The 50,391-nt window shown below is 66.6% G+C and carries 50 protein-coding genes, 1 other RNA gene and 1 pseudogene; 22 read left to right on the top strand and 30 right to left on the bottom strand.

Annotated features, from left to right (window positions below):
• Window positions 1–1,191 precede the first annotated feature (1,191 nt).
• The 6 genes from BO1_RS33115 to urtA form a co-directional block, all read right to left on the bottom strand.
• Entirely contained in the window at window positions 1,192–2,094 is a 903-nt protein-coding gene (locus BO1_RS33115) for an urease accessory protein UreD (RefSeq protein ID WP_028221230.1), read from the bottom strand.
• 58 nt (window positions 2,095–2,152) lie between these two features.
• Entirely contained in the window at window positions 2,153–2,848 is a 696-nt protein-coding gene (urtE, locus tag BO1_RS33110; RefSeq protein WP_028221229.1) for an urea ABC transporter ATP-binding subunit UrtE, read from the bottom strand.
• 47 nt (window positions 2,849–2,895) lie between these two features.
• Complete coding sequence (gene urtD, locus BO1_RS33105; protein ID WP_407670031.1) at window positions 2,896–3,681, bottom strand: urea ABC transporter ATP-binding protein UrtD; 786 nt, start codon at window positions 3,679–3,681, stop codon at window positions 2,896–2,898.
• Between the two features lie 80 nt (window positions 3,682–3,761).
• Window positions 3,762–4,967, bottom strand: coding sequence for an urea ABC transporter permease subunit UrtC (gene urtC, locus BO1_RS33100; protein WP_028221227.1), 1,206 nt, complete (start codon window positions 4,965–4,967; stop codon window positions 3,762–3,764).
• A gap of 1 nt (window position 4,968) precedes the next feature.
• Entirely contained in the window at window positions 4,969–6,654 is a 1,686-nt protein-coding gene (gene urtB / locus BO1_RS33095; RefSeq protein WP_156992524.1) for an urea ABC transporter permease subunit UrtB, read from the bottom strand.
• Between the two features lie 143 nt (window positions 6,655–6,797).
• Window positions 6,798–8,102 carry an urea ABC transporter substrate-binding protein gene (gene urtA, locus BO1_RS33090; protein WP_028221225.1) on the bottom strand — a complete coding sequence of 435 codons (1,305 nt, stop codon included), beginning with the start codon at window positions 8,100–8,102 and terminating at the stop codon, window positions 6,798–6,800.
• A 450-nt stretch (window positions 8,103–8,552) separates the two neighbouring features.
• Here urtA and BO1_RS33085 point away from each other — a divergent pair, with 450 nt between their 5' ends.
• The gene (locus BO1_RS33085) at window positions 8,553–9,872 is read left to right on the top strand and encodes an aspartate aminotransferase family protein (protein ID WP_043287577.1); all 1,320 of its coding nucleotides are present in this window, start codon (window positions 8,553–8,555) and stop codon (window positions 9,870–9,872) included.
• Between the two features lie 9 nt (window positions 9,873–9,881).
• Here BO1_RS33085 and BO1_RS33080 read toward each other — a convergent pair whose 3' ends face one another.
• Entirely contained in the window at window positions 9,882–10,205 is a 324-nt protein-coding gene (locus BO1_RS33080; protein ID WP_028221223.1) for a rhodanese-like domain-containing protein, read from the bottom strand.
• A gap of 59 nt (window positions 10,206–10,264) precedes the next feature.
• On the bottom strand, window positions 10,265–10,918 hold the full coding sequence (locus BO1_RS33075; RefSeq protein WP_028221222.1) for a protein-L-isoaspartate O-methyltransferase family protein: 654 nt from the start codon (window positions 10,916–10,918) through the stop codon (window positions 10,265–10,267).
• A 337-nt stretch (window positions 10,919–11,255) separates the two neighbouring features.
• Between BO1_RS33075 and BO1_RS61455 the strand changes: the two are divergent.
• Window positions 11,256–11,546: pseudogene (locus BO1_RS61455) on the top strand (type II toxin-antitoxin system RelB/DinJ family antitoxin); the annotation flags it as partial.
• Window positions 11,547–11,629: 83 nt separating this feature from the next.
• Entirely contained in the window at window positions 11,630–11,917 is a 288-nt protein-coding gene (locus BO1_RS33065) for a type II toxin-antitoxin system RelE/ParE family toxin (protein WP_028221221.1), read from the top strand.
• 9 nt (window positions 11,918–11,926) lie between these two features.
• Here BO1_RS33065 and BO1_RS33060 read toward each other — a convergent pair whose 3' ends face one another.
• Complete coding sequence (locus BO1_RS33060; RefSeq protein ID WP_028221220.1) at window positions 11,927–13,078, bottom strand: ABC transporter substrate-binding protein; 1,152 nt, start codon at window positions 13,076–13,078, stop codon at window positions 11,927–11,929.
• Window positions 13,079–13,223: 145 nt separating this feature from the next.
• Entirely contained in the window at window positions 13,224–14,165 is a 942-nt protein-coding gene (locus BO1_RS33055) for a CysB family HTH-type transcriptional regulator (protein WP_028221219.1), read from the bottom strand.
• 228 nt (window positions 14,166–14,393) lie between these two features.
• On the opposite strand from BO1_RS33055, the gene BO1_RS33050 reads away from it, so the two are divergent.
• The 6 genes from BO1_RS33050 (at window position 14,394) to cobA (ending at window position 20,671) form a co-directional block, all read left to right on the top strand.
• On the top strand, window positions 14,394–16,073 hold the full coding sequence (locus BO1_RS33050) for a nitrite/sulfite reductase (RefSeq protein WP_028221218.1): 1,680 nt from the start codon (window positions 14,394–14,396) through the stop codon (window positions 16,071–16,073).
• 36 nt (window positions 16,074–16,109) lie between these two features.
• The gene (locus BO1_RS33045) at window positions 16,110–16,667 is read left to right on the top strand and encodes a DUF934 domain-containing protein (RefSeq protein WP_028221217.1); all 558 of its coding nucleotides are present in this window, start codon (window positions 16,110–16,112) and stop codon (window positions 16,665–16,667) included.
• Window positions 16,664–17,419, top strand: a complete 756-nt coding sequence (locus BO1_RS33040) for a phosphoadenylyl-sulfate reductase (RefSeq protein ID WP_028221216.1) — start codon at window positions 16,664–16,666, stop codon at window positions 17,417–17,419. The genes BO1_RS33045 and BO1_RS33040 overlap by 4 nt, the downstream gene beginning before the upstream one ends.
• Window positions 17,420–17,514: 95 nt before the next feature.
• Window positions 17,515–18,477 (top strand): sulfate adenylyltransferase subunit CysD, encoded by a 963-nt coding sequence (gene cysD, locus BO1_RS33035; protein ID WP_028221215.1) that lies wholly within the window; start codon window positions 17,515–17,517, stop codon window positions 18,475–18,477.
• Window positions 18,478–18,502: 25 nt separating this feature from the next.
• The gene (locus BO1_RS33030) at window positions 18,503–19,819 is read left to right on the top strand and encodes a sulfate adenylyltransferase subunit 1 (protein WP_028221214.1); all 1,317 of its coding nucleotides are present in this window, start codon (window positions 18,503–18,505) and stop codon (window positions 19,817–19,819) included.
• Between the two features lie 75 nt (window positions 19,820–19,894).
• The gene (gene cobA / locus BO1_RS33025; protein WP_028221213.1) at window positions 19,895–20,671 is read left to right on the top strand and encodes a uroporphyrinogen-III C-methyltransferase; all 777 of its coding nucleotides are present in this window, start codon (window positions 19,895–19,897) and stop codon (window positions 20,669–20,671) included.
• 114 nt (window positions 20,672–20,785) lie between these two features.
• Here the strand turns inward: cobA and BO1_RS33020 are convergent, their stop codons facing one another.
• The 3 genes from BO1_RS33020 to lptF all read right to left on the bottom strand — a co-directional run bounded on the left by BO1_RS33020 (window position 20,786) and on the right by lptF (window position 23,480).
• On the bottom strand, window positions 20,786–21,163 hold the full coding sequence (locus BO1_RS33020) for a sirohydrochlorin chelatase (protein WP_028221212.1): 378 nt from the start codon (window positions 21,161–21,163) through the stop codon (window positions 20,786–20,788).
• A gap of 64 nt (window positions 21,164–21,227) precedes the next feature.
• Window positions 21,228–22,376 carry an LPS export ABC transporter permease LptG gene (gene lptG / locus BO1_RS33015; RefSeq protein ID WP_028221211.1) on the bottom strand — a complete coding sequence of 383 codons (1,149 nt, stop codon included), beginning with the start codon at window positions 22,374–22,376 and terminating at the stop codon, window positions 21,228–21,230.
• A 3-nt stretch (window positions 22,377–22,379) separates the two neighbouring features.
• Window positions 22,380–23,480, bottom strand: a complete 1,101-nt coding sequence (gene lptF / locus BO1_RS33010) for an LPS export ABC transporter permease LptF (RefSeq protein WP_028221210.1) — start codon at window positions 23,478–23,480, stop codon at window positions 22,380–22,382.
• A 131-nt stretch (window positions 23,481–23,611) separates the two neighbouring features.
• Between lptF and BO1_RS33005 the strand changes: the two genes are divergently transcribed.
• The 3 genes from BO1_RS33005 to BO1_RS56650 all read left to right on the top strand — a co-directional run bounded on the left by BO1_RS33005 (window position 23,612) and on the right by BO1_RS56650 (window position 26,034).
• Window positions 23,612–25,138, top strand: a complete 1,527-nt coding sequence (locus tag BO1_RS33005; RefSeq protein ID WP_028221209.1) for a leucyl aminopeptidase — start codon at window positions 23,612–23,614, stop codon at window positions 25,136–25,138.
• On the top strand, window positions 25,135–25,551 hold the full coding sequence (locus BO1_RS33000; protein ID WP_028221208.1) for a DNA polymerase III subunit chi: 417 nt from the start codon (window positions 25,135–25,137) through the stop codon (window positions 25,549–25,551). Before BO1_RS33005 ends, BO1_RS33000 begins: the two co-directional genes overlap by 4 nt.
• Before the next feature lie 63 nt (window positions 25,552–25,614).
• Window positions 25,615–26,034, top strand: coding sequence for a DUF2486 family protein (locus BO1_RS56650; RefSeq protein ID WP_167338414.1), 420 nt, complete (start codon window positions 25,615–25,617; stop codon window positions 26,032–26,034).
• Window positions 26,035–26,050: 16 nt separating this feature from the next.
• Here the strand turns inward: BO1_RS56650 and BO1_RS32990 are convergent, their stop codons facing one another.
• Window positions 26,051–26,398: a c-type cytochrome gene (locus BO1_RS32990; protein ID WP_407670030.1), complete on the bottom strand. Its 348-nt coding sequence runs from the start codon at window positions 26,396–26,398 to the stop codon at window positions 26,051–26,053.
• Window positions 26,399–26,594: 196 nt separating this feature from the next.
• Window positions 26,595–28,268 (bottom strand): dihydroxy-acid dehydratase, encoded by a 1,674-nt coding sequence (ilvD, locus tag BO1_RS32985; RefSeq protein ID WP_028221206.1) that lies wholly within the window; start codon window positions 28,266–28,268, stop codon window positions 26,595–26,597.
• A 172-nt stretch (window positions 28,269–28,440) separates the two neighbouring features.
• On the opposite strand from ilvD, the gene BO1_RS32980 reads away from it, so the two are divergent.
• Together BO1_RS32980 and lgt are read left to right on the top strand one after the other, a co-directional pair.
• The gene (locus BO1_RS32980) at window positions 28,441–29,397 is read left to right on the top strand and encodes a LysR family transcriptional regulator (RefSeq protein ID WP_028221205.1); all 957 of its coding nucleotides are present in this window, start codon (window positions 28,441–28,443) and stop codon (window positions 29,395–29,397) included.
• A gap of 278 nt (window positions 29,398–29,675) precedes the next feature.
• Entirely contained in the window at window positions 29,676–30,590 is a 915-nt protein-coding gene (gene lgt / locus BO1_RS32975) for a prolipoprotein diacylglyceryl transferase (RefSeq protein WP_028221204.1), read from the top strand.
• Between the two features lie 133 nt (window positions 30,591–30,723).
• On the opposite strand, the gene BO1_RS32970 is transcribed toward lgt, so the two are convergent.
• The 5 genes from BO1_RS32970 to BO1_RS32950 all read right to left on the bottom strand — a co-directional run bounded on the left by BO1_RS32970 (window position 30,724) and on the right by BO1_RS32950 (window position 33,295).
• Complete coding sequence (locus tag BO1_RS32970) at window positions 30,724–31,455, bottom strand: SIMPL domain-containing protein (RefSeq protein ID WP_028221203.1); 732 nt, start codon at window positions 31,453–31,455, stop codon at window positions 30,724–30,726.
• Window positions 31,456–31,743: 288 nt separating this feature from the next.
• Window positions 31,744–32,202, bottom strand: a complete 459-nt coding sequence (locus BO1_RS32960) for an EVE domain-containing protein (RefSeq protein WP_028221202.1) — start codon at window positions 32,200–32,202, stop codon at window positions 31,744–31,746.
• A 130-nt stretch (window positions 32,203–32,332) separates the two neighbouring features.
• Window positions 32,333–32,513, bottom strand: a non-coding RNA gene (gene ssrS, locus BO1_RS56840) — 6S RNA.
• A gap of 120 nt (window positions 32,514–32,633) precedes the next feature.
• On the bottom strand, window positions 32,634–32,948 hold the full coding sequence (locus BO1_RS32955) for a cell division protein ZapA (RefSeq protein WP_028221201.1): 315 nt from the start codon (window positions 32,946–32,948) through the stop codon (window positions 32,634–32,636).
• The gene (locus BO1_RS32950) at window positions 32,945–33,295 is read right to left on the bottom strand and encodes an ATPase (RefSeq protein WP_028221200.1); all 351 of its coding nucleotides are present in this window, start codon (window positions 33,293–33,295) and stop codon (window positions 32,945–32,947) included. Before BO1_RS32950 ends, BO1_RS32955 begins: the two co-directional genes overlap by 4 nt.
• Before the next feature lie 495 nt (window positions 33,296–33,790).
• On the opposite strand from BO1_RS32950, the gene BO1_RS32945 reads away from it, so the two are divergent.
• From BO1_RS32945 to cobC, 5 genes are read left to right on the top strand one after another with little or no spacing between them, the layout of a single operon-like run.
• Window positions 33,791–34,822, top strand: a complete 1,032-nt coding sequence (locus BO1_RS32945) for a FecCD family ABC transporter permease (protein WP_028221199.1) — start codon at window positions 33,791–33,793, stop codon at window positions 34,820–34,822.
• Window positions 34,819–35,655, top strand: coding sequence for an ABC transporter ATP-binding protein (locus tag BO1_RS61450; RefSeq protein WP_043287573.1), 837 nt, complete (start codon window positions 34,819–34,821; stop codon window positions 35,653–35,655). Before BO1_RS32945 ends, BO1_RS61450 begins: the two co-directional genes overlap by 4 nt.
• Window positions 35,656–35,706: 51 nt before the next feature.
• Window positions 35,707–36,795, top strand: a complete 1,089-nt coding sequence (cobT, locus tag BO1_RS61445) for a nicotinate-nucleotide--dimethylbenzimidazole phosphoribosyltransferase (RefSeq protein WP_028221197.1) — start codon at window positions 35,707–35,709, stop codon at window positions 36,793–36,795.
• A 10-nt stretch (window positions 36,796–36,805) separates the two neighbouring features.
• Window positions 36,806–37,573, top strand: a complete 768-nt coding sequence (locus BO1_RS32930; protein WP_028221196.1) for an adenosylcobinamide-GDP ribazoletransferase — start codon at window positions 36,806–36,808, stop codon at window positions 37,571–37,573.
• Window positions 37,558–38,148 carry an alpha-ribazole phosphatase gene (gene cobC / locus BO1_RS32925; protein WP_028221195.1) on the top strand — a complete coding sequence of 197 codons (591 nt, stop codon included), beginning with the start codon at window positions 37,558–37,560 and terminating at the stop codon, window positions 38,146–38,148. Before BO1_RS32930 ends, cobC begins: the two co-directional genes overlap by 16 nt.
• A gap of 30 nt (window positions 38,149–38,178) precedes the next feature.
• Here the strand turns inward: cobC and BO1_RS32920 are convergent, their stop codons facing one another.
• Genes BO1_RS32920 through cobU form a run of 4 tightly spaced genes read right to left on the bottom strand, consistent with a single transcriptional unit; the run spans window position 38,179 to window position 41,735 of the window.
• A complete protein-coding gene (locus tag BO1_RS32920) occupies window positions 38,179–39,108 on the bottom strand; it encodes a cobalamin-binding protein (protein ID WP_043287584.1) in 930 nt (309 codons plus the stop codon).
• Between the two features lie 47 nt (window positions 39,109–39,155).
• Complete coding sequence (cobD, locus tag BO1_RS32915; RefSeq protein WP_028221193.1) at window positions 39,156–40,205, bottom strand: threonine-phosphate decarboxylase CobD; 1,050 nt, start codon at window positions 40,203–40,205, stop codon at window positions 39,156–39,158.
• On the bottom strand, window positions 40,198–41,139 hold the full coding sequence (cbiB, locus tag BO1_RS32910; RefSeq protein ID WP_028221192.1) for an adenosylcobinamide-phosphate synthase CbiB: 942 nt from the start codon (window positions 41,137–41,139) through the stop codon (window positions 40,198–40,200). Before cbiB ends, cobD begins: the two co-directional genes overlap by 8 nt.
• Entirely contained in the window at window positions 41,136–41,735 is a 600-nt protein-coding gene (gene cobU, locus BO1_RS32905) for a bifunctional adenosylcobinamide kinase/adenosylcobinamide-phosphate guanylyltransferase (RefSeq protein ID WP_028221191.1), read from the bottom strand. The genes cbiB and cobU overlap by 4 nt, the downstream gene beginning before the upstream one ends.
• Before the next feature lie 176 nt (window positions 41,736–41,911).
• Between cobU and BO1_RS32900 the strand changes: the two genes are divergently transcribed.
• Window positions 41,912–43,471, top strand: a complete 1,560-nt coding sequence (locus BO1_RS32900; RefSeq protein ID WP_174490620.1) for a cobyric acid synthase — start codon at window positions 41,912–41,914, stop codon at window positions 43,469–43,471.
• Between the two features lie 78 nt (window positions 43,472–43,549).
• On the opposite strand, the gene BO1_RS32895 is transcribed toward BO1_RS32900, so the two are convergent.
• Together BO1_RS32895 and BO1_RS32890 are read right to left on the bottom strand one after the other, a co-directional pair.
• Window positions 43,550–43,969, bottom strand: a complete 420-nt coding sequence (locus BO1_RS32895) for a PaaI family thioesterase (protein ID WP_028221189.1) — start codon at window positions 43,967–43,969, stop codon at window positions 43,550–43,552.
• A complete protein-coding gene (locus tag BO1_RS32890; RefSeq protein WP_028221188.1) occupies window positions 43,966–44,214 on the bottom strand; it encodes a hypothetical protein in 249 nt (82 codons plus the stop codon). Before BO1_RS32890 ends, BO1_RS32895 begins: the two co-directional genes overlap by 4 nt.
• A 41-nt stretch (window positions 44,215–44,255) precedes the next feature.
• Between BO1_RS32890 and BO1_RS32885 the strand changes: the two genes are divergently transcribed.
• Window positions 44,256–44,882 (top strand): ParA family protein, encoded by a 627-nt coding sequence (locus tag BO1_RS32885; RefSeq protein ID WP_028221187.1) that lies wholly within the window; start codon window positions 44,256–44,258, stop codon window positions 44,880–44,882.
• A gap of 74 nt (window positions 44,883–44,956) precedes the next feature.
• Here the strand turns inward: BO1_RS32885 and panD are convergent, their stop codons facing one another.
• From panD to BO1_RS32865, 4 genes are all read right to left on the bottom strand, one after another.
• Window positions 44,957–45,343 (bottom strand): aspartate 1-decarboxylase, encoded by a 387-nt coding sequence (panD, locus tag BO1_RS32880; RefSeq protein ID WP_028221186.1) that lies wholly within the window; start codon window positions 45,341–45,343, stop codon window positions 44,957–44,959.
• Between the two features lie 109 nt (window positions 45,344–45,452).
• Window positions 45,453–46,286, bottom strand: coding sequence for a pantoate--beta-alanine ligase (panC, locus tag BO1_RS32875; RefSeq protein WP_028221185.1), 834 nt, complete (start codon window positions 46,284–46,286; stop codon window positions 45,453–45,455).
• Window positions 46,287–46,565: 279 nt separating this feature from the next.
• On the bottom strand, window positions 46,566–47,408 hold the full coding sequence (locus BO1_RS32870; RefSeq protein ID WP_028221184.1) for a segregation and condensation protein A: 843 nt from the start codon (window positions 47,406–47,408) through the stop codon (window positions 46,566–46,568).
• A gap of 116 nt (window positions 47,409–47,524) precedes the next feature.
• Window positions 47,525–47,710, bottom strand: coding sequence for a DUF3460 family protein (locus BO1_RS32865; protein ID WP_028221183.1), 186 nt, complete (start codon window positions 47,708–47,710; stop codon window positions 47,525–47,527).
• 715 nt (window positions 47,711–48,425) lie between these two features.
• On the opposite strand from BO1_RS32865, the gene BO1_RS32860 reads away from it, so the two are divergent.
• Window positions 48,426–50,153 (top strand): autotransporter assembly complex protein TamA, encoded by a 1,728-nt coding sequence (locus BO1_RS32860; protein ID WP_084688362.1) that lies wholly within the window; start codon window positions 48,426–48,428, stop codon window positions 50,151–50,153.
• Window positions 50,154–50,391: the final 238 nt, after the last annotated feature.

Raw genomic sequence — 50,391 nt, 5'->3', positions numbered from 1 at the left:
AGAGAAAAGTATGGGCAGAGCTTCACGCCAACAGTCTGCTCACGTTGTCCTCAGGAATACTAAGGACAAAAAATGAATAAGATATCCCCAGCCGAACCAACTAAAGCTATGTTCAGCTTGTCAAGATTGCGCGCTGGAATAGGCCGCGAGTCTTACGGGATGTGCGGGTGTGCGACCTTTATTGCGCCCCGGGCGGAGCGCGTCGGTCGTGGTGCGGAAATGAGACTGGGCGATAAGAAGCAAAGTAGTTCATTTTAGTCCCCTCAGCCATGCCAGGCAATTTGTGAAATTTGCTCTTGCACAACCGTATTGCATCTATTTGCTAATAACGTTAATACAAAGTGCCGAAGTAACAATGCGATAATGAATTTAATTGTTGTTTATGTAACACTTGTTCTTCATGTCAGTCAGAAGGCGTTTAATTCATGGTTACGGAACATCCTTCTATTTTTCATGCGCTCAATTGACTGGCCTTTCATCGCTTTTCTTTTGGTTTGATCGAATTCTACGCACAGTATGAGAGAGCTATGTACGATGACGAACACAAAGCGACGTTCCATATCAGGGGTTTTCGAGGGGGGGCTTTGCTTTAGCAAGTTATTTAATTTTATCTTTGTATAAGCTATTTAATAATTCCACGGTGGCAGACTTGATGGCTTGGGAAGACCGCTGCGCTCAGTACAAGCAATGAGCGGGATTGGGAATGTCAGGCATGCGTCAGCTTGCTTACAGATTTATTTTCGACGCGAAGATACCGTCAATGCCAGTTCGATCTCGTCGTATCATTCGGCCACGCCGGGAACTCCGGTTCATTGAAGCTCAAGGGGGTATACACGGATGGAGCGGTGAATTGGGAGCCGGTAGCGTTACCTTACGCCCGTAACTGGGTGCGCTTGCAATCTTCGCCCGCCGTGTTTCCCCCCGGATCCGCAGCGGGCCTTTTTCTCCGAATCTCCAGTGCGTGCGGTGGCCAATGCCCGATTGTTGAGGGGCATTGAAGCGACACGTCCCATACCCCTCGCTGTTCGGCATTGGGCCTTTCTCTGTGCTATCCATAGCCCCAACTCACGACGAAGCGGAGTTGTGCGAAATCGGGAGCCGATTCGATGCGTTGCTCAGGTCGAACGCCCCGCATGAAGCTCAGGATTGCGCAGGATATCGTGATGCAGGAGCGCCAGTTGCGGCGCGACCTCAGGTCGTCCACAGTCGCAGTGGAGCCGCCTTGACGCCGTGCACGATGGGACGCAACTGCGTCCAGCATCGCGTGAGCGTCTGCTGCAGCGGCTCCATCGAGCGCGCGATGACGCGCACCAGCAGCACGCCCGGCGCGACGCAGGTCGCGCCCGCGCGCAAGGCCGCGTCGAAGGGGAGCGTGACCGCGAGATCTTGCGCGAGCGCCTCGTTGCAGGCCGGGCCGACGGCCCACAGCGTGCCGAACGCCGGATAGCCCGCGAGCCCCTGCGGCGCGTCGCGCAGCGGGTCGGCGGCGTCCACCAGCGCGCGTTCGAACCAGATGAGTTGTTCGTCGGTGTCTTGCGTGGCGGCGCGTGCCACCCGCGTGAGCGAGCGCACCATGCCGGCCGACCAGCGCTCGCCGGCCGCCTGGCGGCCGAGCTGCATGGCGTCCCAGCCGATGGCCGTCGCGTCTTCTGCGAGCGTGAGCGAGAAGTCGAGCTCGGCGTGCGCGTGATCGAAGACGAGATTGTTCTGCGGCAGCCAGTCGAGCTTTGCGCCCGCGCCCACGCGCAGCTTGATGCGCTGGCGCGCGACGCGGCCGTTGGACTTGTACCACTTGGTGGCGCCCGGCGTAGTGAGCACCGCATGTGCACCGTCGCCTACGTTCACGTCGATGTCGAGCCGGTCGCCGCCGGCGATGCCAGCGGGCGGATGCACGATCACCGCGTGGCAGATCGCGTCGCCTTCGGGGTAGAGCGCCCGTTGCACGCGCAACGGCCCCACGTGCAGCCGATGCGCGAGCGTCGTGCGCGCGCCGTGTTGCTCGAAACCCAGTTCGAGCCTGGCCAGCCATTCCTGAGAAGCGTGGCTGCGCAAAGTGGTGTTGGCGAGAGCGGCGTGATTTTCATGAAGCGACATGCTGAAAACGGGGCGTGGGCGAGAGGTGCCGAGCAGGATAGCATGCGCCGTTGGCGGCTCAGACCGCGATCATCTCCCGCACGCCGTCGGCGTCCATGTCGGCGCCCGGGCCGCCCGCCACGATCTCGCCGCGGCGCATTACCCAGTAGCCGTCCGCAATGGCCTTCGCGAAGTCGTAATACTGCTCGACGAGCAGCACCGTCAGGCTCATCTCTTCGACGAGTTGCCGCAGGGTACGCCCGATGTCCTGGATGATCGAGGGTTGAATGCCTTCGGTGGGCTCGTCGAGAATCAGCAGTTGCGGATCGCTCATCAACGCGCGGCCGATGGCCAGTTGCTGCTGCTGGCCGCCCGAAAGATCGCCGCCGCGCCGCGCCTTCATGTCCTTGAGCACGGGAAAGAGCGCATAGATGTGCTCGGGCACCCCGGAGGGCATGCGTTTCTTGCTCGCCGCGCCCACCAGCAGATTTTCCTCCACGGTGAGGCGCGGGAAGATATCGCGGCCCTGCGGCACGTAGGCGAGGCCGTGCGCGACGCGCGCATGGGTGGGCAGCTTCGTGAGCGCCGTGTCGCGCCAGGCGATCGTCCCGCTCTTTGTCGGCACCACGCCCATGAGGCAGCGCAGCAAGGTGGTCTTGCCGACGCCGTTGCGGCCGAGCAGAACGGTGAGCCTGCTTTCGGGCACCGTCATCGAGACGTCGCGCAGGATGTGGCTGCCGCCGTAATACTGGTTCAGCGATTCGATGGTGAGCATGTCGATGCCTTGTATTGCCTAAGCCGTGCCAAACAGGCGCAACGGGCTTAGCGGCCCAGATAGGATTCGATGACCGCGTCGTCGCGCTTCACGTCGTCGAGCGTGCCGTGCGCGAGCACGCGCCCCTCGGCCATCACCGTCACGCGGCCGGTCTCGCCCGCGAGCGCGGCCACGAACTCCATGTCGTGCTCGACCACCATCATCGAGCAACTGCCTCTGAGGCGATTGAGCAGCGCGGCGAGCTCCATGGTTTCGTCGTCGGTCATGCCCGCGGCCGGCTCATCGAGCAGCAGCAGGGCGGGGCGCTGCATCAGCAGCATGCCGATCTCGAGCCGCTGCTTCTGCCCGTGCGAAAGCTCGCCCGCCAGGCGGCGCGCTTCGCCCTCTAGCCGGATTACCTCGAGGGTCTCTTCGATCAACGCCTGCGCGTGGCGGTCCAGGCGCGCGCGCAGCGTGGCGAACCAGCCCTTGTCGGCCTTCATGGCGAGCTCGAGGTTCTCCCAGACGGGATGCTGCTCGAACACCGTGGGCTTCTGGAACTTGCGGCCGATCCCCGCACGCGCGATGGCGGGCTCGTTCATGCGCGTGAGATCGAGCGCCTGGCCGAGAAAGACCTTGCCGGAATCGGGCGAAGTCTTGCCGGTGATCACATCCATCATGGTGGTCTTGCCCGCGCCGTTCGGGCCAATCACGCAGCGCAGCTCGCCCGCGTCGATCTCGAGCGAGAGCTTGTTGAGCGCGCGAAAGCCGTCGAAGCTCACGCTCACGTCTTCGAGGTAAAGGATCGTGCCGTGCGAGATGTCGATGGCGCCGGGCTCGACCACGTGGCCCATCGTTGCAACGCCGGAAACCGTCAGCTTGTCATCGTCGAACGGATTGTGACCGAGCGGGTCGTTGAGGATGAGGTGGCCGTTCATGAGCGTTTGCCTCCTGCGCCAAGGTGCTTGACGCGCTGCGTCACGAGTTCGATCAGGCCCACGATGCCGTTGGGCAGCAACAGCGGGACGAGCACGAAAATGAGGCCAAGGAAGAATAGCCAGTACTCCGGAAAGTAGGCGGTGAAGAAGCTCTTCGCGCCGTTCACGGCAAACGCGCCGATGATCGGGCCGATCAGCGTGCCGCGTCCGCCCACGGCCACCCAGATCGCCATCTCGATCGAATTGCCCGGCGACATTTCACTCGGGTTGATGATGCCCACCTGCGGCACGTAGAGCGCACCCGCGATGCCGCACAGCACGGCCGAGACGGTCCACACGAAGAGCTTGTAGCCGAGCGGGCTATAGCCGAGGAACATGAGGCGCGTCTCGCCGTCGCGCACGGCGGTCACGACGCGGCCGAGCTTCGAGGCCACGATGGCGCGCGCGGCGAGAAACGCGAGCACGAGCGTCGCGAAGGTCATCAGGAAGAGCACGGTGCGCGTGCCCGGATGGGTGATGGGCATACCCGCGATGCGCTTGAAGTCGGTGAAGCCGTTGTTGCCGCCGAAGCCCGTTTCGTTGCGAAAGAACAGCAGCATCGCGGCGAAGGTCATGGCCTGCGTGATGATCGAGAGATACACGCCTTTCACGCGCGAGCGGAACGTGAAGAAGCCGAATACCCAGGCCAGCACGGCGGGCACGAGCACCACGAGCAGCAGCGCGTACCAGAGATGTTGCGTGCCTTGCCAGTACCACGGCAGCGCATGCCAGTCGAGGAACACCATGAAGTCGGGCAGATCGCTGCCGTACTTGCCGTCGTGTCCGATCTCGCGCATCAGGTACATGCCGATGGCGTAGCCGCCGAGCGCGAAGAACAGGCCGTGGCCGAGGCTCAGGATGCCGCAGTAGCCCCACACGAGATCGAGCGCGAGCGCGGCGATCGCGTAGCACATGAGCTTGCCGGCCAGCGTCATCGTATAGGCGGACAGATGCAGCGCGCTCGATTGCGGCAGCACCAGCGCGCACAGCGGCACGCCCACGCCCATCGCAATGATGAGCGCGATGAGCGCGAGCCACGCGCGGCGTGAGAGCAGGGCGGGCCGCGCGGGCAGGCCCAGTGCGAAGGTTTCGGGGCCGTCGCCGTGTTGCGGAGCGGGTGCGCCGTACGAGGCGCGCGGGGTGGTGGAGGTGGCGGTCGTCATCTCATGCCTCCGCGCTGCGGCCCTTGAGGGCGAACAGCCCCTGCGGACGCTTCTGGATGAAGAGCACGATCAGCACGAGCACGGCGATCTTCGCGAGCACCGCGCCCCAGAACGGTTCGATCGCCTTGGAGACGAGTCCGAGGCCGAAGCCGCCGATCACCGTGCCCGCGATCTGCCCGACGCCACCGAGCACCACGGCCATGAACGAATCGATGATGTAGCTCTGCCCGAGGTCCGGGCCTACATTGCCGATCTGCGAGAGCGCGCAGCCTCCCAGACCCGCGACGCCCGCGCCGAACGCGAACGCCCAGGCATCGACGCGCGCCGTGCGCACGCCCACGCACGCGGCCATGCGGCGGTTCTGCGTGACGGCGCGCACGTAGAGGCCGAGGCGCGTCTTCGTGAGCACGGCCCACGCGATGGCCACGACGATCAGCGAGAACGCGAGTATCGCGAGGCGGTTGTACGGCAGGATGAGGTCCTGCATGAGGGTGACGCCACCGCTCATCCAGGCGGGGTTCTCGACCTGCACGTTCTGTGCGCCGAAGATCATCCGCGTGGCCTGAATCAGGATCAGGCTGATGCCGAAGGTGGTGAGCAGCGTTTCGAGCGGACGTCCATACAGATGGCGGATCACGAGCCGCTCGATCACCGCGCCCACGAGCGCGGCGGCGACGAACGAAGCCGGCACCGCGAGCAGTGGATACCAGTCGAGCGCGCCCGGCGCATAGCGCTGGAACAGCGTCTGCACCACATAAGTTGCGTACGCACCGATCATGAGGAACTCGCCGTGCGCCATGTTGATGACGCCGATGAGCCCGTACGTGATCGCGAGACCCAGCGCCGCGAGCAGCAGCACGCTGCCGAGCGAGAGGCCAGCGAACAGCGTGCCCGCGATCTCGTTGCGGCGCTGAATCGCGTCGAGCGCGTCGATGCCTTGCTGGGCGGCGGCGCGCACCTCGGCGTCGGGCTCGTTGAACGCGCCGCTCGCGTTCTTCGCGACGAGCGGGCGCAGCAGCTCGTACATGTCGAGGTCGTGGCGCGCGGCCACCAGTTTCACGGCCTCGAGGCGCGTGGCCGCGTTCGGGTTGTGCAGGGCGGTCATCGCCCAGAGCGTGTCGAGGCGGCGCTTGAGCGCGGGATCGGTTTCCTTCGCGCGCGCCGCGTCGATCATCGGCTTCATTGCCGGGTCGGGATTCTTCAGCAGCTCGGCGATGGCCGCACGGCGCGTCTCCAGGTCGGGCGAGGCGAGCTGCAGGCCCGACACCGCACCCGCCACTTTCGAGCGCAGCAGGTTGTTCAGCGTAATGGGCTGCGCGCTCGCCGCGACGGCTGGCGGCACCGCCTTGCCGGTGGCGGCGTCGCGTGCGTTTTGGCCATCCGCGCCGTCTTGCACGAGCACTTCGCCGGAGTCCGTTGCGGTGACGTTGTCGTCGGCCAGCGCCTTCAACAGCGCAAGTGATGCGGCGTCGTGCGTCGCGATGAGCTTGTCGATGGCGGTGGACTTCGCATCGAAGTCGTCGCCGGCAAGCGGTGCGACGTCGGCGGCTTCGAGTGCATGGGCGCCCGAGGAGAATGCGGCGCAAAGCGCGAGTGCAAGCACAAGCACGAGCGGGTGAGCGGCACGTGCGCGGCGTACGCGGACGCGCGCTCGCACCCGGACGAATCTCGAGAGTAGGAGAGCCATGGTGATTTCTTCCTGGTGCGGGCTGCCGTGCATTGCCCGATGACGCCGCGGCGTTGCGCGCCGGCTCGGCGAATCGAAGCGTAGGCAAGCACGGGTGCAGTGCGCGCCGCGCACGGCGGCGAGGCGCGCGGTGCTGCAGGACCTCAGGCGACGCGCGAGCGGCGCAGGAAGGCGGGCAAGACGCTCGAGCTCACGACGTCAGGCTTGCCTTCGTTGCCGGCGATGAAGGGGCTCCACGGCTGCGCGCGGATTGCCGTTTTGGTCCGCCATACCACGTTGAACTGGCCGTCGCCGCGGATCTCGCCAATCATGACGGGCTTGTGCAGATGATGGTTGCCGTCCATCGTGAGCGTGAAGCCCGAGGGCGCCGCCACGGTCTGGCCGATCATCGCCACGCGCACCTTGTCGACATCGGTGCTCTTGGCCTTTTCGACGGCCTGCTTCCACATGTGGATGCCCACGAAGGTCGCTTCCATCGGATCGTTCGTCACGCGTTTGCTGCCGCCCGGCAGGTTGTTGATCTTTACCCACTCGGCGAACTGCTCCTTGAACTTCGTGTTCTGTGGGCCCTTCACCGACATGAAGTAGTTCCAGGCCGCGAGGTGGCCGACGAGCGGCTTCGTGTCGATGCCGCGCAGCTCCTCCTCGCCCACGGAGAACGCGACCACAGGCACGTCGGTCGCCTTGATGCCCTGATTGCCGAGCTCCTTGTAGAACGGCACGTTGGAGTCGCCGTTGATGGTCGAGACCACGGTGGTCTTGCCGCCCTGCGAGAAGGTCTTGATGTTCGCGACGATGGTCTGATAATCGCTATGGCCGAACGGCGTGTAGACCTCCTGAATATCGCTGTCCTGCACGCCCTTCGAGTGCAGGAAGGCGCGCAGGATCTTGTTGGTCGTGCGTGGATACACGTAGTCGGTGCCGAGCAGGAAGAAACGCTTCGCGCCACCGCCTTCCGCGCTCATCAGGTATTCGACGGCGGGGATGGCCTGCTGGTTGGGCGCCGCGCCCGTATAGAACACGTTGCGCGACATCTCCTCGCCTTCGTATTGCACCGGGTAGTAGAGCAGGCCGTTCAGTTCCTCGAACACCGGCAGCACCGACTTGCGCGACACCGAGGTCCAGCAGCCGAACACGCACGCGACCTTGTCCTGGGTGAGCAGCTGGCGGGCCTTTTCGGCGAAGAGCGGCCAGTTCGACGCCGGGTCGACCACCACGGGCTGGATCTGCCGGCCCATCACGCCGCCGTTCTTGTTGATGTCGGCGATCGTCATCAGCGCGGTGTCCTTGAGCGAGGTCTCGGAGATCGCCATGGTGCCCGAGAGCGAGTGCAGGATGCCGACCTTGATCGGGCCGCTGCCCGTGTCGGCGTGCGCGAACGGCACGCGCCCCGCGAGCGCGAGTGCGCCCGACATCGTCCCGAGTTTCAACAGACTGCGACGTTTCATGTGTGCCCCTTTGGTTCAAGTCGTGGGTCGTGGCGCGTTTGGTTACGCGTCGACGTCAGGTGTTCAGTCTTGCGGAGGAATTACTGCAAGCGTTGTGCCAGGTGGTGGCCGCGCGTGGAAGATGCGCGATGCGTGGCGGCACAAGGCGCGGGCGGCGCGCGCCTCGCGTGTCGCCGCGCAACCCACGGGCGAATGTGGTGCAATGCGATTCATGTTCGGGTGCAGTGCATCGTTGCAGTGCGCGAATGCATGGCGGCGGGCAGCGGTGCACCCGTCGCGCGCTGCATCGCTGTGCATGTGTGGCCGGCTACCTAAACTGCAGGTCTGAAGCGTCGGACACGTTCGACGCGCATGAACTGAATTGCAGCATCGCGGGCATCATGAACAGGCGTGCCTGCGAGTTCCGTCTATCGCCTTTGTGTCCATGTCAACGAGATCAAGGAGTTGCAGATGAATGCCAGCCTGCCCGATCTGTCCGCGTTCTGGATGCCCTTCACCGCGAATCGGCAGTTCAAGAGTGCGCCGCGGCTTCTCGTCGGCGCGAAAGGGATGTACTACACCTCGCACGACGGCCGGCAGATTCTCGACGGCACCGCCGGCCTGTGGTGCGTGAACGCGGGGCACTGCCGCGACGAGATCGTTGCCGCGGTGAAAGCGCAGGCCGAGGAAATGGACTTCGCGCCGACGTTCCAGATGGGGCATCCCAAGGCCTTCGAGGCCGCGCAAAAGATCGCAAAGCACACGCCCGGCGACCTCAAGCACATCTTCTTCACGAATTCGGGCTCCGAGGCCGTGGACACGGCGCTCAAGATCGCGCTGGCGTTTCATCGCGCGCGCGGCGAGGGGCAGCGCACGCGCTTCATCGGGCGCGAGCGCGGCTATCACGGCGTGGGTTTCGGCGGCATTTCGGTGGGCGGCATCGCGCCCAACCGCAAGGCGTATTCGGGCCAGCTGCTGCCCTCGGTCGACCACTTGCCGCATACGCTCAATATCCGCGAGGCGGGGTTCTCGAAGGGCCAACCGGCCTGGGGCACACATCTCGCCGACGAGCTCGAGCGGCTGTGCGCGCTGCACGACGCCTCGACCATCGCGGCGGTGATCGTCGAGCCGGTGGCGGGCTCAGCCGGCGTGCTGGTCCCGCCGCAGGGCTATCTGCAGCGCTTGCGCGAGATCTGCGACAAGCACGACATCCTGCTGATTTTCGACGAGGTCATCACGGGTTGGGGGCGCCTCGGCGCGCCGTTCGCGGCCAATTACTTCGGCGTGACGCCCGACCTGTTGACGATGGCCAAGGGCACCAACAACGCGGCCGTGCCAATGGGCGCCGTGGCCGCGAGCGCGCGCATCCACGACACCATCGTGGGCGGCGCGCCCAACGGCATCGAGCTCTTCCACGGCTATACGTATTCGGGCCACCCGGTTGCCGCCGCGGCCACGTGCGCGGCCATCGACCTGTACGAGCGCGAGGGGCTGTTCGGACGCGCGGCGCAAATGGCGTCGGTGTTCGAGCGTGAGATCCACAAGCTGCGCGGCGAGCCGCATGTGATCGACGTGCGCAATCTCGGGCTCGTGGGCGGCGTGGAGCTGGAGCCGCGCGAAGGCGCGCCGGGGGCGCGCGCCTACGAGGTCTTCGTGCGCTGCTACGAGAAGGGCGTGCTCACGCGCTACACGGGCGACATCCTGGCGTTCTCGCCGCCGCTGATCGTGGACGAGGCGCAGATCGAGGAGATTTTCTCGACGGTTGCGCTGGTGCTGCGCGAGGTGGAGTGAGGCGGTGAATCAGTACGTGGGGACCTTCGGGTCGACCTGGCGCGACCAGGCGTCGATGCCGCCTTGCAGGTTGAACACCTTCGTGAAACCGCGCGACTCGAGGAACATCGCGACCTGGGCGCTGCGCGCGCCGTGGTGGCAGACGCAGACGATCTGCGCCTCGTCGTCCAGCTCCTCGCTGCGGGCCGGAATCTGAGCCATCGGGATCGAGACGCTGCCGGCGATATGGGCGGTCTGGATCTCCCACGGCTCGCGCACGTCGAGGAGCACGGGGGCCTCGCGCGAGGTGTCGGCGAGCCATTCGGCGAGGGCGGGGGCGGTCAGATTCTGCATGTGAAACCCGGTAGTTGGAGGAGAGCGAGCCGCCTGCGCGGCCCGCAACAGTATATGGCCTAGAACTTGAAGCGCGACGGCTGCACCGCGTTTTCGAGCGGCTCGACATACGTTTCGAACACGCTCGCAATGCGGTACTGCTTTTCGTCCATGCGCGTGATGATTTGCGCTTCCATGACCGGCGCGCCGCCCACGAAAGCGGCCAGACGCCCGCCCACCTTCAATTGCTCGAGCAGCTCCTGCGGCACCACGGGCAGGCCGCCCGAGACGCAGATCACGTCATAGGGCGCGTTCGCGGCCCAGCCGCGCGAGCCGTCGCCCTGCGCGACTTCGGCGTTCAGCACGCCGTTCTTCACGAAGTTGGCGCGTGCGAAATCGGCGAGTTCCGTGTCGATCTCCACCGACAGCACCTTTTGCGCGCGATGTGCGAGCAGCGCCGCCATGTAGCCCGAACCCGCGCCGATCTCCAGCACGCTCTCGTGCTTCTTCACCGCGAGCTCCTGCAGCACGCGCGCCTCGACGCGCGGCGCCAGCATGTGCTGGTCGTTGGGGAGCGGCAACTCGAGGTCGGCGAACGCGAGATCGACATAGGCCGCGGGGACGTAGTGCTCTCGCTTGACGATCGAGAGCAGGTTCAGCACGTCCTGGTCGAGCACTTCCCAGGGGCGAATCTGCTGTTCGATCATGTTGAAACGCGCTTGTTCGATGTTCATGATGACTCGGCGTTATGGTTCGGGTTCTGTGCAGATGGCCGGCCCCGGACGCGCGGTGAACGTGGCGCAGAAAAACGGTGCCAGGCAACCGCGAGATTGTACCAAAGGGCTTTTGCGCCGCGCCTTGCCACCGGCGGTGGAAGGGCGCAAGTGGATCAGTATTTGTCCTGGCTCGTGCGCGCGGGACAGACACGCATGGCCATTCGGATGAATGGAGCGGATCGCGTCAGGCTGCGAAACTCGAAGCGTGTTTAACCTGCTTCAAAGGAACAGCATGTCTGACGTCATACAGATGAATTACAATGTCGCTTCGAACATCACGCGAAGGAGTTGGGGGATGAGCGCAAGCGCATTGGTACAGGTTCGCATCGATCCGGCGCTCAAGGAGCGCGCGTCGGCGGTGCTCGAAAACATGGGGCTCACTGTTTCGGACGCGGTGCGCATCCTGCTCACGCGCGTCGCGAACGAAGGCGCTTTGCCTTTTGACTTCGCGGTGGATCCGGCCACGCACGATGCGTGGTTCCGCGCGAAGGTGCGGGAGGCGCTTGAAGATCCGCGGCCGGGCATCGAGGCGGACGAGGTGGAGGCGCATTTCGCGAAGCGGCGCGCGGCGGCGGTGAACAAGGCGCTGGAGCCGGCGGAGGAAAGCGAGGGGTCGCGAGCGCCTCGTGGTGCGCGGCCCCGGCTCGCGCACGTCCGCAAGGGCAAGACTTGAGGCTCGAATGGTCGCCGCTCGCGCAGGCCGACCGCGAAGCGATATTCGATTTTGCCGTAACCCGGAGCGCGCGCTCGGCCGTCGTGATGGACGAGCACATTGCAGCCGCTGTCAGGCGGCTGAGGCTCTTCCCAGAGATCGGCCGTCAGGGCCGCATGGCCGGCACTCGCGAGCTGGTCGTGCAAGGCGCGCCGTTCATCGTGGCCTACCGCATCGAGCGCCAGACCATCAAGGTCTTGCGCGTGCTCCACAGCTCGCGGCGCTGGCCGGCCGCTTTCGACTAGCGAGCCGCGTTACTGGGCGAGATAGACGAACTTGCCGCCGCGTATCGTGCCCATCACGCTTGCGCGCTGGTCGAGGCCCACGTGGTCCTTTTCGCTGGTGTTGACCACGCCGTTGGGCACGACCACCTCGTGGGCGTGCTCGAGCTCCCGGCGCAACGCCACGCGGAATGCCTCCGTGCCGGGCTGCGCGGTCTTGAGCGCGCGTGTCACGGCATCCGAGAGGCGCGGGTAGACGCCGGCCGCATCGCCCGCGAACTGCGTGACTGTGCCCGGGCCGTATTTCGCTTCATAGGCATCGACGAACGCGAGCGCCGCCTTCTGCGCCGGCTGGTCCGCTGGCAGCGTGCGCGCGACCACGACGGGCTGCGTCGGGAACAGCGTGCCCTCCACATCCTTGCCGCCCAGCTTGATGAATTCGGGCGTGGCGATGCCATGCGTCTGATAGATCGCGCCCTTGTAGCCGCGCTCGACCAGCGTGCGCTGCGGCAGCACCGTGGGCGTGCCGGCGCCCGCGATCAGCACGGCGTCGGGCTTCGCGGCCATCAGCTTGAGGATCTGGCCCGTCACGCTGGCGTCGGTGCGGTTAAAGCGCTCGCTCGCCACGATCTGGATGTTGCGTTCCTTCGCGAATTTCGTGAACTCGTTGAGCCAGCTGTCGCCGTAGCTATCCGCAAAGCCGATGAAGCCCACCGTCTTCACCCCATGCGCGGCCATGTAGCGCGTCATCACGTCGGCCATCGCGGCGTCGGTCTGAGCCATCTTGAAGGCCCACACGCGCGCGCCTTGCTGCGGCTCGACCACGGAACCCGAGCCCACCAGCGTGATCATCGGCGTCCTGGCCTCGGCCACGGGGTCGAGCGCGGCGAGCGCCGCCGGCGTGATGTTCGGCCCCACGATCACGTCCACGTGGTCCTCGTTGATGAGCTTGTGGATATTGCGCACCGCCGCGCCCGGATCGGAGCCGTCGTCGAGCACGATGTAGTCGGTTTTCTGGCCCGCGATCTCCGGGGGCCACATCAGCATGGCGTTCTTGCTCGTGATGCCGATGGCGGCGGCGGGGCCGGTGCTCGACAGATCGATGCCGACCTTGAGGTCGGCATGTGCGGCGGGAGCGAACGCCGCCGCGGCAAGCGCGGCCGCTGCTGCGACCGGACGCAGCATACCGAGGGGTGAAAGCAGGGACGAACTCAGACGCGGTTGCAGCTTCATGCAATAGGTCTCCAGGAGGAAATGAAGCGAGAAGCGTTGTTGTAATGGCGTTCGATTGTTCTTTCGGCGCGGTCCGCGCGCCGTCACGGCTCGCGCGTTACAGCTCGTAGGTCTCGTGCTCGCCCTTGAGCGCCTGCTCGATCAGCTTGCGGTTCAGGCTCGGCGAGAGCAGCTCCACCAGCGTATAGACATAGCTGCGCAGGTAGGCGCCCTGTTTGAGCGCCACGCGCGTCACGTTGCTGCCGAACAGGTGGCCCACCGGCACCGCGCGCAGATGGCGGTCGCGCTCGGCGTTGAAGGCGATGTCGGCCATGATGCCCACGCCCATGCCGAGCTCCACGTAAGTCTTGATCACGTCCGCGTCGATGGCTTCGAGCACGATGTCGGGCGAGAGGCCGCGCAGGCGGAACGCGTCGTTGATCTTCGTGCGGCCCGCGAACGCGTTGTCGTAGGTGATGAGCGGAAATTGGGCCAGATCATCGAGGGACAGCGGCTTGCGTTCGAGCAGCGGGTGGTCGGGCAGCATGACCGCCACGTGGTGCCAGGTGAAGCAGGGCAGCGACACCAGCTCCTTATAGCCGGAGATGGCTTCCGTAGCGATGCAGAGGTCGGCCTGGTCGTGCAGCACCATCTCCGCCACCTGGGTGGGGCTGCCTTGCAGAATCGAAAGGTGCACTTTCGGGAAGCGCCGCTTGAATTCGGCGATGGCCGCCGGCAGCGAGTAGCGCGCCTGGGTGTGCGTGGCGGCGATAATCAGATTGCCCTGATCCTGCGCGGCGTAGTCCTTGCCCACGCGCTTGAGGCTCTCTACTTCCTGCAGGATGCGCTCCACCGAGGCGAGGATGATGCGCCCCGGCTCCGTGAGCGAGCGCACGCGCTTGCCGTGCCGTGTAAAGATTTCGACCCCGAGTTCATCCTCCAGCTCGATGATCGCCTTCGAGACGCCCGGCTGGCTTGTATACAGGGCCTTGGCCGCTTCCGTGAGATTGAAGTTCTGGCGCACGGCCTCGCGCACGAAGCGGAACTGGTGGAGGTTCATATATAACCCCTTGGCATATCAACCTGATTTTTAGATCGTTTGAAATATAAAGCGAGTTTATTACCATTCCTCGAAGTTTTCCAATATGGATATCTGTTTTGGTCATTAGCAAACGAGCGGCGCGCTGGAAGGGCCGCGGTCTCGAGCGAGGATCAGAGCAGGCAAAGTCGAAGTCGGAGAGCGCGGCGTAACCGGAACGCTGCGAATGAACAACCCTGGGGTCCCCGAATGTACCAATACGATCAGTACGACCAGACCATCGTTGACGAACGCGTCGCGCAATACAGCGACCAGGTTCGCCGGCGCCTCTCGGGCGAATTGAGCGAAGAAGAGTTCCGCCCGCTGCGTCTGCAGAACGGCCTGTACTACCAGCGCCACGCTTACATGCACCGCATCGCGATTCCTTACGGCAACCTGCGCAGCGACCAGTTGCGCATGCTTGGCGTCATCGCGCGCGAGCACGACCGCGGCTATGGCCACTTCTCGACGCGCTCGAACATCCAGTACAACTGGATCAAGCTCGAGGAAACGCCCGAAATCCTGCGCAAGCTCGCCTCGGTGCAGATGCACGGCATCCAGACCTCGGGCAACTGCATCCGCAACATCACCGCTGACCAGTTCGCGGGCGTCGCGCCCGACGAAGTCGTCGATCCGCGCCCGTGGGCCGAGATCCTGCGCCAGTGGTCGACGTTCCACCCCGAGTTCGCGTGGCTGCCGCGCAAGTTCAAGATCGCCGTTTCCGGCTCGAAGGAAGACCGCGCGGCCGTGCAGATCCACGACCTGGGCGTCTATCTCGACCGTAACGAGCAGGGCGAAGTCGTCGCGAGCATTCTCGCGGGCGGTGGCCTCGGCCGCACGCCGATCGTCGGCGCGATCATCAAGCGCGATCTGCCGTGGCAGCACCTCCTGACCTACTGCGAAGCGGTGCTGCGCGTGTACAACCGCTATGGCCGCCGCGACAACATGTACAAGGCGCGCATCAAGATTCTCGTGAAGGCGCTCTCGCCGGCGAAGTTCGCCGCGCAGGTGGAAGAGGAGTGGCAGCATCTGAAGGACGGCCCCTCGACGCTCACTCAGGAAGAGCTCGACCGCGTGTCGAAGCACTTCGTGGCGCCGGCCTACGAAAAGCTCGCCGATACCGACACCTCGTACGAGAACCATCTGCTCGAGAACCGCGCGTTCGCGCGCTGGGTCGAGCGCAATGTGCGCACGCATCGCGTGCCGGGCTACGCGTCGGTCACGCTCTCGCTCAAGCCGCGCAACATCGCGCCGGGCGACGCCACCGATGCGCAGATGGAAGCCGTGGCCGACTGGGCTGACGAATACGCGTTCGGCCAGATCCGCGTGTCGCACGAGCAGAACCTGATCCTCGCGGACGTCAAGAAGCGCGACCTCTTCGCGCTCTGGGAAAAGGCCAAGGCACAAGGTTTCGCGACCGCGAACATCGGCTTGCTGACCGACATCATCGCGTGCCCGGGCGGCGACTTCTGCTCGCTCGCGAACGCGAAGTCGATCCCCATCGCGCTCGCGATCCAGGAGCGTTTCGACAATCTCGATTACGTTCACGACCTGGGCGACCTGTCGTTGAACATCTCGGGCTGCATGAACTCGTGCGGTCACCACCACGTCGGCAACATCGGCATTCTGGGTGTCGACAAGGACGGCTCGGAGTGGTACCAGGTGTCGCTCGGCGGCGAGCAGGGCAACGGCGCCAACGGCGCGCGCCTTGGCCGCGTGATCGGCCCGTCGTTCTCGGCCGAGGAAATGCCCGATGTGATGTCGAAGGTGATCGATACGTTCGTCGAGCATCGCATCGACGGCGAGCGCTTCATCGACACGTACGACCGCATCGGCATCACGCCGTTCAAGGAGCGCGTGTACGCATCGCGCCAGCCGGCCCACGCTTAAAAGCAGCACGCAACGAGATACGAGAGTCAAGCAAACATGGCTTCATTGATCATCAAGAAACGCGAGATCGTCGAGGACAACTGGCAAGTCGTGCGTGCCGCTGAAGACGGCACGCTGCCGGAAGTGGCCGCGTTGCCCGCCGGCAAGGTGCTGGTGCCGTTCGCCCTGTGGCAGGCCGGGCGCGATGCGCTCGTCGCCTCGCGCGGCAAGGACGAACTCGGCGTGTGGCTCGAGCCGGACAGCGAACCGGCCGACATCGCCGGCGACTTCGACAAGCTCGCGCTGATCGGCATCGACTTCCCGGTGTTCCGCGATGGCCGTGGCTATTCGATCGGGCGTCTGCTGCGCGAGCGCTATGGCTACCAGGGCGAGCTGCGCGCGATCGGCGACGTGCTGCGCGATCAACTGCGGTTCTACGAGCGCTGCGGCTTCGATTCGTACGCGCTGCGCGCCGACAAGGACATCAACGACGCGCTCAAGGCCTTCACCGAGTTCACGGTGCAGTACCAGGGTGCGTTCGACGAGCCGTCGCCGCTGTTCCGCCGCCGTCTCGCCCAGCAGGCACAACAGGCACAATCGGGCGCCGCAGCATGAGCACCGTCGCCAACGACATCGCGCCGGCGCTGCAGGCGAAGATCGAGCGCCTCGACGCGCTGCTCGATTCGATCGCCGCGCGCCACGCCGACGTGAAGCTCGCGAGCAGCCTCGCAGCCGAAGACATGCTGCTCACCCACGCGATCCTTTCGCGTGGCGTGAAGATTGGCATCTTCTCGCTGAACACGGGCCGCCTGCATGCGGAAACACTGGGCATGATCGACCGCGTGCGCGAGCGCTACGGCTACGAGATCGAGCAGTTCCATCCGCAACAGGACGCTGTGGACGAATACGTCGCACAGCACGGCCTGAACGCGTTCTACGAGAGCATCGATCTGCGCAAGCGCTGCTGCGAGATCCGCAAGGTCGAGCCGCTGAACCGCGCGCTCTCGGACGTCTCGGCGTGGGTCACGGGCCAGCGCCGCGAGCAGTCGGTCACGCGTGCCGAGCTGCACGAGGAAGAGCAGGACAACGCGCGCGGCATCGCCAAGTTCAATCCGCTCGCGGACTGGACCGAGGCCGACGTTTGGGCATATCTGGGTGCCTTCGACGTGCCGGTGAACCCGCTGCACGCACGCGGCTACCCGAGCATCGGCTGCGAGCCCTGTACGCGCGCCGTGCGCCCGGGCGAAGACAGCCGGGCGGGCCGCTGGTGGTGGGAGTCGCGCGATACGAAGGAATGCGGGCTGCACATCACCTCCGTGTCAGCCATTCCGGTCGTTGCAGTGTCGTCCATCGGCCAGACGAACTAAAATTGAAGTTTGTTGCGCCGTCTTGAGCGGCGTACCACCGAATACCGAGTACCGCGCGCCCCCTAAACGGGCGCGCACTGACGAAGGATCCGAACATGAGCACGACGCTCGATTCCGCAGTGAACGCACCGCTCCAGGTCACGGCGAACCGCATGGACCATCTCGATTGGCTCGAAGCCGAGTCGATCCACATCCTGCGTGAACTCGTTGCCGAGTGCAGCAAGCCCGCGCTGCTGTTCTCGGGCGGCAAGGACTCGGTGGTCGTGCTGGCGCTCGCACTGAAGGCCTTCGGCCTGGGCGCGAACCGCAAGACCGCGCTGCCGTTCCCGCTCGTGCATATCGACACGGGCCACAACTACGAGGAAGTGATCGACTTCCGCGATCGTCGCGCGGCCGAAATCGGCGCCGAGCTCGTGGTCGGCCACGTCGAGGATTCGATCAAGAAGGGCACCGTGCGTCTGCGCCGCGAAACGGATTCGCGCAACGCCGCGCAGGCCGTCACGCTGCTCGAAACCATCGAGGAATACGGCTACACGGCGATGATCGGCGGCGCGCGCCGCGACGAAGAGAAGGCTCGCGCGAAGGAGCGCATCTTCTCGTTCCGCGACGAATTCGGCCAGTGGGATCCGAAGGCGCAGCGCCCGGAACTCTGGAGCATCTACAACGCGCGCCTGCACAAGGGCGAGCACCTGCGCGTGTTCCCGATCTCGAACTGGACGGAACTGGACGTGTGGCAGTACATCGAGCGCGAGAAGCTCGAGCTGCCGTCGATCTACTATGCACACCAGCGCGAGATCGTGCGCCGCAACGGCCTGCTCGTGCCGGTCACGCCGCTCACGCCGATGAAGGAAGGCGAAACGAGCGAAATGGCGCAGGTGCGTTTCCGCACCGTGGGCGACATCAGCTGCACGTGCCCGGTGGAAAGCGATGCCGACAACGTCGAGAAGATCATCGCCGAAACGGCCGTGACCGAAATCACGGAACGCGGCGCGACGCGCATGGACGACCAGGCGTCGGAAGCCGCGATGGAACAGCGCAAGAAGCAAGGTTATTTCTAAAGAGCACGTTGAGGAAACATTGAATATGGTTACGACGCATCAACCTGAAGACCTCGGCGTGCTGCGCTTCATCACGGCGGGCAGCGTGGACGACGGCAAGAGCACGCTGATCGGCCGCCTGCTGTACGACAGCAAGGCAGTTCTCTCGGACCAGCTCTCGGCGCTTTCGCGCGCGAAGAACAAGCGCACCGTGGGCGACGAGATCGACCTGTCGCTGCTCACCGACGGCCTCGAAGCCGAGCGCGAGCAGGGCATCACGATCGACGTGGCGTACCGCTACTTCGCCACGGCCAAGCGCAAGTTCATCATCGCCGACACGCCGGGCCACGAGCAGTACACGCGCAACATGGTCACGGGCGCCTCGACGGCGCACGCGGCGATCATCCTGATCGACCCCACGCGCGTGACGGTCGAGAACGGTGTCACGCAACTGCTGCCGCAAACCAAGCGCCATAGCGCGATCGTCAAGCTGCTGGGTCTGCAGCACGTGATCGTCGCGATCAACAAGATGGATCTGGTCGACTACAGCGAAGCCACCTTCGACCTGATCCGCGACGCCTACGTCGCGCTCGCGCGCCAGCTCGGTCTGGAGGACGTGCGCTTCGTGCCGGTCTCGGCGCTCAAGGGCGACAACATCGTGGCCGCGAGCGAGCGCATGCCGTGGTACGCGGGCGAGCCGCTGCTCGACGTGCTCGAGGCGCTGCCGGTCGAGCAGGCCGCGGGCGAAGCGCTGCGTTTCCCGGTGCAGTGGGTCGCGCGCCAGGACGGCTCGAGCGCCGACGACTTCCGCGGCTACATGGGTCGCATCGAAGCGGGCGAAGTGAAGCTCGGCGACGCCATCACGGTGCTGCCGGCGGGCCGCCAGGCGACGGTCGCCGAGATCATCGCCCCGGTGCCGGGCGGCACGGCGCAGGTCGACCGCGCGTTCGCGGGCCAGACCGTCACGATCCGTCTCGCCGAAGACGTGGACGTCTCGCGCGGCGACACCTTCGTGCCGGCCACTGACGACACGCAGCCCGCGAAGAAGCTCGAAGCGGACCTCTGCTGGTTCGACGAAGAGCCGCTCTCGCCGCAGCGCAAGTATCTGCTCAAGCAGACCGCGAGCACGGTGTTCGCGAAGATCGGCGCGGTCAAGGAAGTGCTCGACGTGCACACGCTCTCGCACGCGACCGACCGCCACAATCTCGCGATGAACGACATTGGCCGCGTGGCGCTCACGCTGCAAAAGCCGATCGTCGCGGACCTGTATGATGTGCATCCCGGCACCGGCGCGTTTGTCCTCATCGACGAGGCGACGCACCACACGGTGGCGGCAGGGATGATCCGCGCGGTTTCCGCCTGAGGCGGCTGCGCGCGGCGCGTCGCCGGGGTTCAATGGTTCAACGGCGGCGCGCCGACACATGAGTCAACGAGGCAAATGGGCAAGGTTTATCTGATCGGCGCCGGACCGGGTGCGGCGGATCTCATCACGGTGCGCGGCGCGCGCCTGCTCGCGCAAGCCCAGGTCGTGCTGCACGACGCGCTGGTCGAGCCGGCAATGCTCGAGTACGCCCCGCAGGATGCGAAGTTCATCGCGGTCGGGAAGCGCTGCGGGCAGCGCTCGACGGCGCAGCACTTCATCAACAAGCAGCTCGTGGATGCGGCGCGCGAGCACGACGTGGTCGTGCGCCTGAAGGGCGGCGATCCGATGCTGTTCGGCCGCGCCGACGAAGAGATGCGCGCGCTCGAAGCGGCGGGCATCGAGTACGAGATCGTGCCGGGCATCACTGCCGCGCTGGCCAGTGCGGCCACGCTGCAACGCTCGCTCACGCTGCGTGGCGTGGCGCGCAGCGTCGCGCTCGCGACCTACTCGCGCGCGGCGGACAGCGAGGCCATTCGCGAGCAGGTCAATGCCGATTCGCTGGTGTTCTACATGGGCCGCGACAGCGCGCCGGACATTGCGCGGCAACTGATTGAAGCGGGCCGCGCGGGCGCGACGCCCGTGGCGATCGTCGAGGCCTGCAGCACGGCGCGCGAACGCACGCTCACGCTCACGCTGGCGGGTCTTGCCGCCGGCGAGGCGCAGGACTGGCTCGATGCGGCACAGCCGAGCCTGCTCATGATCGGCGACGCGTTCGCCGAGCGGGCAGGGCAAGCGCAAGCCGACGACGAGACGCAAGCCGAACCATCGGGTCAGCGCCGCGCCGCGGCCTGAGGCAGCGCAGAAAAACGGGGGTAGGTAGAACGCAAGAAGGGCCGCTCAAAGAGCGGCCCTTCTGCTTTGTGCGGGCACATGCCGTGCTGGCCAATTTTTTGAAGGGCAGGGCGCTTACTCGTGCTCTTGCCCGAGGCAGTACTGCACGATCGCGTCGAGCACGCCGTCGTCCTCGCCCACGGCGGTCGCGCAGGCGATCCGCACGCCGGGATGCGCGGCCTGGCATTGCGCGACGAGCGCGGGCAAATCGCGCCGGATATGGCCGCCCTGGCCGAAGAACACCGGCACCACCGTGATGGCGTCGCAGCCCAGCGCGGTCTGCGCGGCGATGGCCTCGGGCAGGCTCGGCGCCATGAGTTCGAGGAAGGCGAGACTCACGGGCCCGGCGTCGCCGCGCGTGGCGGCGAGCTTGTCCGCGAGGCGCGTGAACGGCTCTTTCCAGCGCGCATCGCGCGCGCCGTGGCCGAAGAGGATCATGCCGTGCGTGCCCATCGTCGCGTTTTCCCCCAGAGCGTAGCCTCTCCGCAATCGACGTCGATGGGACGTCAGCGGGACATCAATGCCGGTCGACCCATTTCAGGCCGAGCAGCCCGAGCGCCAGATAGATGAGGCCCGGTGTTGCCGCCGTGAGCGGCGCGGGCCACGTGTTCAGTGTACCGACGTGCGAGAACAGCGTGTTCACGAGCTGGAAGCTCATGCCGAGCATGATCCCGCCGAACACCTTCACGCCCACCACGCCCGCGCGCGTATGCAGGTACGCGAACGGCAGCGAGAGCACCAGCATCACGAATACCGCGAACGGGTAGAGCACCTTGCGCCAGAGGGCGATCTCATAGCGCTGCGTGTCCTGATGGTTTTCCGAAAGGTGCTGGATGTAGCGGACCAGGTTGAACATCGACATGCGATCGGGCGAAACCAGCAGCACCGAGAGAATCTGCGGCGTGAGCTCCGAGCGCAGCGAGTACTCGGGTAGCGCCGTCTGCTGCGCGCGATAGACCGGATTGAGCGCATCGACAGGCTGGTTCGGCGGCGGCGGCACACCGATCAGCTCGGTATCCGTCACGTCCTTGAGCAGCCAGTGGCCCGGCGGCTCAAAGGTGCCGCTCTTCGCGAGACGCACGTTCGTGAGCCTGAACTGCGAATCGAATTCGTAGATGCGCACATTGGTGATCGTCGCGTCGGGCAGCAGCTCGCCCACGTTGACGAAGCGCGTCGCCTGCTCGCCGTCGGCGCGCTTGGTGAGCGTGTCTTTCACCCAGACGCCCGACTTGAAGTCCGTCGATACGGCGGAGCCGAGCGCCTCGAGACGCACACGCTCGGAGAGCTGGTCGGTGTACGGACCGACCACTTCGCCGATGAGGTAGGTGAGCAGCACGATCGGGATGCCGACCTTCAGGAGCGAGCGCAGCGCCTGGCCCGTTGCGAGCCCGGAGACACGAAAGATCGTGTACTCGGAATTGGCGGCCATCTGCGCGAACACATAGATCGCGGCGATCAGCGCAGCAACCGGAATGATCTCGTAGAGCCGTGACGGCGCCTGCAGCGCAACGCGCAGCACCGCATAGGTGAACTTGTAGTTGCCGTGGCCGACCGAGTTCAGCTCGTTGATCAGGTCGAAGAAGAAGAACAGACCGGAGAAGGCGAACAGGATGAACACGAACGCCACATAGACCTGGCGCGCGAAGTATTTCTCGTAGATGCGCATCGGTCAGCTCCCTTGCGACGCGCGCTGAAACATCGCGCGCGTAAAGAGCGGCCGGTTGCGCACCCGCAGCCAGAAGAGGAAGACGACGAGCGCGAGCACCACGATATGCAGCAGCACGAGCCCGAGGCCGAACGAGATCTTGGCCTGCTCGATCTGCGATTGCATGACGTTGAGCAGGTTCGAGTAGGTGAGGTAGATCAGCACGGCCATCACGAGGTTGATGGTGCGCCCGCGGCGCGGGTTCTGATACGCGAGCGGGATCGCGAGCAGCATCAGGTTGATCGCGATGAGCGGCAGGCCGGCGCGCCATGCGAGCTCGCCGAGATTGTCGGCGCTCGGGTTGCGGATCAGGTCGAGCGTGGGCGTGCTGCTCGCCGTGGGCGTCGAGACCACGGGCTGGCTCGTGATCTTCACGCCATAGCGCTGGAACTCGGTGATGCGGAAGTCGGGGTGGCCGGGTTCGCCGTCGTAGCGGCGGCCGTTCTCGAGCACGACGAAGCGGTCGCCGTTCTTCGTGGTTTCCGTGTGGCCGGTCTTGGAGACGATCACGTTGACCTTGCCGTTCTCCGTGCTCGTGACGAACACATTGTCCACACGGCCCTGGTCGGGGCTCATGCTTTCGATGAAGAACACGCGGTGCGTGGTGGGCGATTCGCGGAACTGGCCGGGCGCGAGCAGCGACACTTCATCGCGCTGCTGAAAGCGCGCGCGGATCAGCTTGCTTTGCGCGTTCGACCACGGCCAGCCGACAAAGGCGAAAAACACGATGAGGATCACGATCGGCGTGGAAAAAACGGCGATCGGCTTGATGAGGCGCGTGAGGCTCACGCCGGAGGCGAGCCAGACGACCATCTCGGAATCCTTGTACCAGCGCGTGAGCACGAACAGGATCGAGACGAAGAGCGTGACGATCAGCATCACGGCGATGTAGCCGATCACGGTCAGGCCGATCAGGACCAGCACGTCGCGCGGGTCGATCTGGCCCGACGCAGCGAAGCCGACGATGCGGATCATCATCGTCGTCAGCATGATCGTGAGCAGAACCATGAACACGGCGCCGGCCGTGTACGCGAGTTCACGCTGCAGGGAACGTTCGAAGATCATTATTGATGAACAGGGCAGGCGGTCCGCGCCGGGCGAAGCGCTCGCGCTACCACCCAGGAGCCGCCGCGGAAAAAATAGCGGATAATTGCGGCTTTCATCCTAAGCCCAGATTTTATCCGAGGACAAGCGCGATGGACTTTAGCATAAAAGCCTGTGACTGGAGCAAAGGCGGGGAAGGCCCCTTCCTGACCGGCAAGTCGGATTGCGTCGTAGTGGGCATCTTCGAGGCACAAACCCTTTCCGGTCCGGCATTCGCGATCGATGGTGCCATCGGCGGCGCGATCGCCCGCCTCGTCAAGTCCGGCGACATCGACGGCAAGGCCGGCTCCACGCTGTTCCTGCCGGAAGTCAGCGGCATCGGCGCCTCGCGCGTGCTGCTGGTCGGCCTCGGCAAGCAGGATGCATTCGGCCAGAAGGCCTATGGCGAGGCCGTCAAGGCGGCCTGGCGCGCGATTCTCGGCACCAAGATCGCACAGGTCACGTTCACGCTCGCCCAGCTGCCCATCAAGGAGCGCACGGGCGACTGGGGCGTGCGCGCCGCGATCCTCGCGCTGCGCAACGAGACCTACCGCTTCACGCAGATGAAGAGCAAGCCCGATGTGGCGCAGCGCGCGCTCAAGCGTGTCGTCTTCAGCGTCGACGCCGCCGACGACAAGGCCGCGAAGCTCGCCGTCAAGCAGGCCGTGGCGCTCGCCAACGGCATGGACCTCACGCGCGACCTCGGCAACCTGCCGGGCAACGTTTGCACGCCTACCTACCTCGCGGCCACGGCCAAGAAGCTCGCGCGCGACTGGAAGCTCAAGGTCGAAGTGCTCGGCCAGCGCCAGATCGAAACGCTCAAGATGGGCTCGTTTCTTTCTGTTACAAAAGGCTCGGTCGAGCCGCCGCAATTCATCGTGCTGCACTATCAGGGCGCGAGCGCGAAGGCCGCGCCCGTCGTGCTGGTGGGCAAGGGCATCACGTTCGACACGGGCGGCATCTCGCTCAAGCCCGGCGACGGCATGGACGAGATGAAGTACGACATGTGCGGCGCGGGCTCGGTGCTCGGCACGATCCGCGCGGTCGCCGAGATGGGCCTGAAGCTCAACGTGATCGGCATCATCCCCACGTGCGAGAACATGCCCGCGGGCAACGCCACGAAGCCGGGCGACATCGTCACGACGATGGCGGGCTTGACGGTCGAAGTGCTCAACACCGACGCCGAAGGGCGACTGATCCTGTGCGACGCGCTCACCTATGCCGAGCGCTTCAAGCCGGCCGCCGTGATCGACATCGCCACGCTCACGGGCGCGTGCATCATCGCGCTCGGCCATCACAACAGCGGCCTGTTCTCGAAGGACGACGCGCTCGCGGGCGAGCTGCTCGACGCCTCGCGCGAAGCGAACGACCCGGCATGGCGCCTGCCGCTCGACGACGAGTATCAGGAGCAGCTGAAGTCGAATTTCGCCGATATCGCCAATATCGGCGGGCGTCCGGCGGGCAGCGTGACGGCGGCGTGCTTCCTCTCGCGCTTCACCGAAGCGTATCCGTGGGCGCACCTCGACATCGCGGGCACCGCATGGAAGAGCGGCGCGGCGAAGGGCGCGACGGGCCGTCCCGTGCCGCTGCTCGCGCAGTTCTTGATCGATCGGGCCGCGGACGGTCGCGCAGGGCAATGACGCGGATCGATTTCCACACGAACGTCGGCCATTCGCTGATGTATGCGTGCCGGCTCGTGCGCAAGGCGTATCAGGCCGGCCAGCAAGCCGTCGTGCTGGCCGAGCCCGCGCGCCTGCGCGCGTTCGACGAGATGCTCTGGACCTTCTCGCCGCTCGACTTCGTGCCGCACTGCATGGCCGAAAGCGCGCTCGCCGCGCAAACGCCCATCGTGCTGACCACGGATCTCGAGCGTGCGCCGCATCATGGCGTGCTGCTGAACCTGGGCGCGGCCGTGCCGCCCCAGTTCGCGCGCTTCGAGCGCCTGCTCGAAGTAATTGGCGATGCGCCCGAGGAACTGGCCTCGGGCCGCGAGCGCTATCGCTTCTACCGCGACCGCGGCTACGCGCTGAACAACTACAAGCAGGGCGGTTGAACCCGGCGCGCCCGCCGCTTGTCTCTCCTTTATCTGTTTGATCGAAATCCAGTGGAGGTGATCGTGTCCGATTTTCACGATGTTGAAGGGGCTCCGATCCCGCTCTTGAACGACACACTCGTGCCGGGCAACCTGCTGCGCGGGCGCGATGTGTCGCCGTTCGAGAAGGCTGCTGCCGCGCACCATGCCGCCGCCGTGCCGGACCCCGTGCCTGCCGGTGAGCCCGATAGCCTTCTGGTAGACGCTGAAGCGCTCGTCGAACGCCTGAGCGGCCGGGCCATGGGCTGGCTGACCGGCGAAGGGCGCAGCGTGATCGAGCAGCGCTGCGCCGCGGCGTTGCAGGAGCATTCGCACTGGATCGTGGGGCAGGTGTCGCGCGAGATCGGTCTCGCGCTCGAAACCGAATTGAAGGGCTGGGTGAAGGCCGCGCTGCGCGAGGAACTGGCTGCGCGCGCGGGGAAATCGACGCCGCCGGAGGCTTGAGGGCGGCCCGTCTCGCTTATTTCAGCGTGAGGATCCAGCTCGCGAGCGTGGCTGCCTGGGCCGGACTCAATTGGGTGTTCGCAGGCATGGGCACGGTGCCCCACACGCCGCTGCTGCCTTCCAGAATCTTGTGTGAGAGATAGGTCTGCGCGTCGGGCTTGCCCATGTACCTGGCCGCGATCGCACGCAGTGCGGGGCCCATGAAGGTGCGTGTCACCGAATGGCAGCTCATGCAGTTCTGCTGTTGCGCAAGTGCGAGTCCACCTGGACCGTTCTGCGCGTGGGCGCTCGTCGTGGCCAACGCCAATGCCAATGCCAGCGCGGCAGCTGGCGTCGCTGTCTTGTTCTTCGCCTGCGACTTCAGTTTCATACTGGTCTCCGCCAGCGTGGTCGCCGGCTGTGTCGTCGCATTATAAGAGCAAAGGGCGCACGTTCTGTGCGCCCTCCTTGTAGCCTCCTCGCGGTCTCCACGCTGGCTGGATTTCCCGCGGACAAGCGATCTGCGCGGGGCACGCGGATACGTCGCAAAGCACGACGTCCCGCGCGCCTTTAGCCCGCTTTCAACCCGTCACCGCGCCCTTGTTCGCCGGCCGTGCGAGGGCCGCGTACTTCGCGAGCACGCCACGCGTGTAGCGCGGCGCCGGCTGCTTCCAGGCTGCGCGGCGGCGCGCGAGTTCGGCGTCGTCGATGTTCAGTTGCAGCAGCAGCTTGTGCGCGTCGATGGTGATCGAGTCGCCCTCCTGCACGAGTGCGATGGTGCCGCCCTCGAAAGCCTCGGGGGCGACGTGGCCGACCACCATGCCCCACGTGCCGCCCGAGAAGCGGCCGTCGGTGATGAAGCCCACCGATTCGCCCAGACCCTTGCCGATGATCGCGGACGTGGGCGCCAGCATCTCCGGCATGCCCGGGCCGCCCTTCGGGCCGAGGTAGCGCAACACGATCACGTCGCCAGCCTGGATCTTGTCGGCGAGGATCGCCTCCAGCGCGCTTTGCTCGTCGTCGAATACGCGGGCCGGACCGGTGATCACGGGGTTCTTCAGGCCCGTGATCTTGGCAACGGCGCCTTCCGTGGCGAGGTTGCCCTTGAGGATCGCGAGGTGGCCTTCCTTGTAAAGCGCCTGGTCGATGGGGTAGATGACCTTTTGATCGGCGCGCGGCTTCGAGGGCACGTCCTTCAGTTCTTCGGCGATGGTCTTGCCGGTGATGGTCATGCAATCGCCGTGCAACAGGCCCGCATCGAGCAGGATCTTGAGCACCTGCGGAATGCCGCCGGCCTTGTGCAGGTCGGTCGCGACATACTGGCCCGAAGGCTTCAGGTTGCAGATCACCGGCACTTTCTTGCGCATGCGCTCGAAGTCGTCGATGCTCCAGTCGATTTCCGCGGCATGAGCGATGGCAAGATAGTGCAGCACCGCGTTGGTCGAGCCGCCTGTCGCCATGATGAGCGCCACGGCGTTCTCGATCGACTCTTTCGTGATGATGTCGCGCGGCTTGAGATCCTGCTTGACCGCTTCGACGAGCACGCGCGCCGACTCGGCGGCCGAGTCGACCTTTTCCTCATCGGGATTGGCCATCGTCGACGAATAGAGCAGCGACATGCCGAGCGCCTCGAACGACGAGCTCATCGTGTTGGCCGTGTACATGCCGCCGCACGAGCCCGTGGACGGGCACGCGTTCTTCTCGACGCCTTCGAAGTCCTCCTCGGACATGCGGCCGGCCGTGAATTCGCCCACGGCCTCGAACGCCGAGACGATGGTCAGATCCTTGCCCTTCCAGTTGCCCGGGCGGATCGTCCCGCCATAGACGTAGATGCCCGGCACGTTCATGCGTGCGAGCGCGATCATGCCGCCGGGCATGTTCTTGTCGCAACCGCCGATCACGACCACGCCGTCCATCCACTGACCCTGCACACAGGTCTCGATGCAATCGGCGATCACTTCGCGCGAGACGAGCGAGTACTTCATGCCTTCGGTGCCCATCGACATGCCGTCCGAGATCGTGGGCGTGCCGAAGGTTTGCGGGTTGGCGTCGGCGCCTTTGATGGCGGCCACCGCCGCGTCGGCGAGACGCTGCAGGCCCGCGTTGCAGGGCGTGATGGTCGAGTGGCCGTTGGCGACGCCGATCATCGGCTTGTCGAAGTCGGCCTTTTCATAGCCGAGCGCGTAATACATCGAACGGTTCGGCGAGCGGGCGACGCCTTGCGTGATGTTCTTCGAACGACGGTTGTATGCCATGGGGACGCTCCGTGGAAGGTGTCTCGAATCTTGTTTCGTTCGCCGGGCAGCGCGTGCCTTGGGAGGAAGATGCCGGCGTGTGCGAAGAAGAATGGAGTTTCGCGAACGCAATGTCCAATATATTATTCTTGGTCTATTGAGTCGTAAAAAGAATCACAGGACCGGTTTGCCGATGAGCACGACGATTCCCGATCTGCGCCAGCTGCGCTACTTCGTGGCCGTGGCCGAGGAGCAGCATTTCGGCCGCGCGGCGGCGCGCCTTTCGATGACGCAGCCGCCGCTGTCACAGGCCATCCGCGCGCTGGAGGAGACGCTCGGTGTCGAGCTCTTCGCGCGCACGCGCCGCTCGGTCGAGCTGACGGCCGTGGGCGCCGACCTGCTGCCCGAAGTGCGGCGCCTGCTTGCCGCCGCGGAAGCGTTGCGCCCGCTCGCGCAGAGCCTCGCGCGCGGCGAGGCGGGCGTGCTGGCGCTGGCCTTCGTCTCGACGGCCGATTACGGCCTGCTGCCGCTGCTTTTGCGCGACTTCGGCGCGCGCCACCCGCGCGTGCGGCTGCAGCTCGCCGAAGCCACGAGCGACGTGCAGATCGACGAGCTGGTAGCGGGCCGCATCGACGCGGGCCTCGTGATCGCGCCCTTGCCGCCGCGTCACGCGGCGCAGCTCGCGTATCTGCCGATCGCGCGCGAGCCGCTGGTGGTGGCGATGCCGGCCGAGCTTTCGGCGCGCACGGGCGGCCCTACCGACCACGACGGGGGCGAGACGCCCGTGAGCCTCGCCGATCTCGCCGATGTGCCGCTCGTGGTGTTCCCGCGCCATCTGGCCCCGGGCTTTCACGACACGATCATGGATTGCTACGGCGCCGCCGGGCTCGCGCCGCGCGTAGGGCAGGAGGCGATCCAGATGCAGACGATCGTGAGCCTCGTCTCGGCGGGGATGGGCATTGCGCTCGTGCCGCAATCGCTGCGGCATCTGCGCCGCACGGGCGTGGTCTACCGGCCGCTGGCCGAAACGGCGCCGATGATCGAAACGGGTCTCGTCTGGCGCGCGGCGGAGGTGAGTCCGGTGCTGGCGGCCTTCATCGAGATCGTGCGCGCGCACGCGGCGACCGTGGGCGTGCCAGGCGCCCCATGAGTGCCCACACCGTTGCGATGACAGGCACGGCGCACGCCGCCTTCATATCCCGCCCTTGAACCCGCGGCGAGCCCGCCTGGAGGCGTATTTTGGTTTGACCCCCCTCGTCTCGGCGATAATGTGTCGCCGCGGCGCGTCATGCGAACTGCGCAGCTTTGGAAACGTCCAACGCACGCGCCGCACGTTTTTGGGCACGCATTGGGCATTCCCTTGCCGATTTTGCGGCACTTCTTACAACTCGATTTCAAACCTCACCGCCGACAAGCACTGATTCCACGATGCTCATCCACCCGAACTTCGACCCCGTCGCCATTCATCTGGGGCCGCTCGCCGTGCGCTGGTACGGCCTCATGTATCTCGTCGGCTTCATCCTCGCGATCGTGATCGGCCGCCTGCGCCTGCGCCTGCCGTACGTGGCCGCGCAGGGCTGGACCGCCAAGGACATCGACGACATGCTGTTCTACGGCGTGCTCGGCACGGTCCTCGGCGGGCGCCTCGGCTATGTGCTCTTCTACAAGGCGAGCTGGTACTTCGCGCATCCGCTCGATATCTTCAAGGTGTGGGAAGGCGGCATGTCGTTCCATGGCGGCTTCCTCGGCGTGACCTTCGCGATGATCCTGTTCGCGTGGCAGCGCGGACGCACGTGGCTGCAGGTCACCGACTTCGTTGCGCCGATGGTGCCCACGGGCCTCGCCGCGGGGCGTCTTGGCAACTTCATCAACGGCGAACTGTGGGGCCGTGTGACCTCGCCGGACTCGCCGTGGGCCATGATGTTTCCGGGTGCCGCCAACGACGACGCCGCGTGGCTCGCCGCGCATCCGCAACAGGCCGCACAGTGGCATCTGAACGAAGTGTTCGCGCAGTATCACCTGCTGCCGCGTCATCCGTCCGAGCTCTATGAAATCGCGCTCGAAGGCATCGCGCTCTTCATCGTGCTGATCCTGTTCTCGCGCAAGCAGCGCCCCATGGGGGCGATCTCGGCGATGTTCCTGATCGGCTATGGCCTCGCACGTTTCACCGTGGAGTTCGCGCGCGAGCCCGACGACTTCCTCGGCCTGCTCGCGCTGGGTCTGTCGATGGGGCAGTGGCTCTCGCTGCCGATGATCATTGCGGGCGTGCTGCTGATGATCTGGGCGTATCGCCGCGCGAAACGCAGCAACGGCACGCAGCCCGCGGTGAGTGCAAAGAGCTGATGCAACTGATGCGCTTCGGCGCTGCACCGGACGCACCATGAAAAAAGCCACGGTTTTGCCGTGGCTTTTTCGCTTTTTTGCCCGTATCGCGAATGTCATGAGTGCAACACGCGCGACCGCTTGAACGTGCGCGTTACTTCATCTGCACGGAGCCCGACACGTTGACGGTCACAGTGGACGTGCCGCCTTCGAGCGGCATCGGCGGCGCGGCCTTCGCGTCGGCCGACATGGCGCGCGCGCTCATCATCATCATCGGGCGCGGCGGCACGCCCTGGTGGCCCACGTTCACGTCGCGCACCGTGTAGCTGCTATAGCCGAACGCGCGCGCGTTCGCGGCAGCCTGCTCGCGGAACGAGGCAATCGCCTGGCCTGCAAGCTTCTGCTGCGCGGCGCGTTGCGCTTCGGGCGAGAGCGAGAACTGCACGTTGCCCACCTGCATCACCGAAGAAATATCGCCGGCGAGCTTCGAAGCGGCGGCGAAGTCGTGCGATTCGAGCACGACCTCCGTGCGGCCACGCCATGCCGAAATGCGCCCGTCGCGATCGGTTGACGGATAGATCGAGAACTGGCCCGAGCGCGCGGTCACACCCGCCACGCCTTTGGCTTTTTGCAGCGCTGCATCGGCGCGTTGATTGAGCGTGGCCGTGAGCGAAGCGGGATCGCTCGCTTCCTGCTCGTAGAACAGCGTAATCGTGACGACGTCCTGCGGCACCTCGGCGCTCGCCTCTGAGGACAGCGAGAGCACGCCCGACGGTTGATAGCGCGCTTCGCTCTGTGCGAGCGCGGTGCTCGGCGCGAATGTCATGGCGAGCGGCACAGCAGCGGCGAGGACGGCGGCGAGCGTGACGGCGGTTTTTCTCTTCATTTGGGCTCCTTGCAGAACGGATACGCAAACGGCGCGCACACGAATGGGTTTGAGCGTGCCGACGCGAGCGCATGATTGTGCGTAACTTCGTGCTGGCACATTCGTGCTGGCACATTCGTGCGTGCGTGTCGGCTGCGTGTGCGCGATGAATATCCGTGCGTGTTCGTTAGGCGGGGCGCGCTACGCAGGGTTCCCGTCGGAGCAGGGGGGCTTTGCAATCTTTAAAGATTGGCGGCGTGCATACGCTGTGCCGCCAATCCGGGCTCATGCCGGGGCTTGCATCGGGGCTTACATCAGCCGCCTGGTGATGAAGTCCCACTCGGCCTTCGTGACCGGCGTGATGGACAGACGATTGCCCTTGGCGAGCACGCGCATCTCGGCGAGTTCTTCATGCTCTCGCAACGCGGCGAGCGCAATGAGCGGGCACTTCTTTTTGAACACCACATCGACGAGCACCCAGCGCGGCGTTTCCTGCGTGGATTTTGCGTCGTAGTAGGGGCTCTTCGAATCGAATTGCGTGGGGTCGGGATAGGGCGTGGACGAGACTTGCGCGAGGCCTGCGATGCCAGGCTCGGGGCAGCTCGAGTGATAGAAGAGCACGCCGTCGCCGATCTGCATGGTGTCGCGCATGAAATTGCGCGCTTGATAGTTGCGCACACCGGTCCAGGGCAGCGTGCGCTCTGGAGCGTTGGCGAGGTCGTCGATGCTTGCTTCGTCGGGTTCGGACTTCATCAGCCAGTAGCGCATGAGTCGAAGAAACGCGTCGAAAGTGAAGGGGGATGCAGCAACGTCGCGGCAAGCGAAGATGCAGCCGGAAGACACAAAAGCACGGCACAAAAGGAAAACGGCATCGGACCTGAGTCCGATGCCGTTTGAATAGGTCCCCGCCATAGCCGCTAGGCCGGCATCCTGAACCGAGGGTTCAGAATTGGTCGCAGTTAGCAGCACTTTGGGTACATCAGACTAGTGACGCGCACGCCCGTGCTACAAATTTCCGCAACCGTGCACATGGCATTGGTTCAAGGAATATATGACCTTGGCGAACCAGGCAGGGAAGCTGACTAAACTGTTTGATACTACGCTGTTCGGTACTGCACGATACCACAAGGGCACCGCTGTTTAGAAACGTCTTGTGGACCTTTCCATGAGCAACATTTTAACGCATCGTGCAGCGGGTTTTATTGCACACCGTACTGCTGGATCACTGCGCCAAGCTGCTCGTTCATTTGGCGCATTGTACGACGGATTTCTTCCGCTGGGAATGCTTCGCCGTGTCTCACGCTCGTTTGCAGGCGCAGCAGTTCCGACGCGATCGAGAGCGCGGCCATCACCGCGATGCGATCGGTGCCGCGCACGTTGCTGTGATTGCGGATCTTCGACATCTCCGCATCCACGCGAGCCACCGCTTCAAGCAGCGCGCCTTCGGTTTCCGGTGAACAGGCGAGGCGATAGCTTTGGCCGAGAATCGTCGCTTCGATCTGTTTGGTGGTCATGCATTTTCTCCGTGGCGAGCGGCGTTGTCGTCGTCGGCGTTCTGCGAGGGCTCGAGCAAATCGAGCTGGTTCTCGCGGTCGGCGCTGGCGCGCGCGCGCGGCAGCTTTTCGAGGATCGCGTTCAGACGGACCTGGGCGTCGTCGATCTTGGCCGAGAGTGCATCGCGCTCGGCCTGCAGCGCGTTGCGCTCTTCGCGCACCTGTTCGAGTTCGGCGCGCGTCGCTTCGCATTGCGCGTGCAATTGTGCGAGTTGCTCTTCGAGCGCCACGCGTGCTTCATGATGGCGCTGATTGATCTCGATCAGCCGCCCGATGTTTTGTGAGAGTGTTTCGAGTTCGTTGAGCATGTGCTGCGTCCTCTAAAGACAGGCATTCTAGCGCGGATTGTCGCGTATTCCGACATTTGCGTCGTTTCCAGACGTAACAGCCCCGCTTCATGTCCGCTTCTTGCAGTTTTTAACCCTCAAGGTGCTGGCACGCACCGTGCGGGAACGCATTTTGCCTCTTGCGCGAGGCCGGCCTTCGCAGCGCGCTTCGTACTGCGCTTCTACCGCAATAGGAACCGTATTTCGCGCAATAATGGCGCTTTCTTGACGCTCGCACGGGGCCCTCCTACACTTGCCGGCGCTCGGGCGCCGGCATGGGATTTCGTCGCGGACTGCGCGTCCCGGACTATGCGTCCCAGGCGCATCCCATGCCGGCGGGCATACGTCACGCGTATGCGCCTCGCGAGGCGCAACGGCGACGTGTCAGTGTCCAGAGATCGACCACTTCTTCCGACGATGCGAACCGTCAACCCCGAAAACCCGCGCCGCACGCCTGTGCAGGTCTTGCCGCGCGCGATGTCGCTGCGCCGCACGATGAACGCGCGCCGTGCAGCGGCGATCTGGTGCGTGCTGGCCATTGCCGCGCTCGCCGTATTCGTGGCGTCGCTCGCGATCGGCAGCGTGCCGGTGACGCTCGGGCAGGCGCTGCACGCGCTCGTGCCGGCCACCTCTTCCACGCCCAACGCCAGCGACATGGCGAGCGAAATCGTCCGCACCTTGCGCCTGCCGCGCGCGCTCGGCGGCTTCGCATGCGGCGCGCTGCTCGCGCTCGCGGGCGCGCTGCTTCAAGTGCTGTTGCGCAATCCGCTCGCCGAACCCTACGTGCTGGGTGTTTCGGGCGGCGCCGCCGCGTTCGCGCTGGTGGCGATGATCGCGGGCGCGGCGTGGTGGGCCGTGCAGGCGAGCGCCTGCGCGGGCGCTTTCGTGTCGATCCTGCTCGTGCTCGGCCTCGCGCGCCGCGAACTCTGGCGCGGCGAGCCGCAGGACAGCTCCCCGCGTCTGTTGCTCACGGGCGCGGTGACGGCGGCGGGGTGGGGCGCGCTCATCACGCTCGTGCTGACGCTCGCCCCCGAAGCGAGCCTGCGCGGCATGCTGTTCTGGCTCACCGGCGACCTCAACGGCGCCGGCATGCCCTGGCCCGCATTGATCGCGCTCGCGCTCGTGCTCGCGTTCGGCGTGAGCGCCGCGCCGCGCCTGAACGTGCTGCTGCGCGGCGACGCCGCCGCCCAGGCGCTCGGCGTGCCAGTGCTGCGCCTGCGCGTGGGCGTCTATCTCGCGGCCTCGCTCGCGGCGGCGGCGGCCGTCACGACGGGCGGCACCATCGGCTTCGTCGGGCTCGTCGTGCCCCACATGCTGCGGCTCGCCTTCGGCAACGACCAGCGCATGCTCGTGCCCGCGGCCGCGCTCGCGGGCGGTCTTGCGGTCATGGGCGCCGATCTCGTCGCGCGGACCGTCGCCGCGCCCACGCAACTGCCCGTGGGCGTCGTGACCGCGCTCGCGGGCGTGCCCGTGTTCCTGTGGATGTTGCTCAAGAGGCGCACGCCATGAGCCGCTCATCGAGCGCCACCGCGAGCCACGACGCCACGCCTGCGAAGCCGCTGCTCGCCGCACACGCGCTCACGCTGCGCGCGGGCGCGCGCACGCTGGTCGAGGGCCTCACGCAGCGCTTCGAGGCCGGCGAGATCTGGTGCGTGGCCGGCGCGAACGGCGCGGGCAAGACCACCTTGATTGCGACGCTCGCGGGCCTGCGCGAGAGCGCTGCGGGCCATGTCGAAGTGGAAGGTGTGGCGCTGCGCGACTGGCGGCCGGTCCTGCTCGCGCAACGCCGCGCGCTGATGCCACAAGACGTGCGCGATGCGTTCAGCGCGAGCGTGCTCGACACCGTGCTGCTCAACCGCTATCCGCATCTCGCGGGCTGGGGCTGGGAAAGCGAGGACGACCGCGCCGCCGCGCAGGCCGCGCTAGCGATGCTCGGCCTCGAGACATTCGCCGCGCGCGACGTGCTCTCGCTCTCGGGCGGCGAGCGCCAGCGCGTTGCGCTCGCGGCGGTGCTGTGCCAGGACGCGCCGCTCTTGCTGCTCGACGAGCCGCTCGCGCATCTGGACCTGCATCATCAGATCGCCTGCCTCGAGGCGCTCGCGCACTGGGTGAACACCGGGTCGCACACTGTCGTGTTTTCCTGTCACGATCTCAATCTTGCGCGGCGCTACGCGACGCATGCGCTGCTGCTCGATGGCCGCGGCGGCTGCTTCGCGGGGCCGGTGCGCGACGTGCTCACGGCAGAGCGTGCGAGCGCCGCCTTCGGCCACCCGCTCATGCTGATCCGCGAGGGCGCGCACGAGGCGCTCGTGGCCGCCTTCGAAATTCCACGCGAGCGCTGAACCGGCGCGCGCGAATCGAAATGAATCGAACTGAATCGACCTGAAACCACCATGACTTCAACGCTTTCCGAATTGCTGGCCGTCGAGCCGCTCGACCCGTCGCTGCGCGACGAGCTTCAGCACCTCATCGATACGAAGACCAAGCCGCCGGGCAGCCTCGGCCGCCTCGAGACGCTCGCGCGCCAGCTGGGCATGATCCAGCGCAGCACGCGCCCGCGCGTCGAGCGCCCGGTGATGATCGTGTTCGCGGGCGATCACGGCATCGCCAACGAAGGCGTGAGCCCGTATCCGCAGGCGGTGACTGCGCAGATGGTCGCGAACTTCCTCGCGGGCGGCGCGGCCATCAACGCGTTCAGCGGCGTGGCCGGGCTCGAGCTCGAGATCGTCGATGCGGGCGTCGCTACGCCATTGCCGCCGCTGCCGTCTGCATCGACGCTCGTTTCGTTGCCGATTGCGCGTGGCACGCGCAACTTCGCGCATGAGAGCGCGATGACGCGCGACGAGGCCATCGCTGCGCTCGCAGCGGGCGCCGCGCGCGTGCGCCACCATGCGGCGCTCGGCACCAACGTGATCGGCTTTGGCGAGATGGGCATTGCGAATACGTCGTCGGCCGCTTGCCTGATGAGCCGCCTGTGTAACGTGCCCATCGACGAATGCGTGGGGCGCGGCACGGGGCTCGACAACGCGGGCCTCGCGAGAAAGCGCAACGTGCTCGCGGCCGCGCTCGCACGCCACGCGAACGTGCGCGAGCCGATCGATGTGCTCGCAACCTTCGGAGGCTTCGAGATCGCGATGATGGCGGGCGCGTTTCTCGAAGCCGCGCGCCAGCGCATGGCGATACTCGTCGATGGCTTCATCGCGACTTCGGCGTTGCTGGTGGCGGATGCGCTCGCGCCGCACGTGCGCGATTACTGTGTGTTCGCGCACGCGTCGAACGAGGCGGGTCATCGGCGCATGCTCGATCATTTCGGCGCGCGCGAATTGCTCGCGCTCGATCTGCGTCTGGGCGAGGGCACGGGTGCGGCGCTGGCCGTGCCGCTGCTGCGCGCGGCCGTGGCGTTCCTCGGCGAAATGGCGAGCTTCGAGTCCGCGGGCGTCGACGAGCGCAGCGAGAAGCCCAACGGCGAGCGTCCGCATTGACGCGCGCGCGATGAATCCGCTCGCGGAACTGCGTTACTTCTTCACGGCGCTCGGCTATTTCACGCGCGTGCCGGTGCCGCGCTGGGTCGGCTTCGAGCCACAATGGCTGAACGCGGCGGCGCGCTATTTTCCGCTCGTCGGCGCGTTGATCGGCGTGCTCGCGGCGCTCGTGTACCTCGCCGCGCTGCATGTGTTTCCGCCGGGCGTTGCGGTGCTGCTCTCGATGGGTGCAACGCTCGTCGCCACCGGTGCGTTCCACGAAGACGGTCTGGCCGACTCCATCGACGCATTCGGCGGCGCGTACCAGCGCGAAGACGTGCTGCGCATCATGCACGACTCGCGCATTGGCGCGTTCGGCGCCATCGGCCTCGTGATCGCGCTCGCACTGAAGTGGCAGACGCTGGCCGCGCTGCCGCCGTTGCGCGCCGCCACGCTGATGATCGCCGGCCACGCGGCGAGCCGCGCGCTGGCGATCAGCTACCTTGTCTCGCTCGACTACGTGCGTCCCGAAGGCAAGGCCAAGCCGGTCGCGCAGCGCATGAGTGCGCTCGCGCTCGGCTGTGCGTTTGCGTTCGGTCTGCCCTGGCTTTTCTGGCCCACGTGGCCGGACTGGCGCGCGGGCGTGGCGACGCTCGCCGTGCTCGGCGTGCTGCGTTATGCGCTCGGGCGGTATTTCGTGCGCCGCATCGGCGGCTATACGGGCGATTGTCTCGGTTTCGCGCAGCAGGTGTTCGAGCTGGCGATCTATCTGATGGGGCTCGCGTGGATCTCGTCCTGATTCGTCATCCTGCCGTGGCGGTGGAGGCGGGCGTGTGCTACGGCAAGACTGACGTGCCGCTCGCCGCGGCCGCCGATGCGGGCGCGGCGTCGATCGCCGCGCGCCTGGCCGCGCTGGGCGCACGCGCGCCGCAGCGCATCGAAACGAGCCCGCTCACGCGCTGTGCGAGCGTCGCCCGACTGCTCGGGCAGATGCACGGGGGCGTCGCGCCGATCGAAGATGCGCGTTTGGAGGAGATGGACTTCGGCGCGTGGGAAATGCAGCGCTGGGACGCCATCGAGCGCGCGCAGATCGACGCCTGGGCCGCCGATTTCGAGCATGCGCGTGCGCATCAGGGCGAGAGCGTCGCGCAGTTCGATGCGCGTGTGTCGGCGTGGTTCGATGCGCTCGATACCGACGCGCACGGGAGTCTGTGGACCGTCGCGCATGCGGGCGTGATGCGTGCGATCACCGCACGCGCGTTGGGCTTGCCGCTCGCGCGTTGCGTGCGCTGGCCGCTCGAGATGGCGGCGATCGTTACGCTGCACCGTGGGGCGTCGAGCGGCGAGTGGCAGCTCGCGCGCTGGAACGCCTGAATCCCGCTGCCAGTTTATTCGGATTCCAGATCAATTCGCCGCGTGGGCATCGCGCGAGCGTGCGCGATCGAGATCCTCGCATAGCTGCGCCGCGCCTTGCGCGATGCGCGGTCCCGGCCGCGTGAGCAGATCGCCGTCGATGGCGAAGAGATTGCCGTGCGCCACCGCGGGCAACTGGGGCCACGCGCGCCAGTGCGTGAGCGCGGGCAGCGGCCGGTCCGGCGCCGTCGCGCCTTGAGAGGCGGTCACGATCGCGTCGGGACGGGCGGCCAGCACCGCTTCGGTCGAGAGCGTGGGCACCAGCGGGCGCAGCGCGGCAAACACGTTGCGCCCGCCGCATAGCGCGATCACGTCGCTGATCATGTGCTCGCCGTTGATCGTCATGAGTGGCTGGTCCCAGACTTCGTAGAACACGCTCACCGGTGCGCGCTGCGCGTAGCGCGCGCGCAGTCGCGCGATTTCTCCCCGATAGGTGCCGGCTGCGTCTTGCGCGGTGTGCTCCGAGCCCAGCAGCACACCGAGCCGTGTGAGCGAGGTTGCCACGTCGTCGAGCCGATGCGGCTCGCTGAAGAAGAGCGGGATGTGCAATTCGCGCAGACGGTCGATCTGCTGCTGCGCATTGCCGTGCCGCCAGACGACGATCAGATCGGGCTTGAGCGCGGCGATGCGCTCGAGGTCGAGCGCGCGGTTGTCGCCCACGCGCGGCACGCTCAGCGCCTGCGGCGGGAAATCGCTATAGGCGACCGCGCCCACCAGCTTCGGGCCGCCGCCCGCCGCGTAGATCAGCTCCGTGACGTGGGGCGCGAGGCTGATCACGCGCTGCGCAGGCGCGGCGAGTGTGACCGTGTTGCCGGCGTCGTCGATGGCGCTCACGCTGGCGGCGCAGGCGGTGTCGAGCGTGAGTACTAAGGTGGCCGCGGCGGCGAGGGCGAGCGCGGCGGCGCGCAAGCTCGCGCTCATGCTGGCGCGGCCAGCAACATGCGCAAAGGTCGTGGACCGGAGCCGCATCAGCCGAGTGCCTGCATGGCCTGCGCGAGCGCCGTCTCGAAGCGCTGCCACTCGTCTTCCGATGCGGGCAGTCCAAAGCGCAGGCTCGCCGGCGCATCGAAGCGGCGCGTCCAGACCGCGCGCGCGGCCAGTGCGTCTTGCAACTCGGCGGCGCGCGCATGAACGATCCAGGCGAACAGCGGCGTGGCGCGCGGCGCGAGACCGTGCGAGGCGAGCAGCGCCGCAAGCCGCGCGCTTTCGGCGGCGAGCCGCTCGCGCATCGCGCCTTGCCACGCGGTGTCTGCGAAGGCGTGCGTGACCGCGTGGCGCGCAGGGCCGCTCACGGTCCACGCGCCAAGCCGCGCGCGCAGCGCCGCGAGCAGCGCGGGCGCGGCGAGCGCGAAGCCGCAGCGTGCCCCCGCGAGGCCGAAGAACTTGCCCGGCGAGCGCAGCACCACAAGGCCGATGCGCCCGGTCGCATCCGCGAGCGAGGCCGCGCGCGGATCGGCGAAGGCGTCGGCGAAGGCTTCATCGACGATCAGCGTGCCGCCGCGCGCGGCGAGCTGCGCGTGCCAGCACAGCAGCGTTTCGCGGCCGATAAGGCTCGCCGTGGGATTGTTGGGATTCACGACGACCGCGTGCGTCACGTCTTCGGGAAGCGTTGCGCCGGCGATGTCGAGCGGCACCACGGCGTGGCCCGCCTGCGTGAATGCGGGCGCGTACTCTCCATAGGTGAGCGGCGCGATCGCCACGCGAGCCGCCGGTCCCTGTGTGGCCAGCAGCGCGGGCAGCGCGCGGATCGCGGCCTGGCTGCCTGCCACGGGCAACACGTGCTGCGCATCGGGCGCGCCGTAGTAGCGCGCCGCGCTGGCGGCGAAGCCGTCGCCGTCCTCAGGCAGGCGTCGCCACGCCGCGGCGGGCACCGGTGGAACCGGATAGCCGTGCGGATTGATGCCGGTCGAGAGATCGACCCACGCATCCCAGGCGATGCCGTAGCGCCGCGCGGCTTCGTGCAGATTGCCGCCGTGCGCGATCACGCGCGGGGCGGTGTCGAGATGGGCGTCAGACATGGGTCGCCACGCTCAGGAAAGCCAGGGCAAGGAGCGCGGCGAGCCACAGGATCGTCGTGCGCTCGACGAGACGCAGCGCGGCCGTCACGTCCTCGGCGCGCGGCGGCGCGCCGGCGCCGAGCGCGGGCCGCTGCTCCACGGCGCCGTGGTAGACCGCCGCGCCGCCCAGCAGCACGTTCAGGCTGCCTGCGCCCGCGGCCATCACCGGGCCCGCGTTCGGGCTCTCCCAGCGCGGCGCCTGCTCGCGCCAGCAGCGCAGCGCGACGCGCGTGTCGCCGAGCAGCGCGTAGCTCGTGGCCGTGAGGCGGGCGGGAATCCAGTTGAGCACGTCGTCGATGCGGGCGGCCGCCCAGCCGAAGCGCAAGAAGCGCGGCGTGCGGTAGCCCCACATCGCGTCGAGCGTGTTGGCAAGGCGGAACGCGAGCGCGCCCGGCCCACCCGCGAGGGCGAACCAGAACAGCGCGCCGAAGATCGCGTCGTTGCCGTTTTCGAGCGCCGATTCGCAGGCGGCCCGCGAGAGTGCGGTGGCGTCGGCGTTCGCGGTGTCGCGCGAGACGATGCGCGCGGTCAATTCGCGCGCCGCCACGAGGTCGCGTTCGGCGAGCGCGCGGGCGATGGGCGCGATGTGCTCGTCGAGGCTGCGCGCGCCGAGCGCGAACCACAGCAGCGCGACGTGCAGCGCCCACGCGAGCGGCCAGGGCAGCACGGCGCACAGCAGCGCCGCGAGCGCGACGGGCGGCGCAACCGCGGCGAGCCAGGCCATCAGGCCGAGCGGGCGGCCGCGGCGGCCGGTGTTCAGACGCTTTTCAATGCGGTTCGCGAGCGCGCCGAACGCGACGAGCGGATGCGCGCGGCGCGGCTCGCCGATCCAGCGGTCGACGGCCACACCGGCGACGGCGAGCGCGGCGGTGGCGGGCAGGCTCAGCATCGTCAGCATGATCGGCCTGATCCGCTTGCTCCGTCAGCCGACGGCGCCTTGAGCACGAGCGGCAAGCCGGCGGCCACGAGCGTCGCGCGGTGGGCGAGCGCGGCGATGCGCTGGTTCAGGCGGCCAAGCTCATCGACATAGAGGCGCGTGGCCGCGCCCAGCGGCACGACGCCCATGCCGATCTCGTTGCTCACCACGAGCACGCTGCAGTCGGCGTGCTTCGCGCGCTCGCAGGCGGCGGCAAAAGCGTCGAGGCGCGCGCGCCAGTCGGGCAGCGGCGCCTCCGACCCGGGCGGGCAAAGCAGGTTGGCGAGCCACAGCGTGAGGCAATCGATCAGCACGCACTGGCCGGGCGTGGCCGCGGCGTCGAGCGCGCCCGCGAGATCGAGCGGCGCTTCGACGATGGCCCAGTGCGCGGGCCGCCGCGCGCGGTGATGGGCGATGCGCGCGGCGAATTCGGCATCGGCGTGGGCGCCCGCGGGCGTGGCCGCGGTGGCGATATAGGTGACCGGCAGGCCGCTGTCTGCGGCGAGGCGTTCGGCGTAGGCGCTCTTGCCCGAGCGCGCGCCGCCGACGATGAAGGTGAAGTCGCGCGAAATCATCGCGTGATTGTAGCGGCTAGTCTCCGACAGATTGACGGCGATCGCGGCGTGAGCGCGTGGCAGGCGATCGCGTAGCGGCGCGGACCGTCTGCGGCAGAGGCGCACCCGATGGGATAATGCGCTTTCGCCCGAACGCCCCCGGCTTTTTGCCGCCATTGCCGCCATTCATCGCCATCATGTCCGTTACGAAACCCGCCGTGCCGCGCGGCACGCTGATGATCCAGGGCACCACCTCCGACGCCGGCAAGAGCACGCTCGTGGCCGGCCTGTGCCGCATCGCGTACCGTGCGGGCGCGCGCGTGGCGCCGTTCAAGCCGCAGAACATGGCGCTGAACAGCGCCGTGACGGCCGACGGCGGCGAGATCGGCCGCGCCCAGGCGCTGCAGGCGCTCGCCGCGGGCATCGAGCCGCATACCGACCTCAACCCCGTGCTGCTCAAGCCCAATAGCGATCTGGGCTCGCAGGTCATCATCCACGGCAAGGCGCGCATGAATCTGAACGCGCGCGCCTACCAGGACTACAAGCCGCTCGCGCGCGAGGCCGTGCTCGAGTCGTACGCAAGGCTGCGCGAGCGCTACGAGACCGTGTTCGTCGAAGGCGCGGGCAGCCCCGCCGAAATCAATCTGCGCGCCAACGACATCGCCAACATGGGCTTTGCCGAGGCCGTCGACTGTCCGGTCGTGCTCGTCGCCGACATCGACCGCGGCGGTGTGTTCGCCCACCTGATCGGCACGCTCGCATGCCTGTCCGAAAGCGAGCGCGCGCGCGTGAAGGGCTTCATCATCAACCGCTTTCGCGGCGATCCCTCGCTGCTCAAGCCCGGCCTCGACTGGCTCGAAGCGCAGACGGGCAAGCCGGTGCTCGGCGTGGTGCCGTATCTGCACGGCCTGATGCTCGATGCCGAGGACATGCTGCCGGGCGCCACGCACACCCATGCGCAGGCTGGCGGCGAGACGCTGCGCGTGGTGGTGCCCGCGCTGCCGCATATCAGCAACCATACGGACTTCGATGCGCTGCGCGCGCATCCGCAGGTCGAATTCAGCTATGTGCGCACGGGCAGCGCGCCGCCTCCGGCCGATCTCGTGATCCTGCCGGGCTCGAAGAACGTGCGCGACGACCTCGCGTGGCTGCGCGCCCAGGGCTGGGAAACGGCGCTCGCGCGGCATCTGCGCTACGGCGGTCGGGTGATCGGCATTTGCGGCGGCATGCAGATGCTCGGGCGCGCGATTGCCGATCCGCATGGCGTGGAGGGCGAGCCCGGCGCCGTGGCCGGCTTCGGCTGGCTCGACTACGAAACCGAGCTCACGCGCGAGAAGACGCTGAAGAACGTGACGGGGCGCCTCGTGCTGCGCGGCGATGAAGAAGCGGCCGGCGGCGCGGCGCAGACACCGGTGCGGGGCTACGAGATCCATATGGGCGTGACGCGCGGCCCGGCGCTGGCCGAGCCCGCGCTGCGCATCGCATCGGTCAACGGTGCGATGGATTGCGCAGCCGGCGACGGGGCCGAGCCGCCACGCGCGGACGGCGCGCAATCGGCCGATGGCCAGATCCTCGCAACCTACGTGCACGGCCTCTTCGACACACCCGAGGCATGCGCTGCCTTGCTGCGCTGGGCGGGACTGGAGGCCGCGCAACGCGTCGACTACCCGGCGCTGCGCGAGGCGTCGCTCGAGCGGCTTGCCGACACGCTGGAAGCGAGCCTCGATCTGGCGCGCCTCTATGACGCGATTGGCTGAGCGCGGGTTGCGTCTGCCAGGGCTACGGCGGGTGCGCCGCTCCGATGCCGTTGAAACGGCAACGTCAGCGCGATCGCTTTAGTACAGCACCATCTGCGTGCAGCGGAAGAGGGCCGTGGTCTTGCCGTCCGGGCCCGTCACGGTGGCGTCCCAGATCTGCGTGCTGCGCCCGAGGTGCACGCCCGTGGCGACCACGCTCAGCGTCCCTTCGCGCGCCGTGCCCAGAAAATTGCTCTTGAGCTCGATGGTGGTGAAGTTTTTCGCGCCCGGCGGCAGGTGCGCGAGGCAGCCGTAGCCGCAGGCCGTATCGGCGAGACACACCACTGTGGCGGCATGCAGGAAGCCATTGGGCGCGAGCAGTTCGCCGCGGATGTCGAGCTCCGCGCGCAGCAGGCCTTGTTCGAGCGCGACCGTGCGAAAACCGATCAGATCGGGCAGCCGGCCGCGCTGGCGCTCGTGCAGGGAATCGACGGTGATATCGGTGCGCAACGTGCTCATGACAGGAAAGTCTCCTTGATTTTCAGAAGGGGGATCGGGGTCCGCAGCGGCATCGCGTGCACGCCGGGACTGCCGGGCGTGCGATGCGCCACACGGGCGCAGACCCGGGCCGGGACTTCGGCGCCGCCGCATTTGCCGATATTATCGGACGGTTGCGTCGGTGCGCCGCGCTCTTCAGCGTGGGCAATGCGGCGGGGCTGCGGCATCGGCGGAAGCGGAATCGGCAGAATCAACAGAATCGGCAAACCGGCTGGCCTACGCGCCAGCCTTCCTGACGGGAGCATTCATGACGGTGATCGTGGTGGCGAACCCCAAGGGCGGCGTCGGCAAAAGCACGCTGTCCACCAATCTGGCCGGCTATTTCGCGGCGCAAGGCGAGTGGGTCGCGCTCGCGGATCTCGACCGGCAGCAGTCGGCGCACGCGTGGCTCGACCTGCGGCCCGAGACGCTGCCGGCCATCGAGAGCTGGGGCATCGACCTGGACAACCCGGCCAAGCCGCCCAAGGGGCTCGAGCACGCCGTCATCGACACGCCGGCGGGCCTGCACGGCAACCGGCTCGCCGCGATCGTCGAGCTCGCGGACAAAGTGATCGTGCCGCTGCAGCCGTCCATGTTCGACATACTCGCGACCAAGGACTTCCTCGACCGGCTCGCCAAGGAAAAGGCGGTGCGCAAGGGCGCCATCAAGGTGGGCGTGGTGGGCATGCGGGTGGACTCGCGCACGCGCTCGGCCGAGCAGCTGCAGCGCTTCGTGGAGGGGCTCGAACTGCCGGTGCTGGGCTATTTGCGCGACACGCAGAATTACGTGCAGCTCGCCGCCCACGGCCTCACGCTGTGGGACGTCGCGAAAAGCCGTGTGGATAAGGATCTCGACCAGTGGCAGCCGATTCTCTCGTGGGTGGACGGCAAGTAAGCGGTCCTTGGATCGGGCCTGCTGGGTGCCCGCCGCATGAGCCGCGCACGCCCTGGCGCGCGGCCTCTCGCGCTTCAGGTCCAGCTTTGCGTCGGCACGTGATCGCGGCTGCCCTTGATGCGGTTGTTCTCGTCGACGAACACGAGGTCCGGCTTCCAGCCCGCCTTCAGCTCTTCTTCTTCCACGTTCGCGAACGCCGCGATGATCACGAGGTCGCCCAGTTGCGCGCGGCGCGCGGCCGAGCCGTTCAGCGAGATCATGCCGCTGCCGCGCTCGCCCTTGATCGCGTAGGTCGTGAAGCGCTCGCCGTTGTTGATGTTCCAGATGTCGATGCGCTCGTTCTCGACGATGTTCGCCGCTTCGAGCAGGTTCTCGTCGATCGCGCACGAGCCTTCGTAATGCAGCTCGCAGTGCGTGACGGCGACGCGGTGGATCTTCGACTTGAGCATATGGCGTTGCATGGTGAGTCTCCTCAGGCGGGCGGGCGCATGGCTCGCCACGGGTAATGCCGAAAAAAGCGTGCTGAGACCGGGTGAGCTGCCGCGCAGGAGGCGCGGTGCCCGGAACCGCTCAGATCTCGAGATTGTCGATCAGGCGCGTGGCGCCCAGCTTCGCTGCAGCCACCACGACGAGCGGCGCATCCGTTTCACCGGGTACGGGAGGCAGGAGGTTTGCCTGCCTGCGGATGGCGATGTAGTCGGGCTTCCAGCCGCGCGCGGCGAGCGTGGCCATGGCGTCGAGCTCGAGCTGCTGGAAGTCGCGGCGGCCCGAGAGCACCGACTCGCGGATCGCGCGCAGCGCACCCGCGAGCTGCGGCGCCTCGGCGCGCTCGGCGGCCGAGAGATAGCGGTTGCGTGAGCTGAGCGCGAGGCCGTCGGTGTCGCGCACGGTTTCGGCGGCGATCACCTCGGTCGGCAGCGCGAACTGCTGGCACATCGCGCGCACGATCATCAGCTGTTGATAGTCCTTCTTGCCGAACACCGCGACGCGCGGCTGCACGCATGACATCAGCTTCATGACCACGGTGCAGACGCCTTCGAAGAACCCGGGCCGGAACTCGCCTTCCAGAATGTCGCCGAGGTCGTGGGGCGGGCGCACGCGGTACTCCTGCGGCTGCGGATACATGTCGGCCTCGGTGGGCGCGAACAGCACGTAGACGTTTTCCTTCTGCAGCTTCTCGATGTCGTCCTGGAGCGTGCGCGGGTATTTGTCGAAGTCTTCGTTGGGGCCGAACTGCAGGCGGTTCACGAAGATGCTGGCCACGACCGGGTCGCCGTGCTGGCGCGCGAGGCGCATCAGCGAGAGGTGGCCTTCGTGCAGGTTGCCCATGGTCGGCACGAACGCGGTGCGGTTTTGGCCGCGCAACTGGTCGCGCAGTTCCTGAATCGAGCTGATGACTTTCATGATCGGATGCGTTATGCCTCGCACGGGGCAAGACGGGTTGCGGCAACCGGCGAAACGCGCGGCGCATCAGGGCGCGCGGCTGGCCGAATGGCGTGCCCGGCCGCTCAGGGTCAGGCGCGGGCGATTGTAGAGGATTTGGGCGTGCAGCGCAGCCGCTTCGGATGGGGGGTTAACCTGGCGTCGGGCAGAAATGCTCGTTTGGGGCCAGATCGGATTTTCCCCAGGCGGCCATGCGGGCCGCCCGGGCGCGCCCTGATCCAGGCAGCTTTATGTGCGCACTTACGCAGGCAAATACGCGAGGCGCACGTAGATCGGCGCGAACGGCTCGGCCTGGGTGATCTCGATGAGCGATTCGCGCGCGAGCTCGAGCATGGCGATGAAGTTGACCACCACCACGGGCACGCCGCGCGCGGTGTCGAAGAGCTCCGAGAACTCCATGAAGCGCGTGCCCTGGAGCCTGCGCAGGATCACGCTCATGTGCTCGCGCACCGAGAGCTCCTCGCGCGAGATCTTGTGATGCTGCACCAGCTTTGCGCGCTTGATGACGTCGGCCCACGCGGCGCGCAGGTCGTTGCTGTCCACGTCGGGAAAGCGCGGCGTGATGCTCTGCTCGATATAGACCTCGGCGCGCATGAAGTCGCGGCCGAGTTGCGGCAGGCGGTCGATGCGCTGGGCGGCGAGCTTCATCTGCTCGTATTCGAGCAGGCGCCGTACGAGCTCGGCGCGCGGGTCTTCGGCTTCCTCGCCCGTGTCGGCCTTCTTGACCGGCAGCAGCATGCGCGACTTGATCTCGATGAGCATGGCGGCCATCAGCAGATATTCCGCGGCGAGCTCTAGATTGGTCTTGCGCAATTGCTCGACGTAGCCCAGATACTGCGTCGTGACGTCCGCCATCGGGATGTCGAGCACGTTGAAATTCTGCTTGCGGATCAGGTAGAGCAGCAGATCGAGCGGGCCTTCGAAGGTCTCGAGGAAGACTTCGAGCGCGTCGGGCGGGATGTAGAGGTCTTGCGGGAGCTTGAAGAGCGGCTCGCCGTACAGGCGTGCGAACGCGACGCCGTCGACGGTGTCGGGCGTCGAATCCGTGGAGGGTGCGGCGAGCGCTTCACCCTGGCTGGCCATCTGGCCGGCCGGGCCTGCCGGAGCATGGCCCGCCGCGGCGCCGGGAGGGGGGGCATGACGTGCGTCGGCCCGTCCTTCGGCCTCGTTAGCCATGTCGGCCCCGTCGGCCTCGGCCATCAGAAGTTCTGGTAGTAGACGTACGACGTTTGCCTGACGCGCGAAGCCTGCTGGCGCTCGCGTTCGTCGAGGTCGACCGGCTGCTTGTCCCACAGGAGCGCACGGCCCTTGCGTTGCTGCTCTTCGAGATACGGCTTCTGCTCTTTGAGCTGGTTCAGGAACTGTGTGATTTCCGACTGATACATGGCTAACGTCCGTCGCGAGTGCTGCGCGTGGGTGCACACAAGTGCGCGTAGGTGCGGTGAGGCGGCGGTATCTGACAGGCCGCCTCGGTGCGTGTCGGCGGCAATTTTACCGCAAGCGCCGGCCGCGGAACATCCAGGCGGACAGTGCGTGGAAGGCGTTCGCGCCGGGTGCGGGTGGGGGCGCATCGGCGTTCGGCCGGCGCGCCACGGACGAGCGCGCTGCGCGGCGGCCGGGGAGGGCTGTCCGGCGAGCTGCAACTCGGTGAAGCCGGTGCTCGAGCGTCATGCCAGGCGGTAACGCAGCTTGATGAGACGCTCCTTGCGGCCCTTTTTGTGCCGCGTCCTGGGGTTTTCGAGCGTTGTTGTGGTGAAATAACGCGTTTGCGCCCGCGCCGCGGCAAGAGGCGCCTGCGCAAACGTATGCAATGGGCAAGAGAACGACGGCTGGAGGTCTTGTTTGGCGGGATGGGTGATCGAAGCGTTGCGTGCGAAGCGGCATCCGTCACGGATGACGCGGCACGCTCACGCCGCCGCACCATGCGCCAGCGGCGGCCCCGCTGAGCGGGGGCGCCCCGCGGTCCGCTTTTTGAGCCGCTTTTTGAGTCGTTTCTCGGCTTCCTTTCCAGTTTGTTTTTCAGCCCGCGTTTCCGCTGGCTTCTCCCTGCGCTTCGCCGTATGGCTCGCCGCAGGCCTGCTCGCCAGCCTCGTGACCGCGATGCCCGCGCGGGCCGACCTCGCCAGCCTGCTGCCGTGGTCGCACAAGCGCACCTACTACGACGTCGATATCCAGACCTCGCCGCGCGAGTTGCGCAAGCTGCTCGAAGCGCACCTCGACCTCGCGCGCTTCTCCACGCGGTCCGGCGTCAGCGACGACCAGTTCGACTTTCTCGTGACCGCCACGCCGCAGCAGGTGCGCGACCTGGCCTCCACGGACGGCTATTTCACGCCGGTCGTGCGCACCGACGTGCGCACCGGCGCCAACGGCAAGCGCGCCGTGACCGTGTATGTCGACGCGGGCCCGCGCACGCAGATCTCGGCGGTGACGCTCACCTTTACCGGCCCCGTGCAGACCGAGGACCCCGCGCGGGAAAATGCCACGCGTTTCGCGTTCTCGCTGCACGAAGGCGACGCCTTGACGCAGTCGGGCTGGGACGGCGCGAAGAGCGCGGCGCTCAGGGCGCTGCAGGCCCGGCGCTACCTGGGCGCGAAGATCGTGCATTCCGAGGCGCGCGTCGATCCGCTCAAGCATGACGCGAAGCTTTCCGTGACGTTCGACAGCGGCCCGACCTTCACGATGGGGCAGATCGACGTTTCGGGCACGCGGCGTTATCCGCAGAAGATCGTGGACAACGTGAACCCGATCTCGCCCGGCGAAATCTACGATGTCAACCGCGTGACCGAGCTGCAGCGCCAGGTCCAGAACACGCCGTACTACGCGAGCGTGGCCATCGACGTGGACGACAACACGCAAAAGCCCGAGCTGACGCCGCTGCACGTGAAGGTGAGCGAGTACCCGTACAACAACTTCCGCGGCGGCGTGGGCTACTCGACCGATACCGGCCCGCATATCCAGGGCTCGTACACGTATCTGAACACCTTTGGCTCGGCATGGCCGCTCCAGCTCTCGGGGCGGCTCGACCAGATCCAGAAATACGGCCAGATCCAGCTGTCGATGCCGCCGGGCGCGCGTGCGTGGACCAACAGCGCGCTCGCGTCGTACACGACGACCGACGTTTCGGATACCACGATCTACAGCCTGCGCACGGGCGTGCAGCGCACGCGCACCTCGCAGAACATCGACTACTCGTACTCGCTGCTCTACTACCAGGACCGCCTTTACCAGAACGAAGGACCGCCCACCATGGCCCGTGCGCTGGTGCCGCAATGGTCGTGGACGCGCCGCAACGTCGACGATCCGCTGTTTCCGCGCTCGGGCAACCTCGTGCGCGTGGAGGCGGGCTTCGGCGTGAAGGGCGCGGGCTCCGATGCCACCTTCGCGCGCGGCTACATGCGCGGCCAGCAGTATCTGCCGATCGGCCGCGACGACATCGTGCTGTTTCGCGCCGAGATGGGGGGTGTATTCACGTCGAGCAGCTCCTCGGACGTGCCGGCCTCGCTGCTGTTCCGCGCGGGCGGTTCGAACTCGGTGCGTGGCTATTCCTTCCAGAGCATCGGCAACAATGTCGACGGCTCGATTCTGCCGACCAAGTACCTCGTGACCGGGTCGGGCGAATACCAGCACTGGTTCAATCGCGATTGGGGCGGCGCGGTCTTTTTCGATATCGGCACCGCCACCGACACCTGGGGAGAAAAGGTCTTCTATCCGGGCGCGGGCTTCGGCGCGCGCTGGCGCAGCCCCGTCGGTCCGGTCAACCTCGACCTCGCGTACGGTTTTCGTGACCGCAGAGTGCGGCCTTATGTGACGCTCGGAATCGCATTCTGATGATGATGCCTGCCACGCTCCGTGCCGTTTCGATGCTGCCGCTCGCCGGCGGGGGCGCCGCATGAGTGCGCATGATCGCTTCCGTTGCGTGAGTTGGCTCGTGCCTGCGGTGACGCTTGCTGCGTCGTCGGATGACGGCGGCGCGCCGCCGCAGCCATCAATCGGTGACGGCGCGAACGGCGCGGGTGGTGCGGGCGCCCCGCCGTCGGGCGAAGGCCGCGAGCCGGGCGCACCGCCG

The organism is Paraburkholderia oxyphila NBRC 105797, from assembly GCF_000685075.1.
GTDB classification, from domain to species: domain Bacteria; phylum Pseudomonadota; class Gammaproteobacteria; order Burkholderiales; family Burkholderiaceae; genus Paraburkholderia; species Paraburkholderia oxyphila.
The sequence above is the reverse complement of the archived record's forward strand: the minus strand, read 5'-3'. Positions and strand labels throughout refer to the sequence as shown.

Excerpts from the sequence above, each read along its gene's own strand:
- BO1_RS33115 (WP_028221230.1), bottom strand. The coding sequence starts at position 2,094 with ATGTCGCTTCATGAAAATCACGCCGCTCTCGCCAACACCACTTTGCGC.
- urtE (WP_028221229.1), bottom strand. The coding sequence starts at position 2,848 with ATGCTCACCATCGAATCGCTGAACCAGTATTACGGCGGCAGCCACATC.
- urtD (WP_407670031.1), bottom strand. The coding sequence starts at position 3,681 with ATGGGCCACGTGGTCGAGCCCGGCGCCATCGACATCTCGCACGGCACG.
- urtC (WP_028221227.1), bottom strand. The coding sequence starts at position 4,967 with ATGACGACCGCCACCTCCACCACCCCGCGCGCCTCGTACGGCGCACCC.
- urtB (WP_156992524.1), bottom strand. The coding sequence starts at position 6,654 with ATGGCTCTCCTACTCTCGAGATTCGTCCGGGTGCGAGCGCGCGTCCGC.
- urtA (WP_028221225.1), bottom strand. The coding sequence starts at position 8,102 with ATGAAACGTCGCAGTCTGTTGAAACTCGGGACGATGTCGGGCGCACTC.
- BO1_RS33085 (WP_043287577.1), top strand. The coding sequence starts at position 8,553 with ATGAATGCCAGCCTGCCCGATCTGTCCGCGTTCTGGATGCCCTTCACC.
- BO1_RS33080 (WP_028221223.1), bottom strand. The coding sequence starts at position 10,205 with ATGCAGAATCTGACCGCCCCCGCCCTCGCCGAATGGCTCGCCGACACC.
- BO1_RS33075 (WP_028221222.1), bottom strand. The coding sequence starts at position 10,918 with ATGAACATCGAACAAGCGCGTTTCAACATGATCGAACAGCAGATTCGC.
- BO1_RS33060 (WP_028221220.1), bottom strand. The coding sequence starts at position 13,078 with ATGCTGCGTCCGGTCGCAGCAGCGGCCGCGCTTGCCGCGGCGGCGTTC.
- BO1_RS33055 (WP_028221219.1), bottom strand. The coding sequence starts at position 14,165 with ATGAACCTCCACCAGTTCCGCTTCGTGCGCGAGGCCGTGCGCCAGAAC.
- BO1_RS33050 (WP_028221218.1), top strand. The coding sequence starts at position 14,394 with ATGTACCAATACGATCAGTACGACCAGACCATCGTTGACGAACGCGTC.
- BO1_RS33045 (WP_028221217.1), top strand. The coding sequence starts at position 16,110 with ATGGCTTCATTGATCATCAAGAAACGCGAGATCGTCGAGGACAACTGG.
- BO1_RS33040 (WP_028221216.1), top strand. The coding sequence starts at position 16,664 with ATGAGCACCGTCGCCAACGACATCGCGCCGGCGCTGCAGGCGAAGATC.
- cysD (WP_028221215.1), top strand. The coding sequence starts at position 17,515 with ATGAGCACGACGCTCGATTCCGCAGTGAACGCACCGCTCCAGGTCACG.
- BO1_RS33030 (WP_028221214.1), top strand. The coding sequence starts at position 18,503 with ATGGTTACGACGCATCAACCTGAAGACCTCGGCGTGCTGCGCTTCATC.
- cobA (WP_028221213.1), top strand. The coding sequence starts at position 19,895 with ATGGGCAAGGTTTATCTGATCGGCGCCGGACCGGGTGCGGCGGATCTC.
- BO1_RS33020 (WP_028221212.1), bottom strand. The coding sequence starts at position 21,163 with ATGGGCACGCACGGCATGATCCTCTTCGGCCACGGCGCGCGCGATGCG.
- lptG (WP_028221211.1), bottom strand. The coding sequence starts at position 22,376 with ATGCGCATCTACGAGAAATACTTCGCGCGCCAGGTCTATGTGGCGTTC.
- lptF (WP_028221210.1), bottom strand. The coding sequence starts at position 23,480 with ATGATCTTCGAACGTTCCCTGCAGCGTGAACTCGCGTACACGGCCGGC.
- BO1_RS33005 (WP_028221209.1), top strand. The coding sequence starts at position 23,612 with ATGGACTTTAGCATAAAAGCCTGTGACTGGAGCAAAGGCGGGGAAGGC.
- BO1_RS33000 (WP_028221208.1), top strand. The coding sequence starts at position 25,135 with ATGACGCGGATCGATTTCCACACGAACGTCGGCCATTCGCTGATGTAT.
- ilvD (WP_028221206.1), bottom strand. The coding sequence starts at position 28,268 with ATGGCATACAACCGTCGTTCGAAGAACATCACGCAAGGCGTCGCCCGC.
- BO1_RS32980 (WP_028221205.1), top strand. The coding sequence starts at position 28,441 with ATGAGCACGACGATTCCCGATCTGCGCCAGCTGCGCTACTTCGTGGCC.
- lgt (WP_028221204.1), top strand. The coding sequence starts at position 29,676 with ATGCTCATCCACCCGAACTTCGACCCCGTCGCCATTCATCTGGGGCCG.
- BO1_RS32970 (WP_028221203.1), bottom strand. The coding sequence starts at position 31,455 with ATGAAGAGAAAAACCGCCGTCACGCTCGCCGCCGTCCTCGCCGCTGCT.
- BO1_RS32960 (WP_028221202.1), bottom strand. The coding sequence starts at position 32,202 with ATGCGCTACTGGCTGATGAAGTCCGAACCCGACGAAGCAAGCATCGAC.
- BO1_RS32955 (WP_028221201.1), bottom strand. The coding sequence starts at position 32,948 with ATGACCACCAAACAGATCGAAGCGACGATTCTCGGCCAAAGCTATCGC.
- BO1_RS32950 (WP_028221200.1), bottom strand. The coding sequence starts at position 33,295 with ATGCTCAACGAACTCGAAACACTCTCACAAAACATCGGGCGGCTGATC.
- BO1_RS32945 (WP_028221199.1), top strand. The coding sequence starts at position 33,791 with ATGTCGCTGCGCCGCACGATGAACGCGCGCCGTGCAGCGGCGATCTGG.
- BO1_RS61450 (WP_043287573.1), top strand. The coding sequence starts at position 34,819 with ATGAGCCGCTCATCGAGCGCCACCGCGAGCCACGACGCCACGCCTGCG.
- cobT (WP_028221197.1), top strand. The coding sequence starts at position 35,707 with ATGACTTCAACGCTTTCCGAATTGCTGGCCGTCGAGCCGCTCGACCCG.
- BO1_RS32930 (WP_028221196.1), top strand. The coding sequence starts at position 36,806 with ATGAATCCGCTCGCGGAACTGCGTTACTTCTTCACGGCGCTCGGCTAT.
- BO1_RS32920 (WP_043287584.1), bottom strand. The coding sequence starts at position 39,108 with ATGAGCGCGAGCTTGCGCGCCGCCGCGCTCGCCCTCGCCGCCGCGGCC.
- cobD (WP_028221193.1), bottom strand. The coding sequence starts at position 40,205 with ATGTCTGACGCCCATCTCGACACCGCCCCGCGCGTGATCGCGCACGGC.
- cobU (WP_028221191.1), bottom strand. The coding sequence starts at position 41,735 with ATGATTTCGCGCGACTTCACCTTCATCGTCGGCGGCGCGCGCTCGGGC.
- BO1_RS32900 (WP_174490620.1), top strand. The coding sequence starts at position 41,912 with ATGTCCGTTACGAAACCCGCCGTGCCGCGCGGCACGCTGATGATCCAG.
- BO1_RS32895 (WP_028221189.1), bottom strand. The coding sequence starts at position 43,969 with ATGAGCACGTTGCGCACCGATATCACCGTCGATTCCCTGCACGAGCGC.
- BO1_RS32885 (WP_028221187.1), top strand. The coding sequence starts at position 44,256 with ATGACGGTGATCGTGGTGGCGAACCCCAAGGGCGGCGTCGGCAAAAGC.
- panD (WP_028221186.1), bottom strand. The coding sequence starts at position 45,343 with ATGCAACGCCATATGCTCAAGTCGAAGATCCACCGCGTCGCCGTCACG.
- panC (WP_028221185.1), bottom strand. The coding sequence starts at position 46,286 with ATGAAAGTCATCAGCTCGATTCAGGAACTGCGCGACCAGTTGCGCGGC.
- BO1_RS32870 (WP_028221184.1), bottom strand. The coding sequence starts at position 47,408 with ATGGCCAGCCAGGGTGAAGCGCTCGCCGCACCCTCCACGGATTCGACG.
- BO1_RS32865 (WP_028221183.1), bottom strand. The coding sequence starts at position 47,710 with ATGTATCAGTCGGAAATCACACAGTTCCTGAACCAGCTCAAAGAGCAG.
- BO1_RS32860 (WP_084688362.1), top strand. The coding sequence starts at position 48,426 with ATGCCCGCGCGGGCCGACCTCGCCAGCCTGCTGCCGTGGTCGCACAAG.